Here is a 45,342-nt window from a genome sequence, read left to right on the forward strand (position 1 = left end):
CAAAGCATTTATCATAAACGGCGACACCTATTTCGACATGTCGTTAAGCGATCTCGATCGCTTTGCTGATGCCCATCATGCTGACCTGGCCTTCGCCCTTAAGGAAACCACAGACTCGCAGCGCTATGGAAACGTCGTCTGCTCATCCGACAGCAAAATACTGTCGTTTACCGAGAAAGGCGAAACAGCAGAGACCACCATCCGTATAAACGGCGGCATCTACCTCATGCAAAAATCACTTTTAGCACGGTATCCTATGCCCGAAAGGTTTTCTATAGAACAAGATTTCTTTCAGAGCAAAACACCCGATTTGAATGCCTACGGCAAAACCTATCCAGGGACGTTTATTGATATCGGGATACCTCAGGACTTCCTTAAGGCACAGAAACTTCTTCAAAGCATACTACCTTCGTGATGTACGACACTCTATTTCTCGACCGGGACGGCGTTCTAAACCGGAAGATCGACGATGGCTATGTGCTGCGCCCTCAGGATATCGAGATTTTACCTGGCATTCCTCCATTTTTAAAATGGGCGCATCAGACATTCCGCCAAATTATAGTTGTCACCAATCAACGCTGCATAGGTCGCGGGATGATAGAATTGGCAGATATAGAGCGCATCAATCAGGCTATCAACGCCAAAACGGGTAATTTCATCAGCAGCTTTTTCGTCTGCCCCCATCTTGACGAGGATAACTGCAGCTGCCGTAAGCCAAAAAACGGCTTGTTTCTTGCTGCTGCAGTGCGCTACGGTATTGATTTCAAGAAGTCGTGGATGATAGGAGATTCCGAAACAGACCTCATACCGGCAAAAGAACTCATGATGAGTACGCTTTTCATTTCCGGAAGGGCCAGTACTTTTGCGGATATAACGCTTCATTCAACTGCAGATCTGCTCGCCGCTTTCAGTACGATCAATCAAACCAAATAATAAAAGTTGCACCTTCCCCGGGCTTGCTCTCCAGCTGAATACGCCCGCCCAGAGACGTCACATGATGATGAACCAGATATAACCCAATCCCTTTACTATCGTGATGATGATGAAACTTCTGATGAAGACCAAAGACCCGGTCCTTGACCAGGCTCATATCAAAACCCTGACCTGCATCTGAAAAAACCAGCTGCTTTACACCTTCTTCCATACGCGTCTGAACGAATATTCTCGGCGCAGAGCCGTTCCTGGCATATTTAATGGAATTGGTCAAAAGATTCAGGAAAATACTCTCCATATATAACCTGTTGAAACGAACGCAACGAAAAGCACTGAAGTCCGTGCGGACCTCCGCATGTGTATGTTCGATAAGAGAAGCCAGCGATCCCGTCACTGCCTGAAAACACTCATTCAGGTCCAGCTCCTCCTGAGAAATATTCAATACATCCTTCTGCCCCAGCATCTCCACGTAAGTATCCAGGGTACTCCTCAGGTTGTCAGTAGCGAGTTTGAGCATATCAATAAACTTGCGTGTCTCCGGATCCTCGATCTTCGAAATGTCTATCAAACTGAAAACCGCAAGGAGATTATTAACCGGCGCGCGGAGATCATGAGAAGTAGCATAGGTCAGCTGCTTAAGATCATCTACACTTTTGGTCATCTTGGTCAGCAGCTGATTTCTATCATCGTCCAGCTTTCTCTGGTGCGAAACATCTTTGGCAATCCCCAGATACACCTGCGCGCTTTCAATCGGAATCGCCGTCCAGGAGAACCAGCGTATATCGCCCGCTTTCGTCAGATACCGGTTCTCGAAATTAGTCAGCGTCAGATTAAGTTTCATTTTTGCGAAAGCAGCATGTGTCCGCGGCCGGTCTTCCGGATAGAGTAAATCCCGCGTGCGTTTACCAACAAGTTCATCAACAGAATATCCCAGGGCCTGGGCAAAGGACTTATTTACCCTTATACAAACGCCGTCGCGCCCTACAATGCATATACCGTCCGGCGACAGCTCAAAAAATTGTTCGAGGTCAAATTCATTACCCATAACGCTGTTCTGTTAGAGTTGGAACACCAAGTTACAAATACCCCGGTCGATATATATACACATTATTTGCGCAGTAATTCCCAACAAATACCAAATATTTCACAAACTAAAGGTTATCAGTTTTCCCTATGATGTCCTGTATCACGTGATCAAGTTCTTCCACCGCCTCACTCATGAGCCCCAGCATGATTTTGACCTGTTCCTCATCTTTTTCATAATTGCAGATCAGATCAGAAAGTCCCTTTATCCTCATCAGTGGTGCCCTCACCATATGCGATTGTATGAAGGCAATTTCCCTTAGCCTTTTATTTTGTTCTTCTATAGCCCGGACATATTCTACACGGTCGGTAACATCTTGGGTATTGGTCACCAGACCTCCAACTGCCGGATCATCCGTCATATCGGTGATCACGGTCTCGATCCAACGGTATTCAGACCCATTTCTCATAAACCGAAAAGGTTCAATGTGCACTTGTTTCATGGTGTGCGAAACCTGAAGCATTCTTTCGATCCTGTCCTTATCTTCCGGATGCACAAACTCCAGAACGTTTCTGCCGACCCAAAAGCCGGGCTCAACACCCAGGGTAGCTTTGGAAGACGGACTCATATACTGGTAGTTCCCCTGCCGGTCAATAATCGAGATAACATCCGAACCATTCTGCACCAGCGCCTTAAACCGTTGCTCGCTCGCCTCAAGAGCCCTCTCAGCTGCCATACGCTCTGAAATATCCTTCAAATACACAGACAATCCATTCGGAGACGGAAAAATGGCAACCTCCAGCCATACCTGCAGTGCAACCGAATACTCTTCATAACGCACAGCGATCCGTTCATTGAAAACACGTTGCTGACTGGAATAAAACTTGGGGATCAAATCTGTAGAAAGCACATGCCAGAGGTTTTGACCAACCACCTGATCACTGTCTATGCCAAACAGACGTTCCGCTTCCAGGTTCCAGTATTCAATAACTGAATTCCGGTCAACCGCAAAGAAACCGTCGCGAATACTTTCTATAATACTGGACATTCGCTGATGATACAATTCAAGCTGCTTTTCCGCTATCCGTAGGTTTGAAATATTACGTGCGATAAATTGCACACCGATAATGTCGTGGTTTACCTTGATCGGCATCGTAGTAATACTGGCAACATAGGTATTGCCGGCCCTGCTGAGAATATTGGCTTCGAATTTCTGCAACTCCCCCTGGATAGATTTTTGGAAGAAGGCAAACACGCGCGAAAAATCCTGCCTGGCTATGAAAGGGATAAAAGAGCGTCGGAGAAGCTCTTCCTTTGAACATTCCGTCAGACTCAGCAAAGCCTTGTTAGCGCTCAAAAAGTTGCCGTTCAGATCGAGCGAACCCACCGCGTCAGGATAAGCTTCAATCAGGGGGTCCAGCGTTTTCTCTTCAGCCTCGGCAAGCACACTCCCGGTGACGTCAACAACATGCTGAAGAAGATAGCGCACCTCTCCCTCTTCATCCAGTAGTGGCGCTATCTCATAGCTCCAGAAACGCACCTCAGATCGCTCCCCGCTCCGGAGATCGAAACGTTGCAACGCGCAGCGCTGTTTCTTTTTCAGCAGCAAGGCCCGTTCCAGACAATCCCTCAGCACCCTTACACCCTTTATATTGTGTTCACCTCCGTCGACCATGAAGCCGTCAAATACGCTAGCTCCAATGATTTTAGAAGCATTAGTCAGCGTTATTTCACAAAATGCGGAGTTCGCGTCAACGATAGTAAAATGCGGCTTATCAGCCCACATGATTAGGTAAGCATTTGGAGATGCTTCTAAGAATGGTCTGATTTGATTGAGATCAAGCATAGCGTGTTAGCGCCCATAAAGTTACGTAAAACAAACTAAACCACAGGAAAGTGCAGAAAACTAGTCCGTATCCGTTGATAAACAAGGCAAAGTAAAATAAAATACCGAACCCTCTCCTTCCACACTTTCCACCCAGATCGCGCCGCCGTGATCGGTGACAATTTTCGAGGCGACATAAAGCCCCATACCCAGTCCCGAGTGCGAGTGCACCACGTCTTTGTCCCGGTAAAATTTATCAAAAACAGACTTAATGCTCTCTTCAGACATTCCGATACCCTTGTCTTGTATCGAAACCTGTAGAAAATCATCTGCCCTGCGTACACATCTCATCTTGATCGGCGTCCCTTCCGGTGAATACTTCGCGGCGTTGGTCAGTATATTGGAAACAACCTGCTCCAAACGCAGCCGGTCAACACTCACCCAGGAACTCTCACAGGTCTGCACAGATACCTCATTGGCCGGAAGAATATGCTGGATAACCTGCACCGCATCGCTGATAAACGAGTTGATCTCCAATACCTCCGGAGTATACTGCAGACTGCCGTTTTCCAGTTTCGACACGTCGAGCAGCTGCTGCACCAGCGCAAGCAGCTTAGATGTCTGAAAGTCGACCTTGCCGAGTATAGCCTTGAGCTCGTTGTTTTCCTTGCTGCTCATAGACTTCGCTATCTGCGTATACGCTTTGATAATCGTGATAGGCGTCTTAATCTCATGGCTGGCGATACTAATAAACTCCGTCTTCTTCTCGTCGATGATCTTCGAGCGACGCAGTTCCTCCTCCTGCTCCTCCGTAATCCTGTTCAGCGTGGAGTTCCGCACCTTGATCTCTTCGTAAGCATTCAAAGGTTCCGATTCCTGAAAATACTTCACCAGTATAGCGGTTTTAACTGCATCCAGCTTCAGTGAACGTGGTAAACCCATTCTGATCATGATCAGTTTATTTTTCGGCTGTTCCGTCAGGCTGAACTCCGGAATAAGCTTCTGGGCATAATAAAACCCGGTATCATAACTATTAATCGCGACGCCGCTGTCACAGGTAATCGTTGCCTTCAGTGAATAACGCCCGCCGTTGAGTTCCAGACTTATCTCCAGAATTCCCGTATCCGTATGCTCAATCACCGTACGTGAAATCTCCGATACAGCCGTTGCAAAGGTTGTCTGAGTCGCAATCGTCAAACCTAATTTGCCGGCAACCGCAATGGATTTCCTGTGGGCCAGCACAAGATCCATTTCATTTTCGAGCGATATGGTAACAAGTTTGATCATCCTATCTTATCTTCGCTAACACCACAGACATGTCGTCGGTTTTACGGGCATGATCCTTATAAAGAGCAGCGGCAAGTACTGCCTGATCATATTTATACATCTGCGGATACCGTGCCAGGTCAATACGGGTCTTAAGCCCGTCAGAACACAGCATGATCTGGTTGTACAATTCTGAAGGATATTCCTGGTCGCTCATCGTACCCGGAATATTATGCCCTACAATACCGTTATACGACATGTGGTTCTTAAAGCTGGCCGGACCGATCATACGGGCCGCAATATTACCAACCCCCGTAGAACACCAGGTCCTGTTCCTGAAATCAAATGCCGTAATATTGATTACCGCTCCCCTGGTTTTCTTTATAGCCTGATGAATAAAGCGGATGGTTGCCGTCGGGCTGTAATCAGGAAAGACCTTGAAAGCTGCCGCCGCCTCATTAACCGCCTTGTTCGCTTCCGGCCCGTGTCCCAACCCGTCAGCCAGCATCATCTTCATATACCGCTCCGTCTTTTTAACCACGAAGCCATCCCCGCTCACCTTTTCGCCGGGCTTTGAAACCACAATAGGGCGCAGCAACATTTTCATAGGAAGTTTCGCCTGCCCAGGGTCATTGTAAACCCTGCTCAAAACGATCGTTCCCCAGCCAATCTGCGAGTAAAGTTCAAAAGTATCCGAAAGGCGCTTAATACTGCCCAAACCATGACCCAGCGTATTACTGGTCGACACACCGTCAAGCACCATCTTCGAAGGATTAACCATACCAGGGCCGTTGTCAATACTGATCAGCTCGATATAGGGCGATCCCCCGTTATGGAAAATCCCCATCAGGATCTCACCGTCGTCACTGTACTTAAATAGATTGGAAGTCATTTCCGCTACGATCAGGTCAAGCAGGTTAATCCTTGCCTCACTAAAACCTGCCTCACCCGCTGCCCGATGAATCTCCTTTTTGATCAGAGAAAAGTAGCTCCTGTCATTCGCTATAAAACTAACATGTGTCGCATCAACCATTAGCCCACTTGATTATGGTCACCGTAGTGCCCTCGCCCACCGTACTTTTGATATTAAACTCATTAACCAGCCTTTTTGTGCCCGGCAATCCCAGCCCCAGGCTCTTCCCCGTAGAAAAACCGTCTTCCATCGCTTTGGCGATGTCTGGTATCCCCGGACCTTTGTCGGTAAATGTCAGGCGGATCCCATTCGTCCGGCCGCTTGACACCACTTCAATCGTACATTTACCGCCATTCGCATAGCGCATCATATTACGTAACAATTCACTCGCTGCCGTGATTAAACGTGTCTGGTTTACAAGGCCCATTTTTATTTTTACAGCGACCTCCTTCACGCGGTTTTTCGCGAAAACCACATCCGATTCCTTAATAACCTCGATCGTATCTTTACTCAGCGATAAGGTCATCGTCGGTCAGATCTTGATCCTCTTCTTCTTCTTCAAGATCGATCATTGATTTAAGCAATTCCATACCCTTTTCCACATTTAGGGCAGTATGCACACCCTTAAGTGGCAATCCCAGTTCGATCAGCGTAATAGCGACAGCAGGTTGCATACCCACTACAACGGTCTGAGCATCCAGGATTCTGGACATGCTGGCAATATTGCCAATGATGCGACCCATAAATGAATCCACTATGGAAACCGCAGAAATATCAATCAGTACACCTCTCGCCCTCGTCTTATCAACCATCTGGATCAGATCAGATTCCAGATTCAATGCCAGACGATCATACAGGTCAACCTGGATCGTAACCAGCAGAAAGGCTCCCATCCTCAGAATAGGAATTTTATCCATGGTAGTATGTTAAAAAGTAGTAGATCGCTGAACAGTATTTGATTTGCGGACTTCCAGACGCATGCTCTTGAAAGCATAAGCCAGTGCGCTCGCCAAAGAAGACTTCGTGATGATGCTCGAAAGATCGATCCCCAGGTGAACAACCGTTTGCGCGATTTCCGGACGGATCCCGCTGATGATGCACTCCGCACCCATCAGTCTCGTTGCACTAACGGTCTTGATCAGATGCTGCGCAACCAGTGAGTCTACAGCCGGAACACCCGAAATATCCAGAATAGCGATACTCGAACCCGTTTCCACAATCTCCTGCAGCAGGTTTTCCATCACAATCTGCGTACGGGCACTATCCAGCGTACCGATGATCGGCAATGCCAGGATCCCGTCCCAAACCCGGATCACCGGAGTGGAAATATCAGCGATCTCGTCCGTCTGGCGGAGGATCACCTCTTCACGCCCCTTGATGAAAGTCTCAAACGTTACAACGCTCAAATTATCCATCAGCCGGTTAATTTTCATGCTCTCTTCAAACAGCAGCTGTGGATTGCCGGATAGCTCTTCCTGAAGAACAGTCAGCAATGCCTCTTTCAAGGTAAATACAAAGTTACCCGTTTCACGCGGACTAAAGCCCTGACGTGCTCTGGTGATAGAAATACCGCCTAAAATCTCAATAACCGGGCTCCATTCGTCTGAATTCAGATCAGTTAAATCAGCCATCGACAGGTTACCAACCAACGCAGAAATCAGCTCTTCAGACTGGCTGCGCAATTCCTCGTTGGAGATAAGATCCTCACGCAGACTATCATCGGCTAATTGATTCTTCATCCATTGTTCCAGGATGGCCTTCTTCTTTGATTCTAGCAATTTGTGTGTATTATATGACATAGAGTGAATCCCAATTATCGCGGAAAGGTACTCAACCTAATTAACATTGAGAAATATTATTTTTACTCGCAAATATCCCAACTTCCGCCTTTTTTTCCGTCCCGTTTACCGACGCCCTGATTACCCATCTACACGATATAGTCAGCATTTTTATACTACAGAAAACACCCGTACAAGTCATGCCGAAGGCGAAAAATGTTTTTTATATTAATGCAGAAGCGTCTTTGTCCTGCTGTTCATCGTAGAAGCTTTTCAGAAATGTCAGCGCTACGTTAGAGTCCATAAACTCCTCGGTTATTTCACCCTCGCAGATTTCGAAAAACGGCAGCAGCTCCGGATGCTTATCCAGATCAATCTTCTCAAAACCCATCTCCCAGGTCTTAAAGTTGCGCTTGTTGATGGTTGATCTCTTCAGAACAACCAGTTGATGATGGCGCCCGTCCTGCCTGATCTTATCAAAGAGGCTTTCAATCAGAAATCTGGAGCCTTCCAGCACCTGCATAAAGCGGCCCTGCTTCAGCATTCCATATTTACCCTCCACATACACGAGCATTCCCGTGATCACCAACTCACGGTTCCGCGTACGAGCCTGCTTCAGTAAAACTCTCAGGTCCTCTTCCGTCATTAATGCAGAGGCAATGCTGCAGTAGATCAAATAATACAACATATTAGTTCAGCTTGTCGATTCTTAAAACAAATCCGTATCGCCCGACAAACGAAGACCTTCCTTAACGAGCCTGTCGAAATATCATAAATCCGGATGTAAATTTCCTTCAGTCGAAGAATTAAACAGCAATATAAGCTTTTCCGTTTGTTACCAGTACACATTCTCTTTGGCACCTGTATCTAAGGGCAAATTGAACTTGCCGGGCACCGGGAAACTTTTCTTCTCGCCGTTCTGGTTCCGCGATTCCCGGCAAATCCCGAAGCTTCAAAAAAACGCGTATTTCTTTAATAAAGCCTTAACATTTGGTTAAACCTAGAAATCAACCTTTGCGGCAAACGGAATATTAAAGCACACATCAATGATCAAAAATTTACATCTGAGAATCCGTATTGTCACCGCTCTGCTCTGCATTTCTCACCCCGGACTGTTGCTGGCCAGCCGACCACCTGTAATGGTGCAGGCGCAGCAAGAGGTTGTAGTGAAGGGAAGGGTTGTCGACGATAGTGACCATCAGGGTTTGCCAGCAGTCACTATCCTGGATACTGACAACAAATTTCTGGGAAGAACGGACAATAACGGCAATTTCAGCCTCACTGTTCCCGCAGGCACCCAACTCCAATTCAACATGATCGGTTACGCCCTCGTCCAAAGAACCGTAACCCGTAATGAAACCGATCTCAGCATTCGCCTGAAGGTAGACGCCAACGACCTGAACGAAGTAATCGTCACTGCCCTGGGCATCAAACGGGAAGAACGCTCACTGGGGTATGCAGCAACAAAACTCGACAGCAGCGACCTCACCGATGCAATAGCCAGCAACTGGACGGAAGCCCTATCAGGAAAAGTCGCCGGCCTGAACCTGGTCCGTAACAGCGGGCCCGCCGCCTCCAACAAGATCATCCTTCGCGGAGAGAACAACCTTACAGGCGACAATGAAGCACTGATCGTCATCGACGGAGTCGTAGCCAGCAGCAGCTCCAGGCGCAGCGCAGCCACCGGAGGTGGTGTTTACGGAACCTCAGGAGATATCATGCCAGCCGATTTCGGTAGCGGGCTGAACGATTTAAACCCGGATGAAATTGCCACTGTTTCCGTACTAAAAGGTCCGGCAGCATCCGCCCTGTACGGACAGAGAGGCGCCAACGGTGCCATTATCATTACCACCAAATCCGCAACCCTCAGAAAAAAGATGGGCATCAATATCGCCCTCAACAACACCTGGGAAGATATTAACCGCGGGCCAGACCGTCAACAGCAATTCGGCGCCGGAACATTCGGTAACTCCTACTTCTCCTACGGCACCAGTCCCGACGGTCCAAGCACCAACGCGACCAGTTCTACCTGGGGACCTGCGTTCACACCAAACGCCAAATTTTATCAGTTCGATCCGGTAACAAAAGCCCGGGGCGTTGAAAGAACACCATGGGTCGCTTACCAGGATCCGATCGACGCCTTTTTTATAACCGGATATGAGAGTTCCGTTTCCGCCAGTTTAGACGGCACCTACAAGAACGTAGGTCTCCGCCTTGCAGTGAATCACGGCGAAAACGAGTGGATCGTCCCTAATACCGGATTAGAAAGAACCAGCGTAGCCCTCAATGCCAATACAACTATCGCGAAAAAGCTAACCCTGAATTTAAAAGCGCAGTACAGCAACAGGCATAGCGACAATCTGCCCGCAACAGGTTATGGTAACCAATCCTTAATGTATTGGTTCATGTTTGCCCAACCCAACGTAAACGTCGATTGGTACAGAGATTACTGGGCACCCGGAAAGCAATACGAGCAGCTGCTCAACATCACCACCACCAATCCGGAAAGCCCTTACGCCATTTCAGAACAATACATCAATGCGCAGAGACGTAACGGCTGGTTAGGAAGCTTATCGGCAAACTATAATTTCAGCAAGTCGCTAAGCCTGATGATCCGCGGATCGGTAGATCTGAATGACGACATAAGAGAAACCCGGCGTCCCTGGGATGCCTCAGGAAACAAGTTCGCACAAGGATCCTTCCGTGTCGGCAACATCCGCTCCTACGAGGTCAACGCCGATTTCATGTTAAGATATAATAGAAAGCTGAGCGAAGACTTCCAGCTCAACGCCAGTGTCGGCGGAAGTCAGATGGCCAACCGTTACAATAAGCTGGAGACCAGGGCTGATGGTTTGAAGATCCCGAATGTGTACCGTCTCGACAACAACAACAGTCCCTTGGTAGCCGTAGTAGACACAGCCCGATACAATATCAACAGTGTTTATGGAATCGCCTCACTGAGTTATAAAGACTATGTGTACCTCGACCTAACCGCCCGTCAGGACTGGAACAGCACACTGGCCACCATTACCAGAACGGATAATGTTGGTTTCTTTTATCCCTCCGCAAGTTTAGCGTTTATTGCCTCCGACTACTGGAAACTGCCGTCACTGATCAGTTTCGCTAAATTGAGAGGATCAATTGCCCAGGTAGGAAGCGGCAGTACCATACCCTACCGGACAGAATACAGCTACTTCCTGGCCGCAGATGGTATTTATCCCGACAGTGCCCTATACAACACCAGGGTTCTTCCCAATTCCAATCTGAAGCCGCTCATCACCACAACCGTGGAGTTAGGCCTTGATCTGAGACTACTTAAAAACCGCCTGAACTTCGATGTAGCCGTGTATTCCGGTAATACCAAAAATCAGATCCTGAGCCGCATCGTCGATAAATCCTCCGGCTACAACGTACAGGTACTCAATATCGGGCGGGTAGACAATAAAGGTATTGAGCTGGCGGTGAACGGGACGCCTGTAAAAACGAAATCATTTACCTGGAACCTATACGGAACGCTCACCGCCAACAGAAATAAAATCAAAGAACTGGCAGACAGCTCACTTGTACTTCGCACCGGCGCACTGGGCGGCGGTCAGGTAGTAGCAAACGTAGGCGGCAGCATGGGCGACATGTATGGCAGAGGCTACCTTCGTGCTCCTGATGGTCAGATCGTTTACAACCCCAGTACCGGCGTAGCACTTGAAAACCCCGACCTGATCTACCTCGGAAACAGCTTACCAAAGTTCCGGTTCAGCCTCGGAACAGGTTTTACCTACAAACAACTCAGCATGAACGCGCTGTTCGACGCCCAGATCGGCGCCGTCGGACATTCCCTGACTTTCTCCAGAATGGCGTCGCTGGGTAAGCATATGGTGACTGTTCCCGGCCGCTATAACGGGGTTACCGGCGACGGCGTCCTTCAGAATGCCGACGGTACCTACCGCAAGAATGATGTGATCGCCACCGATATCGCAGCCTATTACGAGTCAATTTATGGAAGCGGACAGGCAGAGGGCAGCGTTTTCAGAACAGATTATCTGAAATTCAGAGAAGCCAATGTAACCTACTCATTCAAGAAGTCCTTCCTCGTAAAAATGGGTCTTGAGAAAGCAACGCTTGGCGTGTTTGGTCGTAACCTCTTTATCTGGTCAGCCTGGCCGGCATTCGATCCCGAATTCGGTACCCTTGCCGGGTCAGATATCGTTCAGGGTTTTGAAACAGGACAGCTGCCGTCCACCCGCACCTACGGAGTACGTTTAACTGTCGGCCTTTAATCATAGAAAATCATGAAAAATACCCCTATCATCGCCTATATGCTGCTGGCTATTGTCAGCCTGTCCACCCTCTCCTGTACAAAAGACTTCACCGAAATCAATACCGATCCGATCGGTCAAAGAACATCAGAGGCCCATCAGCTACTGGCTCCCGCTCTCGTCAATATCCTCAATACCAATATGAGGCGTAACTGGAACTTCAACAACCAGCTGATGCAGGTAACCGTTGAGCTCAGCGACTCTGAAGGCAGAGTATTCCGTTACGATATCCGAAGAGACGTAGCAGACTTCACATGGAACAACTGGTACGTTAACCTGACAGACTTGAAAGATATATACACAATTGCCAGTCAGCCGGAATCACTTAACAAATCCTACCAGGGAATTTCCCTGATAACGCAGGCATGGGTCTATTCGCTGCTGACCGACACGTACGGTGATGTGCCTTATTCTGAAGCCAACGCAGGCAGGGAAAACAACCTGCAGCCTGCATTCGACAAGCAAAAGGACATCTATGCCGATATGTTCGCCAAGCTTGAAGAAGCAAATCAGTTGCTAAAAGAAGGCACCCCGATCGTGGCCAGCAGCGATCCCGTATACCAGGGCGACATCTCAAAATGGAGGAGGTTCGGCAACTCCCTGTACCTGCGCCTCCTGCTGCGTATAGCAGGTAAAGCAGAAGTCGCGGCCGCCACCATCGCTAAAATAAAAGAGATGGTCGATACCCATCCTGCCGCCTACCCTGTTTTTGAAAATAACAGTCATACCGCCCGGATATTATGGAACGGAACCAACAGCAGTACAGCGGTCTACTCCTCGCCTTTCATGGTAAACATCCGCGCGGTCGATTTCAGGAACATGCCCATTGCCGATTTCTTCCTGGGCAAACTCGTCAACTGGGAAGATCCAAGGATCAATCCGGCTCTGGGGGTTGGCGGAGTACCACGATGGGGAATAGACAGAGGTCCCGACGGATGGGTAGGTGTTTCAAGCGGTTACTCCCCCGGTTCCGGGATAGTGATCCAGTCTCACTTTAATTCAGACGCGGAGAACCCCGCAAAACTCACCTTGCAGACAGATCCTGCCACCGGCATCATCATGAACAGTGCTGAGGTGGCCTTCATCCAGGCAGAAGCCGCAGCAAAAGGCTGGATCAGCGGTTCCCCGGAAACCTACTACTATAAAGGAATCGCAGACGCTATCCATTACTGGCTGCCCGACTACATCAGCAGCCCCAATGACCCCAACTTCATCAGATACATAAATGAGGCCGAGTTACTGTGGGATCCGAGCCTCCCTTTAGATGCCACCGGATTCGGCAGCAAAAGCCAGCTGGAGATGATCCATATCCAGAAATATTACGCCATGTTCCTGGTGGATCTGCAGCAATGGTTCGAGTACAGGCGCACAGGCCACCCCATATTACCCAAAGGACCAGGTCTGGTAAATGGCGGACAAATGCCCGCCAGGCTCAACTACCCGCTGATAACGCAGTCGACAAACCCCACCAGCTACAAAAATGCTGTAGAGGCGCAAGGAGCCGATAATATCAATACACTGGTTTGGTGGCAAAAACCCTAACAGGAAACATTACAGTCATGAAAAAGATCTTTATACAATATTTGCTCGCACCTATTGCCTTGCTAACGGTTTTAAGCGCTTGCGAACGCGACTCCGATTATGTCGTGAGTACGCCAAGTCCCTACGTGTCAAACCTGGATCTCCGAAAGCTATACCATGGAGCCGACGTTACCCTGACAAGAGAAGTTACCCGGCAGGCCTATATCCTGGCTGGACAGGTAACCTCCGATCATTCAGGCAAGAACCTCCCAGAGGGACTATTGTTCGTTCAGAATAACAGGAAAGTGAGTGCTTCCATCGATTCTCTCCGCGGTATAGCCATTCATATCGGCGCCGACGCCGCGAAATACGTTCCCGGCGATAGCGTACACATTCAGATAGAGGGCGGTGTTCTGAAACGCGTAAACGGTATTTTGCAGATAACAGGCCTGTCAGGCGCACAAGTAGAGAAAGTCGCCACAGGTATCACACCGTTCCTGACGCCCGTATCTGCCCTGACCATGCTGGCTAAACCAGAAAATTTCGAGGGACTGTTAGGTGTGGTCTATAACTCCAACTTCGAACCGAACATAGGCGTAGAAAGAATAGAGGGCGTAAAAGTATTCAATGAAGGCTCCGGCGACGTGGAGATGCATGTAAGCAGCACAGCCAGCTTCAAATCCGAGTTCCTGCCTTACTCAGCCAACATCATGGGTATTATCATCCCTTCGGCCACGACCGCCGTACCACAGGTATGGCCGCGTGTAAAGTCTGACTTCGTTGCCACCAGTATCGTGGTAGACCCTTCGGTTCCCCTGGGTCCTCATCCAGCCATCATCACCGGCTACTTTGCAGACCCCGATGGTACCGATGCGAACCATGAATACATTCAGCTCATGGCTACACAGGATCTCGACTTCAGAAGGACGCCATTCGCTGTTGTCACGACCAACAATGCCGGAGCCTCCACTCCTACGGGTCCTCCCACAGGCGGATGGGCCACAGGCGGTTTGCGCACCTATAAATTCAACATAACAAGAGGTACGGTATCAAAGGGAACATTCTTCTACGTGGGTGGATACAAGCTCATTGCGGGAGCAAATTCTACAGATATCAGCAAGGCCAACTGGGTAGTAAGTAAGCTCTACAGTAATGATGGAGGGGACGACGGCATTGGCGACAAAACAAGTAATTTACTGGCCAACAGCGGTAACGCAGCGGGGATGGCGGTCTTCGCAACAACAGCTGTTGACCTCAATACCGTTCCGTCAGACGTAGCATTTTATGCGGGTACCGGAAACGCTTTCGCCAGCGGAGCAGGATACGCCATCTGTGACAATGATTTTTACAGCAGATACCATGGCGATGTTTTCCAGCCGTTTTACAGGGAGGGCAGCAATACAGGTAAAGTGGCAGCCAATCCCGCCGCTGCGCAATTTACATTCCTCGGTGGAGAGTACGATGCAGCGGCAAAAAAATGGACAGTAAAGCGCGCCAGCAAAACAGTGGGCGTGCCTAAAACCTCCGATCTGAAGGTTGTTCAGGAAATGCCGGGAGCGACAAAGGTCGTTAACTAAACCGCCAGTCCTGAAAGGAAGCTATTCAGAACCATAAAGAAAAACCCACTCATAAAGCAATGTGAGTGGGTTTTCTTTTATGGCTTTCGCAATAAATCTCATTACTTACAGGCGAAGCAGCAAGCAGATCAAAACGCTTTTCGCTGTCGCGGCTTCAGCCCTGCTTCCGAAGCGTTCTGCTCCGAGATCCGCGTTTGGATCTTTGCGAACAAGGCATCATCATCCGCCCCCTCCGTAACATTGTCGCGCAGATAAAGCTGTAGCAGGGCGTACCTGTCGTTAAGTTTCTCGTCTTCCAGCAAAGAATGCAACTCCCTGGCCTCTTCTGGGCTAAGTGTTTCCGCAAATTCTTTCGCTAACAGTTCTGAAAACCGGTCCTGTGATATCATGCAAAAAATATGATGTATACAGACAGGATACCGGTAATGGAGAAATTACCTACAGGCAGACATCAAAAAACAAAGAAAAAAGACAGCTACTGCCGAAGCAATATTCCTGACGACCGCTTTAGAGGGGGTTTCTGGCCTGCCCTCCTGGTATTGAGCCAGGGCAGAGTTAAGCTTTTTCATCGCCCGGCAGATCTGAGCATGGACAGTCCGCACCGAAATGTTCAGCACTTCGGCAACTTCGGCACATTTCATGCCGTCCTCCTTCACCAGTTTGAAAGCCATCCTGCATTGCAGGGGAAGACTGGCGATAGCCTTGTCCAGAAGGGCAATAAGCTCCTTCTTCTCCAGGTCTTCGTCAGGGCGATAAACATCCACGAACACATCAAGGTCTTCGTTAATAGGCACCAGCTGCATAGAAGAGTTTTTCCGCCATTGCCTTAACGCCTTGTTTTTAATGCTGACCAGCATATACACCTCGGGTTTCTGCACATGCCCCAGGCGGGCACGGTTCTGCCATAGATCCACAAAAACATCCGAGACAATCTCCTCCGACGCTTCCCTATCACTGATGTACTGACCGCAGAATTTCAGAAACTTGCCGTTTAATAAATAGAACAGCTGCTTATAAGCATCAGCATCACCATGGAGCGTTACCCGCTTCCAGCAATCTGCTATATGATCATCTCTGTTCAATATATAAAGGTTTAGGCCTGTCGGTTAATATCAAAGATAAATATAGTACAAATTACCTGAGCACGGTTTCCTGCGTGTCGCTGTATGGCAGCTTCTTTTGATCCAGACTGATAAATATTTTGTCCAGAACAACTCCCGGGTCCATCATATAAATAGTCAGCTTATGTTTTCCTGATTTCAATTCCGGAATATGGACAGATTTCACCGCCTGGTTGGTAAGCACATTCCGCTTCCATTCATCCGTTCTTCCAACCGTTTTAAAATTGATTACCTCAAGAGGCCCGTCATCTACCTGCACCGCATACCTTACCTCATAATGATTATTTAAGGGAAATGTAGGAAGTGTATAAACATATACCGAAGCCGGCGACGTGCTGAAACTGTAAAACTCATATTCCACCAACGGATTTCGAAGAATAGCAGCCCGGCTGGTATCCACCGTAGCAGTAAATGGCCGTGATTCCAGCATTTTCCTTTCCGAGCCTATCCCCTCCGTAAGCTCCCAGGCCCTGTTGCCCGTGTTTCGCGACCGCGTAAAGCTCGAAGCGTGCATACTCACATAACCGTCGCTCCCGATAAAGCCTTTAAAATTCCTGAGCTCAGCGATATTCCGGTTGTCGACGGTAAGCTCCACAGCATATTCCGTCGCCTGGCTCTTCACCTTCAAAGTCCCGCTTACCGTTTTATCAGCAGGCACCTTTGACCAGTCAATTTCCACCCATATCCGATGCTGACTATGCCCGTCCGCGGAACTCAGCATCCCTTCCTTGTTACTCAGTTTAATCCAATCAGCAGAAGGAAGGATCTCGTACTTTACATCAGCCTCTTTAGTCAGGTAAACATCCAGAAAATACTTGCTGCCGCTATACCGGTTATAAGCCGGCAGCCTCAACAGCTGGTTAACACCCGCAGAAGGAGATGCCGATATATCGGCACCTTCCGGACTTACAGCAAATAATGGCGCGACATCGGCCACAGCCAGATCAAGTTCCGGGGGACTGAAAACCGGCAGATCCCTTGGCTTCATAGACATCATGCCGTTCCACTTGCCTTTAGCAAGCGTTTCATTATAATACCGGGTTTCTTTCACAATCTCATCATGACTGCTGTTCGCAAGCTTATAATAGTACCGAGCCGAAAGTCTCCCCTCCTTCGCGTAGAGGGCCGCTTTATCCCGGTACAGGTATTTTTTGTTCATCAGAGAAGCACCCGTCACCGGATACAAGACCAACTGATAGAAAGCATCCCTTTTAAACGGAGGAATATTCGGGGCTATGGCAGCCGCAGCCTTCTGCAGCCGATCATACCGGTCAATCCGGTTTTGCGCCTCGTCCCCGTAGCGAGTATGATGATATTCAGTAAAACCGACCGGAGTAACTGGCTCAACACCGCTCCAACCCATAAACTCCGGACGGCGTTCAAATGCCAATTGATAGTATTCCCATAAAACATCCGAAATAGCAGGAGCATTATCCTGACCGAAAACAGCCGAGGCCCACTCCTGAAGATGTTTCCTGGAATAATCCGACGAAGTAAACGGCTTAATATCATAAGCCATATCCAGGAATAACTCGATATTATATTCCAGCGGCTTAATATCGCCCACGTTCAAAACCCATACCTTGCGGGCGTTCATCTCATAGGCCTTGGTCATTTCCGTTCTTATCAGGGCCGGATGCGTAGAACTCAGCCACAAATAATCATGAGGCCTTCCCCAATACGAAGCATGATAATATACACCCGTACCACCGCTTCGCGAGCTCTCCTCCTCATTAGCCAGCCGGTGGATGTAGCCGTAGTTATCATCCGGCCAGATCAATGTAATATCCTCCGGAACCTTAAGTCCTTCCTCGTAGATATCCAGCACCTCCTTATAAACAGTCAAAGCCTGAGGAACCTTTGTAAGATCCCGGTTAACATGTTCCCCGATCAGGTTTCGCTGATCTTTCAGTATCGTTTCAATCAGGGGCACTGCCTCTTTCGTCGTCTTCACCCCCTCCATCTTGCCATCGTGGATACCCCGCATGCCCAGGGTAAACATCACATTATTCACAGCGCTTTCCTTAACGCGCGATTCCCAATAATTCAGCACCTCCGCCTTATTGGTGACATAGTTAAAATCACCACGTTTCTTGTCCCACTCATCCACATTATTCCTTAGCATCGGCTCCGCGTGCGAAGAGCCCACAACAATTTCATAATCCGCAGCCACCTGCTTGTTACCCGGATAATGATAGAACGCTTTCGTGCTCGGATGCATAGCCGGCCAGATCAGGTTCGCTTTCAGACGCAAAAGCAGTTCAAAAACCTTATCGTATGTTTTCGGTCCGATATCATTCGTTTCCGGTTCAAAAGTTTTAGCTGCCCAGGGTTGTAAACCCCAGTCCTCGTCATTGATAAATATCCCCCGGTACTGCACACCAGGCGCTTCAGACGTAAAATTATCTATATGGATCGATAATGACGCCTTCCTGACAGGTGCCACATCCGCCCACCAATACCAGGGAGACACGCCGATCTTTTCCGAAATCCCGAATACCCCGTAGGCCGTGCCACGGATATCGCTTCCCGCAATCACCAACGCATGATCTATCTTTTTATTCAGCTTCTTCACCACGCTGTAGGTATAGGTTTCCCACCGGCCATTGAGGTCCCCGGAGTATTTCCCGCTGATTCCCTTAATCAACGCAGAGCCTATCGTACCGATAACGATGACATTACCGGAAGCACCTGAAATATCGGTTGATACCCTTGGCAAATAGCCGGATACCCTTTCAATATCTTGTGCGAGCAGGTTAGCTACAATGGAATTCAGCTTTTTATCATCATTCGCATAGACAATCATGACCTTGGTTGATGGAGTGACCAGGTCGAAAGTAGCCGCATGAGCAGAACAGAAAAAGACGGAAAGGACAATAAAAGCCAGGGGTAATACTTTTCTCATTATAAGTGGTCTTACACACAGGATACCGAAAAGAGAAAAATTACCTACATGCAGAACCTAAAAAAATAGAACAATCTGATCCAGTGTATCTATTTACCTTCCAGACTTGCGGCATAGGCACCCGGACTCATATTCATCCGTTTCTTAAACGCCGTATAGAAAGCCGTTCGGGAGGAGAACCCGCTTTCCAGGGCAAGACCCTCCATAGACAAGCTCTTCCATTCAGATCCGGACCTCATACGCTCCTTTACATATGCTATGCGGTAATCATTGATAAAGTCGTTAAAATTTTGCCTGTAGTGATTATTGAGCAATCCCGACAGAATATAAGAAGGGAGGTCCAGTTCCGCAGAGAGGTCACTTAAAGTCAGGCGCTTCCTTAAAAAAGGCTTTTGCTCCGCCAGATACGCTTCCAGCTTCTCACAATATTCGGTTTTAGGCTGCACAACAACCTGCGGCTCTGATGGAGACTCAGGCAAGGAAGCCGATTCCGTCTCTTTCGATGTCTGAAAACCAGTACCGTAGAGCAGCTCAGGCCTGAACAGCATATAGTAGCTGATCACCACCAGGGAGATCATCATCAGCACAATGGTAAACTGGAAAGAGCGGGCCAGCACCGGAACCAGGGTCATCTCTTCCCGAAACACGCCGAACACCGTCATCGCCAGGTTACCCGCATACATGAACGTCTCAAAGAGGCTCAGCATCAAAATCCACTTCCAGTTGATCCCGGCAGAGAAGTGCTTTCTGGCGTAAATAATAAGACGCCATTGGAAAAACAGGTAAATGATGCTCTGTATACTGCGAAAATAGAAATGAGAAATAGCCGACAGGAAGCCCGCGCCTGTATCGAATACCAGAATTGGCGATTTCTGTACACGGACAATCTCCGCCATCTTCGCTTCGGCACTCATTCCGAAGTAATAACCGCTTATATCAATTAAAGCAAGAACAATGGGTATAAAATGCAGAAGATCCCGGTTCCTGTACCGGTCCGTTCCGTGCAAAGAAGAACGGATATAGAGATAAAAACAAGGAGGAACCAAATAATAAAGAGGGCAGCCGATGCGGTAAATAAAAGGATATTCAATCAGCTTTCCCGTATTGAGGATCAGGTAGGTTAGCCCATACCAAACAAGCGCTATAAATGCAATGCCCAGTAACTTTCGGGGTACAAATCCATTACTTTCCTTAAACAGTAGTACGAAAGAGACAATACTGACAAGAAAAAGAGCGGCTGCCAAAACCCAGTTATTAACATAGAGCATAAACGAAAGAAAAAGTACGGTGTAGTGCTTTAAAGATACTGCACTTTACGAAACTTCACGTTTTTATGTTTCAAATTTCACAATCCGGCACACATAGACGATGCATAAATGGCAAAAGAAGGAAGATTGCATAGTAAATTTGATCTCAATGAACGCACAACAATTCTCCGAACGTCCCCTGCTCCAATTACCCCAATGCCCTACATGTAAGTTAGAGACGAACTATCGCATACCCAGACCGGGCATTATAAAAGCGATGCTTCCCTGGGTGAAGGTGAAAAGATACTGGTGTCCGAAATGCAATAAGAAATTCTTCACAAGCGGTTCTTCGTGAAGAAAGATTTTACAAGCAAAGCGATGATAGTCCTGCCCCCATGGCAGGGCTTCTTTAACGCTGATTACCTGGCAGTGATATAAAACTGGTGATGGCAATCAGTACAATGATACTTCTTCAGCGATAACCAAAAAAAGTACCTGTCGATGATTTTAGCATTCTCTACCCGTACATCTGTATAAGACCGACATTTGGGGCAAGAATGAAGAGGAGCACTGTGGTGCCCTAATCTTACTTTCTGATCCTGGGTAAAACCTGTTATTGCGCTCATATTCGTATTGTTTTCATAAAGATATACAAACATTACAAATAACGCAAGAAATAGTTTTTAAAAATGTAAGTTTAATATCAAACTAATAAATTTGATATTAAACTTACATTAAGTAATTATAAAGAAGAGCCGATAGTCTTTACATTAAAACCAATTGCACGTAGCTTTTTCGAGTCAAGCAGGTTTCTGCCATCAAATACATTGGCAGGCTTCAACATGTTGTCGTAAATCCGCTGCCAGTCGTAATCCTTGAACTCATCCCACTCCGTCAGCACAGCAATCGCATGGGCGCCTTTGCAAGCTTCATAAGGATCGGTATAAACCGTCGTTCCGGCTTTGTTTTCTTCCGCATCACGCGTCCGCAGGTAATTCAAATCACCATATACCTGATTCTCGCCAACTTTCGGATCATATACCGCAACCTGGGCCTGCTCATTCAGCAGATGATCCGCAACATAGATCGCGGCCGACTCCCTGGTATCATTGGTATCCTTTTTAAATGCCCAGCCCAGGAAAGTGATCTTCTTTCCGTTAACCGTATTATAGGAAGTCTGAATGATCTTATTCGCGAAACGTCTTTTCTGGTGGTCGTTCATGATGATCACCTGCTCCCAATAATCCGCAACCTCCTGCAAACCGTAGCTGCGCGCGATGTATACCAGGTTCAAAATATCCTTCTGAAAACAAGAACCACCAAAACCTACAGAAGCCTTCAGGAACTTAGGGCCTATGCGGCTATCCGTACCAATCGCTCTCGCCACCTCCGTAATATCCGCCTCTGTACGCTCACACAGTTCCGATAAAGAATTAATAGAGGAAACGCGCTGCGCAAGAAACGCGTTAGCCGTTAATTTAGACAACTCAGAAGACCATACATTGGTCGTTAGGATACGTTCTCTCGGAACCCAATTCGCATATACATCCACTAACGCCTGAACCGCTTCCTGACCTTCCGGCGTACTATCCCCACCAATCAGTACACGATCCGGCGCGTCCAGATCTTCCATAGCCGTACCCTCAGCAAGGAACTCAGGATTCGACAGGATCTGGAACTTAACACCATTACCCGTATTGTTCAAAATATCTTTCAGCGCTTCAGCCGTTCTTACCGGAAGGGTCGATTTCTCCACAATGATCTTGTCACTCTTGGCAACCTGCGCAATCTGACGTGCACATAGTTCGATCCATTTCAGATCTGCTGCCTGCCCTTTCCCTGCTCCGTAAGTCTTCGTAGGGGTATTGACAGAAATAAAGACCATGTCCGCTTCATCGATCGCTTTTTCCACATCTGTAGAAAAGAACAGATTGCGTCCTCTTGCTTCCGCAACGACATCACTCAAACCTGGTTCGTAAATGGGGATATTATTCACATCCTCATCATTCCAGGCGGCGATCCGCGCTTCATTCAAATCAACAACCGTAACCTGAATCTCAGGGCACTTTTTTGCGATAACAGACATCGTAGGCCCCCCTACATAACCTGCCCCAATACAGCAAATCTTTTTGATCTTAGTCATAAAAATCTATTCTTCTATTAAATTATATTCTACAGTGTAAATAATATTGCTAAAAAAATCAAGAAACTTTATAAAAGTAATATTTATTCATCATTTATATCGTCATTCTGAAATATAGGTGATTGACCAAAATCATCCTCATTATTCAGTGGACCAAGAAAACAATTAAATCAGCATTAAAATAAAGCATTACTTCACAAAACTGCATAAAAATACACATTAACTTGTGATATTATTAAATCATTGATTACTTTTACCACATATCAATAGCAATATCTTACGGGAGCTTCATGCAGATATGAGCATTACGAAAACTATTAATAAAGCGAAATTATACGTCCAAAGCACTTTTACCTTAAAAAGTGCGACACAGACCCAATTCAATTTATACAGTATTTCTCATATCTTTACAAAAAGGGTACAACTTTTGCGTCTACAATACAGTATAAGTTTATTCCAAACATCCACTAACTAAGGCATCAATATCAATTAGAAAAGTATGCTTCCTAAAAAAAGAATTCTTTCAATTAACATCTCTCAGGGTAAATATTCACGGTTTGTAGATAGTATTGTTGAGTTAGCCAGTAATAGGACTTCTTCATACGTATGTGTAGCAAATGTTCACATGCTTGTAGAAGCTCATCAATCCAGAGCGTTCCAAAACGTAGTTAATAGCGCAGACATAGTAACGCCGGACGGTATGCCCCTTGCAAAATGTTTTAAGATTTTGTATAGACAACGACAAGATAGGGTAGACGGCATGAGTCTGTTACCTGCACTATTAGAAGAAGCAGATAATAAAAATCTTTCCGTCTATTTCTACGGAGGCTCTCAACAGATGATTAATAAAACCACCGACTATCTCGCTGACATCTACCCATCACTTAAGATTGCAGGTGCGTATTCCCCTCCATTTCGACCCTTATCTGAAAATGAGAAGAATAATGTTGCCAGTACTATAATAGCATCAGGAGCTAACATTGTTTTTGTAGTACTAGGTTGCCCGAAGCAAGAAAGATGGATGCATGAGATGAAGGGAAAAATACCAGGAGTAATGATTGGTATTGGTGGAGCGCTTCCGGTATTAATCGGCATGCAGAGCCGTGCTCCCGAATGGATGCAGAAAAACAGCTTGGAATGGTTCTACAGATTTATGCAGGAACCGAAAAGACTTTTTAAAAGATACTTTTCTACCAATAGCACATTCTTATACTTATTGGCTAAAGAGAAGCTCAATTACACAAAGAGGGAGTTACCGTACGGTTAGTCTCTTCTATACAATAACTTAAATACTTAATAAAACACAATGAAGAAAAAGGCTCTCGTAACAGGTATCACTGGTCAGGATGGTGCGTACCTGGCAGAACTATTATTATCAAAAGGATATGAGGTACACGGTATTAAACGCAGAAGTTCGCTGTTCAATACCGATCGTATCGATCATCTGTACCAGGACCCGCATGAAGAAGACGTTCGTTTCATCATGCACTACGGCGATCTTTCCGATTCTACCAACCTGATCCGCATCATTCAGCAAGTGCAGCCTGACGAGATTTATAACCTGGGTGCCATGAGCCACGTCAAGGTGAGCTTTGACACCCCTGAGTATTCCGCCAATGCCGATGGTATCGGAACCCTGCGTTTGCTCGAAGCTATCCGCATCCTGGGCCTAACAGAAAAGACCCGCATCTATCAGGCCTCTACATCCGAGCTTTACGGATTGGTGCAGGCTGTTCCACAGTCCGAAACCACTCCTTTCTACCCCCGCTCACCGTATGCGGTAGCCAAGATGTACGCCTACTGGATCACCGTCAACTACCGCGAGGCTTATGGCATGTATGCCTGCAACGGTATCCTGTTCAACCATGAGAGCCCGCTGCGCGGAGAGACCTTCGTAACCCGTAAGATCACCCGCGGTGTTTCCAAGATTGCTTTGGGCATGCAAAGCTGCCTGTACCTGGGCAACCTGGATGCCAAGCGCGACTGGGGGCATGCCAAAGACTATGTAGAGGCTATGTGGCTGATCCTGCAGCAGGAAAAGGCAGAAGATTTCGTTATCGCTACCGGGGTAACCACCACCGTTCGTGATTTCATCCGGATGGCCTTCTCTGAAGTAGGTATCACCATTGAATTCAAAGGTGAAGGAGTCGACGAGAAAGGTTATGTGGTATCCTGCGCTAACGCAGACTACCAGCTAGAGGCAGGCACACAAGTCGTGGCTGTAGATCCGCGCTACTTCCGCCCTACAGAGGTGGAACTGCTCATCGGAGATCCTACCAAATCCAAGACCAAGCTGGGCTGGACACCTAAGTATGATCTTCCGGCTTTGGTAAAAGACATGATGAGTGCAGATGTGGAGCTCTTCCGTAAAGAAAAGACGCTGAAGGAACTGGGCTATGCCGTTAAAAATCAATACGAATAATACCTCATATTGGAAAAGACGAACAAAATATATGTAGCCGGCCATAAGGGAATGGTCGGCTCTGCCATCCTGCGCAAATTGCAGGCGGAGGGTTACAGCAATATCATCACCCGCAGTTCCTCTGAACTGGACCTGCGCGACCTGACAGCCGTAGCGGCCTTCTTTGAGGCCGAAAAGCCCGAATATGTATTTCTGGCTGCTGCTAAAGTAGGCGGTATTGTGGCCAACAACACTTACCGGGCAGACTTTCTCTATGAGAACCTCTGCATCCAGAACAATGTTATCCACCAGTCTTACCTGAACGGGGTCAAGAAGCTTATGTTCCTGGGGTCCTCTTGTATCTATCCCAAAATGGCCCCTCAGCCATTGAAGGAAGAATACCTGTTAACCGGACCGCTGGAGCACACCAATGAGCCCTATGCCATCGCCAAGATTGCCGGTATCAAGATGTGTGATGCCTACCGCGCCCAGTACGGCTGTAACTACATCTCGGTCATGCCAACCAACTTATACGGCTTGAATGACAACTATCACCCGCAGAACTCACACGTGCTGCCGGCCCTGATCCGCCGCTTCCATGAAGCCAAGCAGAGCGGTGCCGAAGAGGTAGTAATCTGGGGTACGGGAACACCTATGCGGGAGTTTCTTTACGCAGATGATCTGGCAGAAGCCTGCTATTATCTGATGCTCCATTATAATGAAGCCGGGCTGGTGAATATCGGAACCGGTGAAGATGTCACCATCAAAGAACTCGCTGAGCTGGTAAAAGACATCGTCGGATACCAGGGATCAATCTCCTTCGACACCAGTAAACCTGACGGTACACCACGAAAGCTAATGGATGTATCCAAACTTCATGGCTACGGATGGAAACACACCATCGAGTTGCCCCAAGGTATAAAGCTGGCTTACCAGGACTTCCTGAGCAAAAACTAAACTTACAAAAACGCTGGATCAATCCAGATCCAGCGTTTTCTATATATAAGATCTCTCTCAGATCTCATTCAACAATTTTCTTTTAAGCAACCTGAATCAGATACTTATTTGGTGTCCTTGCCAAGTTATGTATTAAGAAAATATCTTTACTGATTCGGTCCGACATTATAACCAGTACCTAACCTTAAGAATCACCCTTATCATGAATAATCCCATGCAATTTAGAAAAGACATCCAGGGCCTTCGTGCGTTAGCTGTCATCGTCGTAATTATCTTTCATCTCGGATTCCTGCCGAATGGGTACCTGGGAGTTGACGTATTTTTTGTTATTAGCGGCTTTCTGATTATAGGGATTATCAATAAAGATTTCATCAACGACAGATATTCAATCAAAGATTTTTATGTCAGAAGATTCAGAAGAATTATTCCCCTGGTATTGGTAACAGCTCTCGTCGCATTAACCTTAGGAATATATTTCATGCTTCCCGACGACCTCGAAAATCTAAGCCAGTCGATCATTGCCACTAATTTTTTCAGTAACAATGTGCTGCAACTCCTAACCGTGCGCAATTATTGGGACGTTATGAATGAATATAAGCCGCTGATGCATACATGGAGCCTTGGAGTGGAAGAGCAGTTCTATATTGTTATCCCATTCCTTTTTCTGTTCTCAAGCAAGAAGAACAATAAGATATTCGCCATTATCATGGCAGCAACCATAGCGTCAGCGCTGACCTACATTTTCTATACGGATGAATCTGTCAAATTTTACATGCTCCCGATGCGATTTTTCGAGATCTCTATCGGAGGGCTTGCGGCATTAAAGGTACGTGAGATTAAAAGCAATGTCTACATATCAAGTACGGCCTTCTTTGTTCTGATCGTGTTCCTGTTTCTTGATTTTGGACTGCCTGGCGAACTGGAAACAATCATTACTGTGATATCAACCGTCCTCCTCATCGTATATAATAAATCCAGCTTTAAAATAAATGAATTTCTTGAGAGCCGCATCGCAGTATACATCGGAACCATCAGCTTCAGCCTCTATATGTGGCATCAGGTGATTCTGGCATTCTACCGCTATTCGATATCCCAGGACTTCACCCTGTACTCCTCATTAATGTTGGGTGTAGTTATGCTCATTGTAGCAGTACTGTCCTATCATTTCGTTGAAGACTACTTTCGGAAGCCTCACAATATATCTACCAGAAAGCTTGTTGTAATATGTTCGTTCTTGTTCCTGGGTCTAAATGCAGCCTCCTTTTATATCTACCTGAAAGCCGGAGTAATAAGAGACATACCAGAGTTGGAGATTTCGGCCCAACGCGTGGAAAGGGGGATGCATGCCAAATATAACTCAAGGATCAGAGAGTTAACAGACGACTTCACGGCATCGGAGAAAATCAACGTGCTCCTTATAGGGAACAGCTTCGCACGCGACTGGGCAAACGTATTGCTTGAATCAGCATTCAGCGATCAAATCAATATCTCTTACAGCGAGTATTCTTTTGAAACAAAAAACTTGCAGAACAAGCTTGATATGGCAGATGTTATTTTCTTTTCGCCTTGCTATAAAGCTGATTATCTACCCGTTGCCAGACAGTTCAAGATAGATGAGAAAAAGCTTTGGATAGTTGGAACGAAGAATTTCGGACCGAACAACGGGCTCCTCTATAACCAGAAGAGAAATCAGAATAACTGTGACCTTAGAGCAAACGTAAGCGACTATGCGCTGAATGAAAATCAGGAACTGAAAGAGGAGTGGGGGGATAGGTATATAGATTTACTCTCCTACGTCATGGATAAGAACAACAAAGTGCCGGTGTTTACTCAAAACTGCGAGTTTATAAGTCAGGATACACGCCATTTTACACGTTCAGGCGCAGAGTTTTTTGCAGCGAAGGTCAACCTCGCGCAATATCTTGATATTGCAAAGATTAGCCATTCCCATCTTCACGCAGCCGCAAGATGACCGCTTCACAGGCGTTTGAAAATGGTGCGTCTACCTATCTGCCGCTACATGATAGGTTGGATCTTCCACAATGTTAACGACGATGACGCCCTCGGCATTTTTCAGAAGCTGGCGGCAGTCTTCACTAAGATGCATAAGATGTAGCTTTTTGTTCACTTTCTGATAGCGTTCCGTTAGCTTATTAAGCGCCTCAATCCCCGACATATCTGCCACACGGCTGTCTTTGAAATCAATAATAACCTCATCCGGGTCGTTCAACACATCGAACTTCTCGGTAAAGGTTGTCGCCGATCCGAAGAAAAGGGGGCCATATATCTCATAATGTTTGACACCATTTTCGTCCATATATTTCCTTGCCCGGATACGGATGGCACTGTCCCAGGCGAAAACCAGTGCTGAAATGATCACACCAATCAATACAGCAAGTGCAAGATTATGAAGCCACACCGTTACAACAGCTACCAGGGCCATTACAAAGACGTCCTGCCGGGGCATTTTATTAATGATCTTGAAGCTTGTCCACTCAAAAGTACCGATTGCCACCATAATCATCACCCCTGTGAGGGCGGCCATCGGTACCCGCTCTATAACCGGCGCTCCCACCAGAATAATAATCAGAATAGTTAAAGCAGCAACGATTCCTGACAGCCTCGCACGTGCTCCCGCCGACAGGTTTACCAACGTTTGGGCGATCATCGGACAGCCTCCCATTCCCGTAAAGAAGCCGTTCAGAATATTCGCACTTCCCTGGGCTACACATTCCCTGTTTCCACTTCCCTTAGTGCCTGTAATTTCGTCTACCAGGTTCAGCGTTAGTAGTCCTTCTGTCAGGCCGACCCCGGCCATGATCAGCGCATAGGGAAATATGATTTGGAATGTATCCCAGGATACGGGGATGGAAGGAATATGGAAAGGCGGGAATCCACCACTAACCGAAGCAATATCCTTCACCGTCTTTGTCTCAATATGAAGTGCGAAGACAAGAAGGGACACAATGATGATCGCTACTAAGGAAGGAGGGATAGTCTTAGACAGTCTGGGCCACAGAAAAACTATCGCTATAGTCAGCGTGACGAGTCCCGCCATGATATACAAAGGGTAGCCCGTTAGCCAGGTTGCTTCTCCGTTCGTAACGGTCTGGAACTGTTCCAGCTGAGCCATGAATATCACAATAGCAAGCCCGTTTACGAATCCAAACATCACTGGTTGTGGTACCAGCCGTATAAACTTACCCAGCTTAAAAAGTCCCACCATTATTTGCAGTACTCCGGCAAGTGCCACCGCGGCAAATACATACTCAATACCATGCGACTGCATCAGTGCGATCAGCACAATAACCGTCGCTCCCGCTCCTCCTGAGATCAGACCCGGGCGGCCGCCAAACACAGAGGCTACTAATCCCATGATGAAGGCAGCATACAAACCGCTTAAGGGCGGAAAGCCGGCAAGAATAGCGAAAGAGAGTGATTCAGGAATCATAGTCATCGCAACAGTGAGTCCTGCAAGAATTTCAATTTTATAGTCAACCTTTTGTGAAAAGTCGAAGAGACGTAGATAAGGCTTCATCCTCAGATATTAGTTAATGAGTAGAAAATAACTCAGGGTAGCAAGGCCGAGCCATCATCGTTGAAACAGCAAAGATATTAAGGTTCTGTTTACCCGCCAAACCCAAACATAAGAAAGAAATCAGCGTTCTCCAGTTAGGTGCACTCCAGCTGAAGTACATTATTGATGCACGGTTCCTCCCAAATCTAGCCTCTTGTAACTCTGGTATTTAATTTCGATACTTATAAAATGGAACACCATACCCTGATCTCCACCCACTCCATGATACTTTCAGTGGTGCTAAGCAATAACAGCGGGGAAATATGCCCAAATTCGCTTGTAAGCGGTAATTGTGTATAGCCCCAAATTCGCATCTGATGAGAAAGACTACAATAACCCTGGTACTGATTCTCCTGCTGGTTAAGCTAAGTGGAGCACAAGATTCCATCCGCCATAGAATGATCTTTATAGGCGACGCCGGTGAAATAAACCATAAACAGGAAGAAATCATTCCATACGCATCTGAAATGGTTCTAAAGGGCAAAACCACCGTCATGTATCTGGGTGACAATGTTTATCCCAGGGGTGTTGGTCTTGAGGGAAGCTCAGATGAAGTTTCAACCCGGGATATTCTGCGCGCGCAGTACATCCCTATGCGGGAAAAGGGCGCTCCTGTATATTTTATTCCCGGTAATCATGACTGGGATAGGATGGGAAAAAAGGGGCTCGCAAAGATAAAGGCCCAGTGGAGTTTTCTCGAATCGAATCAGGATTCCCTGCTGAAGCTGGTTCCAGCTAACGGCTGTCCCGATCCTGTAGAGATACCGCTCACAGATGACGCCGTCATGATCGCCTATGATAGCGAATGGTGGCTTTTTCCCCATGATAAAAAAAACGAAGATGGCGATTGCGCTTGCGATGATGAACAAGAAGTTATTGATCGTATGAAAGTGCTTCGCGACAAGAACCGTGAGAAGATGGTTTTTCTGGCAGGTCATCATCCTATGTGGACATACGGTGTTCATGGGGGGAACTATTCATGGAAAGACCATATCTTTCCCTTAACCGCAGTAAATAAAAAACTCTGGGTCCCGCTTCCGGTTATAGGGTCCTTGTATCCACTTCTCCGAAGTACGCTCTTCCTCAATCCGGAAGATAACAAACACCCGGCGTACAAAAAACTGATAAGAGCGGTAAATGATGTCTTCAGTGGATTTCCAAATGTTATTTATGTATCCGGACATGATCACGGGCTACAATTAATTGATGAAGAAAAACTACAGATCGTTAGTGGTGCGGGAGCAAAGCAGTCGCACGCCAAAAAGGGCGAAAAATCGCTTTACTCACAGTCTGAACAAGGCTTTGTAATAGTCGACCTATTAACCAATGGAAGCAACCGGATTACGTTTTTTACCTTTGCAGATAAGCACCTCAAGCCAGCTTTCGTTTTTACATCAGAACGCCACAAGTTGTAGGCTTGAGACTATAGTGATAATATGAAGATCATATACTTCCCCAGGATGCCACACAAGTATCAAGCAATTAATGTAGGGAAACAAGAAACCGGACATGAACAATAACGAACTCAAGCAACTTTTGCAGGCTAATGTCATTACGGAGGAAACTGCAGAAAAGATCAGAGCGTATTACCGCGACAAAAAAAAGAGCCCGGGTTTTACCCTCGTTACGGTCTTCGCCATTTTTGCATCCTTACTCATAGGCCTCGGCATCATCCTGATTATAGCGCACAATTGGGATGAACTATCTAAGGGCCTGAAGGTGACCTTCGCTTTCCTGCCTCTCGTAGCTGCTCAGTCTTTGTGTATCTATACACTCGTTCGAATGCCTACCTGCAGTATCGCGTGGAGAGAAGGAAGCGCAACGTTCCTCTTCTTCTCCTTCGGAGCCTGTATCGCCCTGGTCAGTCAGATTTACCATATCCCGGGCGACCTGGGAGAATTTGTTCTTACCTGGATGGTCTTTTGTCTTCCTGTTATATATCTGATGAATTCTTCGGTGGTTTCACTATTGTATCTTGCCGGAATCACGTACTACGCTGCCGACACCGGTTACTGGTCGGCTACCTCAGATTGCAGTCTATGGTATTGGATACTGCTGGTCATGGTGCTGCCACATTATTACTATCTGCAAAAAAGGCGCCCCGATAGCAATTTTACCATATTTCACAACTGGGCGATCCCACTTTCTCTGACAGCTGTTTTAGGAACATTATCGGCGGGGTTTCCCGAGCTGATGTATATCGCATATATGTGCTTATTCGGTATCTTCTATCTAAGCGGACAATCACCGTATTTCCTTTCCACGAGTCGCCGTAACAACGGCTACCTGATAACGGGAGCTCTTGGTACGGTCTCACTGCTGTTATCGCTCAGCTTTGAATGGTTCTGGAAAAAGTTGCCCGCAGCAAATTTTAACACCTCTTCCTTATTCCTTAGTCAAGAGCTCCTGGCTGTACTTATCCTTTCCTGTTCGGCTATTCTGCTTTTGTACAGATCAAAAAGCATACACAAGCAACGCATAAAACCTCTTGATTTTGCATTTCTGGCCTTCATTGTTATTTTTTTGATAGGGATGTATTCCATGGTATCCATGATCTTAATGAACATCATGATCTTGTTCATTGGTATGATGACTATAAGGGAGGGTGTCCGTTTGAACCATTTAGGCATACTTAATTACGGCTTACTGATCATAACGGCGCTTACAACATGCAGGTTCTTTGATACCGATCTCAGTTTTGTACTCAGGGGTATACTATTTATAGCAGTTGGTGTCGCAATATTTATTTTAAACACATGGATGCTCAAAAAAAGAATATAAAAAGGTGGGCTATTCTGGCTTTTATACTGCTATGTCTGGCTCAATTGTATCTTCCGCTGAAGATGGCCGCCGACCAGGAGGCCGTTGTGTCAAAAGGAAAGGCTTTTCGTTTTAAAGTTGCGCCCCGGGATCCAAATGATCCGTTCCGTGGAAAATATATCACGCTCCGATACGAAGCAGATAGTGTAAAAGTCAAAAATGTGAATGAATGGATGAGAAATACAAAGGTCTATGTCCTGCTTCATACCGATTTACAGGGTTACGCTGCCATTGAACGCATAACGGCCAGCCGACCTGCTAATGAGTCAGACTACGTAGAGGCTACAGTTCAACCTGACGGTGGACACAACAATACGTTGCGAATAGAATATCCGTTTACCCGCTTCTATATGGAGGAAAACAAGGCTGTAAAGGCCGAAAAGATGTTTTTTGAAACCTTACGCAATCCAAGGGGCATTACCTATGCTAAGATCTATGTCAGGAATGGGCGGGCCGTGATAGGGGATGTGGTGATTGACGGACAATCAGTGAAAGCGATTCGGTAAATCATAAATAGTGCGCCCAGGCACCTGCAAAGGGTATTTCTGGCAGTGAAATAAAACTTTACAAAGCAGCGGTTTATTTGCACTTAAATTGTGAAGAGCATCACAAATAAATTGCCTTAGTTTTATTTCGCCGAAAATACTGCCGCATTTATGTTATACTCACTCATCTATTTCAGTACATGTACGAACCTCATGAAACCGGAGGATCTGAAGTTACTGTCAAAGCAGTCGGCCAGGTTCAACAAAGAAAACGATCTTACCGGAATGCTGGTATATGTCGAGGGACGCTCCATCAAACACACCGAAGGTCGCTTTATGCAAATTTTGGAAGGTTCCAGATTCATGGTCCAGAGAGTATTTTCAAAGATAAAAGAGGATCGCCGGCATCACCAGATCGTTGTATTGAAAGAGCAGTCGATTAAAAGGCGCGAATTCAGGGTCTGGAATCTGGGGTTCGAAATTCTGGATCTTGATAAAGACCTGAGGTTGAAAGAGTTTTTTCAACTCGACAGTCATATTTTAAAAAGTGAGGAATTTAAAGCTACAAACGGTCCGCTTCTCTTCCTCAAGAGCTTCTATAAATCCATGTTCACTCCTCCCCGGGAAGAATCTGACAACAAGAAGCTGCGGGGATTCGTTCAATCGTACTGATTTTTGCCTGTTATTTACTTAACAGGGCGTTCAGCTGCGTCGCAATTGCTTCCAGAAGGCCTGCGCTAAGCCGTTTACTCTGGTCCATCTGCTCATAACTTACAAGTGCCCGGTAATTGCGTTCCTCATCAGGTTCAAAGAGTACGGATACACCATCTATGTTGATTTCTATCTTATGGAGGTAGCCCATTATACGTAGGCGGCCTTCATATTCAAGTTCCTCCCCCATATAAAATACCGGTATTAGAAATGCTTCGTTCATACTAACATGATTTTTACTTAGAAATACTGCCCTAAAATAGAGGATAAAACATGAAATATCTATTTTCACCGGATGAATTGGAGACTGATAACTTTTGCTCTTGTAATTTTTATGCTTCCCCTGGTTTCCCAGGCCCAACTTCGTGAGAACGCCGGCTGGGCTGCCTGGTTTAACTCCTACAAAGTGTCTGATAAGGTGGGTGTTCATTTTGACGGTCAGCTGAGGACTTCTGATGATCTGGAGTCGCTTAAGAATGTCCTGATCAGACCGGGCATTACCTGGTTCTTCGATGAAACCAAAAATGCTACGGCCGGTTATGCGCTTATACGAACCTACCAAAAGCTCGATGGCATCTCTGATGCCAATCTGACTGAACATCGTATATGGCAGCAGTTTATTTACAGCCAAAAGGTAAGCCGTGCGGGTCTGACACATCGTTTCCGTCTGGAGCAGCGATTTATCGGCCAGCTCGGAGAGGATATCTTTTCACAGCGGCTCAGGTACTTCCTGAGGGCACAAGTACCCCTGAAAAATCCGCAAGGCGCTCCATTTTCCAGGGGAGCGTTTGTTGCATTGCAAAACGAGGTGTTTCTACATCTTCAAAATAGAGACCAGCTTAACGGTTATTTATTTGACCAAAACCGGGCGTATGCAGCTGTCGGTTATAGGTTTAACCCTTCGATCGACCTGGAGGCAGGTTATCTGAATCAGGCGAGCAAGGGAAAACACCGAAGCGTCATAAACAACGTAGTCCAGCTGGCTATTTATACCAGGTTTTAGAATATCCCGGTTCATTATTGTAAATTTGCCCCCTTTCACAACGAGAACCTTATCACGATAATGATCCGTAACAATGTCAAAGAAGAGAACCTGTCGTTATCAGGGCAATGGGCACTGGCCTGGCAAAGCCCGCTGTTCAGGCAGCGACTGCTCGTAGCGATAGGCATACTGCTTTGCCTGACACCGATTTTCCCCTTATTTTATCAGTACATCGAAAAGAGGGAAGGACAGGTATATGAAGATATGCTGCTCCAGATCATTCCCTCCGTGGATGTTTCGATCCCAATTTTTATGATTACCTGGGGAATGGCACTGTTTACGCTGTCAAAAGTGATCAGGGTGCCGCGTGTTTTTTTAGCCTTGCTTTATGGAATTATAGTCCTCAACGTCTCGCGGTTTATATCCATTTCGCTTGTTCCGCTTAATCCTCCAGCAGGTCTGATCGACATCTGGGATCCAATAACGGATATGTTTTACGGTGAGACCTATGTGACGAAAGACCTGTTCTACTCCGGGCACACGGCAACTCAGTTTCTTTTCTTTCTTTTTCTTACAAAAAGATCCGACAAAGCACTTGCCCTGGTTTCCACAATCCTCATGGGTTTGCTCGTCATGGTGCAGCATGTTCACTATACGGTTGACGTTGTGTTTGCTCCCCCGCTGACCTACTTGTGTTACCTGCTCGCTGTCAGGCTAGCCAGGATAGCGCCTTTTACCGACAAAAATCAGCCCTTTACCGAATAGTTTCTTTTGTACACCTATTGGTTCTTTGCCGGAGGTATTTCATGGGATAGTTTTGACTAAAGTTTAGAACAAAGAAGACCCTATGAAACCTCTCAAATCCCTCCTCTCCGCGTTGTTATTAGCCCTTTCCGGAACGCTGGCGGCGCAGACTTCCATTCCGGGAAGTGAAATCAATGGATTAGTGAAAGACGGAAATCAAAAACCCGTTGATTATGCCACCGTCTCGCTTATACGTATAGCCGACTCGGTATCGGTAAAAACGGTCATGACCGACGAAAAAGGCAAGTTTAGCTTTAAAAATATTCCCGGTTCTGAATATCAGGTAGCCGTCAATCAGATAGGACATAGCAAATATCTGAGTGAAAAGCTGAAGATCGACGAAAAGCAACCTGTACAGCACATTAAGCCGGTAACGCTATCTCCTGATACTAAACAATTGCAGGAAGTCAACGTAACTGTCCAGAAGCCTGCTATTGAACGTAAAGGCGATAAGCTTATCCTCAATGTCGAGAATAGCAGTGTTTCAGCCGGCTCAACCGCTCTCGAAGTTTTGCAGCGGGCGCCGGGGGTCAGTCTTGATAAAGACGATAATGTCGCCCTTAAGGGCCGCCAGGGCGTATTGATCATGATAGATGGTAAACCCACCTATCTCAGCAGCGCTGATCTGGCTAACATGCTTCGCAACATGCAAAGCAATGAAATTGAATCGATCGAGATCATCAACAACCCCTCTGCCCGCTACGAGGCTGAAGGAAAATCCGGAATCATCAATATCAAGCTGAAAAAGAACAAAAGCTACGGTACCAATGGAACCTTCACGCTAGGCGCCGGGTATTCCAGCAAACGTAAATCAAACACCGGTATCACGCTGAACAACCGCAATGAGAAGCTGAATATTTTCGGAAATTACAACTATAATAACAATAAGGGTGAGCATAATATGACGATTGACCGCGTCAATGCGGGCCAGGCGTCGAGTGCCATCTTTAATCAAACGGCTAACTCAGAGCGTTTCTGGTATAATAACAACTTCAAAGTCGGGGCAGACGTGTTTCTAAACAAAAATAACACAGTAGGCGCACTGATGACTGGTTATATCAATCAGTGGAGTGAGGCACACCGCAACGGTACCCTCATTCGCTCTATGCAGGGAAGCCTTGATTCATCACTTTTGTCTCAGAATGACTCCAAATCCAACTATAACAATCTGAGCTATAACCTCAACTTCAAATCGGTGCTGGACACCGCCGGGAGGGAACTGACCATCGACCTGGATCATGCAAATAACAACAGCAAAAGCAGGATGTTGTACGACAATGTATACGCCTATTCGTCCGGCAGCCCAAGTGTAAGCGAGGTATTGAGGAATCTCACCCCTTCTGAAATTGATATATACGCCATGAAAGCTGATTATACTCATCCGCTCGCTAAGTCTTTCAAGCTGGAAGCAGGATTTAAGCTAAGCTGGGTGAAAACTGACAACGACTATCAGGCTAACAGGCTGGAGAACCAGGCTTGGGAAAATGATCCCTTAAGAAGTAACCATTTTGTTTACAATGAGAGCGTCAGAGCAGGATACGTAAACCTTAGAAAAGAGTTTAAAAATACCAATATCCAGGTAGGCGTTCGTACTGAACACACTAAGTCAAAGGGCAACCTGATTACAACCAGCCAGGTGGTGGAGAGAGACTATCTCGATTTCTTCCCCAGTGCGGCGGTCAATCATACCATAAATGAGAACAACTCCCTGGGCCTTACCTACAGCCGGCGAATTACCCGCCCTGCCTATAGCGATCTGAATCCCTTTGAGTACTTCCTCGATCGTTACACCTACAATCAGGGTAATCCTTTCCTGAACCCCGAATACACCAATACGTTTGAATTGTCTTATACGCTCTTTAAAAAATACAATGCCTCATTAAGCTATACCAAAACTACCGATGTGATGACGCAGGTTCTGCTGCCTGATCCGGAAAAAAGCGCCTTATATCAGACAAATGCTAACCTTGCCGAGCAATTATCCTATGCACTTAATATAAGTGCACCGGTTACCTTTACCAAATGGTGGAACAGCAATACCAATCTTACCGTCTTTAACAATCATTTCACATCTCCGGATCTGAACGGTCAGGTTCTTGATAATAAGCAAACAGCGTTTCAGATCTTCCACAGTGAAAATTTCACACTGAATAGCTCTACATCATTTGAAGTCAGTGGCAACTACCAATCCAAGCTGATTTATGGTACTTTTCTGGTACAGCCGCAATATGCCGTTGACTTCGGGATGAGTAAGTCGTTGATGGCTAAAAAAGTGAATCTGAAGCTGGCCGTCAGTGATATATTCAAGACCCGGCGGGGTAGGATAAGCAGTGCTTATCCAGGGCTTGACTATAAAGTGAACCAACGATACGACAGCAGGGCAGTTCGTCTGACACTGTCATATAAATTCGGCAATAACGAGTTGAAAGAAAGCCGTAAAAGATCCACGGGCCTTGACTCAGAGGCCGGCAGAGTTAAAAACTAGAGAAGGGGCTCAGGAGCACGTTACCTGACCCGATCTTCAATCATGCCTTTAAAGCTTCTTGAAAGGGTCTTCCTGGAGCTCTGAAGTGCACGCAGCTTCGCACCCCTGGATGCGGAGCTTGCTGCTATTGTATTAGACGTTGTCGGAAACGAGCCCTGAGTGAGATATGAATAGGCTGTTGCCAGACATTCTTCCCTTAAATCGCCGAACGCATAGCGGGGATCATCAAACGCCGGTGCATCCGGATCAATACCTGCATAATATGCTCCTTTTCCTTCAGAATTTTGCGACTCAAACATACTCATATACACCTCATATTTGTCGATTCTCAGGGGAAAGAAGCCTACCGGTTTACCATAACTGGTTTCACCTACTGTCTTCACGTTCATATGAGGCTTCAGATTGTTTATGACCAGCTCGCTGGCTGAGGCTGTGCTCTCGGTGGTGATAAAGACAACATTACGAAGGTCCCTCAAGGGACCCTTTTTAGCAAATTTGTAAGTGTTGCCACTTAGAGAATAATCTGCATCCGCATACGTCAACATCTTTCCGTTGGAATACTGAATATCGCCATTGTCGTTTAGAAGAGGAAGGTTCTTCAAAATGGTAGCCTTTCCGGACTGTAATAACGTATTGAAGCGCTCTGTAAACATCGTTCCTGTACCTACAGACGACGGAGCAATCAGATTAGTAAGATGTTCTGCAGTTGAAACGTATCCTCCTCCATTGTAACGAAGGTCTACAATCAGGTCCGTAACTCCTGCTGACGCAAAATTGCTGAAGACATCATTCAGCACTGCCTCCGAATTCGTCCTGGTCGAGAACTCTGAAAAAACAAAATATCCGATCTTTTTTGCACCAACCGTATAGACCGTATCCATATTTACAGGGGAGCTCCTGTAGGAGCTCCTTTCAAGCGTTACGTTAAGCGGGGTTCCATCTTTCTTTGTGCCGGTCAGCACCGCCCGGCTAACAGTACTGGAGAAGAACGTATTCTCTATGATGGAGTATTCACTGTCGAAGTCTGAACCCAGCTTCTGGCCGTTGACAGTGGTAATAATGTCCCCCCGGCTGATTCCTGCTTTTGCAGCAGGGGAGTTGGGACTCACTTCCAGCACATAAATCCTAAAGCTGTTATCCGACCCATAAAAGCCAACGCCCAATCCAAGATCATAACCATTTCCCTCCAGGTCAACCGCACTTCTCCTGGATGCAAGAACAGCAACAGGGTTCGCGTCTTCCGTATTGGAAATATAACTGTACTTGGTGCCGTTCTCATCATCGGCAGAATATTCATAGGGTTTTCCCGTCAAAGAATTTATCGCGTATCTCGAAATAGCAAACAACTCCCGCTCAAAGCCACTTTCTTCATCAGCCTCCACATACTGCCTGGGCTTGAATGTGTCGTAGTCTGGCAGTGATTCGTTCCAGAGATATACTTCTTTAGCGTAAAGGAAAATCGAGTCAGCAGTTAACTCAGTACGGCTTGAAGCGGGTTGAGGGTCTGGTTCCTGCCCGTCTTTTTTACAAGATAAGAACAGGGTGAAAAGAACCAGGAGTAACAGGGCCGGATATGCCTGCCCAACTTTATGAGATGTCATTTATGTTTTTTACGTGGTGGATGTTGTGCGAATATTCTATTAATAATGAAATAAGCTGCAAAATATTGTGTATTGTTAAAAAAAACCTGAATGCCAGATGATTAACCGGTGTTTGCCTGCTTAAATAGCTTCGCTAACAGGTTGTAAAGATGAGTAACATTTATAAAACTAAACGCATCTGCGTAAATAAGGTTTTCACCAGTAAATAAAAGGTAGTATTTTGCCGTCCAATTATAAAAGTGTTGCCTGCACACATATGGGAAGGTACGCTAAAATGTTACGTATATGAAAGGAAGACCGACGCAGCTTACCAAAATGTTTTTAACACTGATTTTGTTCGTAATCAGTACAACTCTTTTTGCGGGAAATCCCGCTGAGATATGGGTATCGGTAACAGGAAGTAACATGGCGGAAGGAACGGCAAAGAGTCCGTTCCGGTCACTTGATATGGCCTTGCGCAAAGCAAGAGAGATGCGCCGCTTATCTGACCCGGCCGCCAAAGACGGTATCCATATCCTTATTCAGGAAGGTACCTATATGCTCGATGAGCCGGTACGCATCCGCCCCGAAGATTCGGGTACTCCGTCCAGTCCCACCGTCATTCGCCCGGCATCAGCCGGCAGCCCTGTATTGAGCGGCGGCAAGACGATTAAAGGCTGGGTAAAGAAGGGTAATATCTGGGAAGCGGATGCTCCTGCGATAGGCACTGACCTGATTGATTTCAGACAGCTTTGGGTAAACAACAGGAAAGCTACCCGGGCCCGTGATTACAACGATAACAAGATGGGCAGGATCCTGTCATGGGACCATGTCTCACAAACCTGTATGATCCCCTTTCCGCGTAAGTGGAAGTCAGACCAGTTGGTTGGCGCAGAAATGGTGATCCTGCAATGGTGGGCAATCGCCAACCTCCGAATAAAGGATGTGAAAGTCATGGGCGACAGTGCCCGTCTAAGCTTTTATGAGCCGGAAAGTCGCGTACAGTCCGAGCACCCCTGGCCCGCTCCGTGGATCTCGAAAGAAACAGGGAATTCGGCTTTTTACCTGACTAATGCCAAACAGTTTCTTGATCAGCCTGGAGAGTGGTACCTCGATAAAAAGGCGGGTAAGGTTTACTATTGGCCGCTTCCTTCAGAGAACATGCGCGCTGCCTCTGTTGTGGCGCCCCATCTGGAGACGCTTGTAAAGATGGAAGGGACGATCGATAACCCTGTTTCACATGTATATTTCAAGAGAATCTCTTTTCAGCATGCTTCCTGGCTGAGACCATCAAAACATGGTCATGTGCCCCATCAGGCCGGAATGTATATGCTTGATGCATATAAACTGAAGATCCCCGGAACACCGGATAAAAAAGGCTTAGAGAATCAGGCATGGGTTGGACGCCCTGCGGCGGCCGTGGAGGTATCTTACGCTCATCACACGGGCTTCGAAGCGTGCCGTTTTGAACATCATGCTTCCACGGGACTCGATTATAAAAAGGGAACCAGCAATAACCAGATCATTGGGAATCTCTTCAAAGACATAGGGGGTACGGGTATCCTGGTCGGAACGTTTTCTGACGAAGCCATAGAGGCACACTTGCCCTATAATCCCGCAGATGCCCGGGAGATCAGCACGAATGAAACCATCGCGAATAATCTGATTACGGATGTGACGAATGAGGACTGGGGCTGCGTAGGAATTGGCGCAGGACATGTCAGGGGTATCAACATCCTGAACAACGAAATATCCAACGTTTCCTATTCCGGAATCAGTATGGGTTGGGGCTGGACACGCACCATCAACGCCATGCGCAACAATACCATCCGTGCGAATAAAATCCACCACTACGGTATGCATCTTTATGATGTGGCAGCTGTATATACGCTTTCTGCCCAGCCTGGTTCTGTTATCGCCGAGAATGTTATCGACAGCATTTACCAGGCGCCTTATGCTCACGACCCGCATCATTGGTTCTACCTGTACACAGATGAAGGGTCGTCGTTCTTTACGGTTCGCGACAATTGGGTGCCTGGCGAAAAGTTTCTCCAGAATGCCAATGGCCCGGGTAACACGTGGCAAAATAACAATTCTTCCGTAGCTGACAGCATCAAAGCCAAAGCCGGAATACAGCCGCAATATCACTACCTGCTGAAGGATCGCAGTCCGGCTGTTTCCTACCGTTCTATTAACAAGTACGTTCCGGAGGATGACAAGCCTTCTCTTATTGAGATTATATCATCAAATGGCGACGTGCCGGACATGGATCTGCTTAAGAAGATTGCCGCGGAGTTCAAGCTGCCTGAAGGGGCCGTATATCAGTGGAATAATCACGCCGTAATTTACGCCAAACTCAAAGATCCGCGCAGCCTGAAGGCTAATCTGGCGGCTAACTTTCCGGGCGCCGCTGTAAAGCTATACGCAGATAATTTCTATACGTTCGACAGGAAGGAGCACTGCTCTGAAGATCAGGTTAAAGATCAGGAGCACATTATACTGACAGCAAATCTCGTTGAAAGCCCTGCTGCACAGAAAGAATACCTCGACTATCACGCTACCCAGTTCGACAAATGGCCGGAAGTCTCTAAAGGGTTTTGTAAAGCGGACTTTCAGAGCCTGGTGATGTTCAGGGATGAGCGTCAGCTTATGCTGATCATCAGCATTCCGAAAGGAAAGACGCTTGATGAGCTTAATCCCAAAACGGTGGAAAATAATCCGAAAGTAGACCAGTGGAATAATATCATGAAGAAATATCAGGAAGGTTTAACTGGCGCGAAGCCGGGAGAAACCTGGTCGCTGTTCAAACAAGTTAATTAACAATCAATATCATCTGTAATGTTAAAGTTAGGAATTTTAGGCCTTGGGGAAGGACGCAGTACCATTTCCGCTGCGCTGGCCAGCAGCAAATACACGCTGAAAACGATATGCGACGCCAATGAAGACATGTGCCGTCAGCGGGCAAAGGAATTTGACTTTCACCAGTATACGACCAACTATCAGGATATGCTGGACGATCCGGAGATAGACGTCATCGCGATTTATACGCCTGATCATCTGCATGCCGAGCATGTCAAGCTCGCTTTACAACATGGGAAGCATGTGGTCTGTACTAAACCTTTTATCGACGATCTCTCCAAAGCAAATGAGCTGCTGCAAATCAGCAAGCAATCAGGGAAGAAAGTCTTTGTTGGCCAGAGTTCCCGCTTTTTTGAACCTGTTAAAAGGCAGCGCAAAGACTTTGAAGCCGGCCTTATAGGCGACCTGATCACCATTGAAGGTTATTACCACGCTGACCATCGCTGGTTCCTGGAAAAAGGCTGGTCGCTGAAACAATCGTTTAAATGGCTCTACGGAGGGCTTAGCCACCCTACAGATTTTATCCGCTGGTATCTTCCGAACATTGAAGAAGTCATGGGCTACGGTATGCTGAGCGCAAATGGTGCGAAAGCAGGATTGAAGAACCAGGATACGATGCACTTCATTTTTAAAGCTACAGACGGGAGAATAGCGCGGGTTAGCGGCGCCTACACCGGTCCGGTGCAACCGGTAACACGCGATAGCGAGATGAGCTGCATATTGCGGGGCACCGAGGGCTGTAGTCAGGCTGATTATATGGACCTGCGCTATGCCGTAACCACCAATACAGGTGAGGAGCAAATGATTACCTGGGAGCATAAACTGAAGCATTATTTCCGTTTCGAAGGGAAGAGCCACCATGCCGGGGAGTATCAGAATTATCTGGAATATTTTGCCGACAGTATCCATGAGGGGACTGTGGCCTATCCTGACCTGAAAGAAGGAATAGGTACCATAGCATTGTTGCAGGCCATGGACAGGTCTTTATCAACGGGCTTACCTGTCAGGATCGACGCTATACTGGAGGAATATCAAATAGCCAAAGAAGATCTTTCGTCAGCAGGATAAACCGGGGCACTAACCACTTATACATCTATTCATGGGAAATATCGTAGATCGTTTAACGATTCTCGACTATGTCATTGTTGTTGCCTATCTGGTAATCTTAATGGTCATCGGTTACAGGGCCAGTTTTTCGAAGAAAAAAGGAGCAGACGAAAGTCTGTTCCTTGCAAATAAGTCACTTGGCTGGCCAAGCATAGGCTTCAATATGTGGGGTACCAACGTAGGGCCCTCTATGCTGCTGGCTTTTGCCAGCATCGGTTACAGCACCGGTATAGTAGCGGTCAATTTCGACTGGTATGCTTTCGTGTTTCTTTTCCTGCTGGCTATTGTCTTCGCGCCAAAATATCTGGCAGCAAAAGTCAGTACCATGCCCGAATTTATGGGCAAGCGGTATGGCGACTCTACCCAAAATATCCTGGCCTGGTACGCCCTGATCAAGATTTTGATTTCCTGGTTGTCGCTGGGTCTTTTTGCCGGAGGCTTCCTGGTGAGGCAGATTTTGGGTATCCCGATGTGGCAGTCGGTAACTGTTCTGGTTGCTTTCGCAGGCCTGTTTACATTTGCCGGAGGGCTTAAGGCGATAGCCCGGGTAAACGTTTTCCAGATGATCCTGCTGATTGTGGTATCGGTGGTGCTGACCGTGCTGGGGCTGCAGAAGGTTGGTGGAATCACCGCGCTATACGAGCAAACGCCGCGTCATTTCTGGAACCTGATCCAGCCTGCAAGCGATCCACAGTACCCCTGGTACGCTATTCTATTAGGATATCCGGTTGCAGCGATCGCATTCTTCTGTACCGATCAGGCTATGGTCCAGTCGGTTCTGGGTGCTAAAAATCTTGAGCAAGGGCAATTAGGCGTCAACTTTATCGCCTGGCTTAAGATTCTTTCGCTCCCTCTTTTTATTCTCACAGGTATTCTATGTTATGTATTATATCCGGGCTTGAACGACCCTAATGAAGCTTACATGACGATGGTAACTAACCTCTTTCCCCCGGGAATGAATGGACTGGTAATCGTCGTGCTTGTAGCCGTTTTGGTGGGTACAATCGGTTCTTCATTAAATTCACTCAGCACCGTTTTTACGATGGATGTGTATGTGAAAAAGATTAATCCTGGAGCCACCAACCGGGAAATTGTCCGCATGGGAAGGATATCTGTTGTTGCAGGATGCGTACTAGCCGTGATTGTAGTGCTCGCTATTGACAATATCAAGGGTTTGAACCTTTTTGATGTTTTTCAGTCCATTCTTGGTTTTATCGCTCCTCCGCTGTCTGTAGTATTTTTGTTGACAGTTTTCTGGAAGCGCACTACCCGTACCGCAGTAAATTTCACGCTGTCCATAGGGTCAGTACTGAGTCTGGGTGTTGGGATTGCCTATCTCTGGATCTTTCCTTCTGATCAGTATACGTTTTGGCCGCATTATCTCATGGTGTCTTTCTATACATTCGCAGGCTTATCCGTTATTGCCGTGGCAATCTCCTTGTTTGAAAGTAATCCGCATGTATATGAAAAAGATCTTACCTCCGGGGTGAAGGTGGAAAAACCGAGCCTTAAGGTCTGGATCGCATGGGCCGCACTTGCCGTCGTCATGGTATCGCTTTATTTGTTTTTCAACGGACATTAGTCAGTGGCGTTAGAACCATATCTTCCGCGGTAGTCTAAGAGAAGTCTCTTTAATTTTTATCATTAGGGGGACTTCTCTTGACCTTCATAAAGACAACGTTTATATGCAGGCGATAACAGGCGCAGATTCTCCCGGGATCAGTCCGACCTGGTGTATGAAAAGTCGGACTTTTCACTGGCTTTCCCCTGGTTGTCTCCACTTGCATACCGACGATGTATACACCTTCATATGAGGGTGTTCTAATTTGATCCCCTTGTCTCTTTAGTGCAAAATCGGCTCAATTCAGGAAGATTTTGGAAAAAATCGCAAAAAAATCGTCACCAGCCTTTCCGCTGCTCTACCTTGTTCTGAAAAAAGAAACAGCATTATGGCAAAAGTAGACAACAAAGGCAGGGTACGGGGCACGGCAGGTCCCGTCGTTTATCG

General features: G+C 46.7%; 35 protein-coding genes (1 of these 35 only partly in view). 19 read left to right on the top strand and 16 right to left on the bottom strand.

The window, feature by feature from the left end; all coding sequences use genetic code 11:
* Together ACKI5J_RS15600 and ACKI5J_RS15605 are read left to right on the top strand one after the other, a co-directional pair.
* A protein-coding gene (locus tag ACKI5J_RS15600) for a nucleotidyltransferase family protein (RefSeq protein ID WP_407430413.1) crosses the window boundary here: on the top strand, positions 1-415 show its 3' portion. 305 nt of this gene lie to the left of the window's left edge; the window shows 415 of its 720 coding nt (coding positions 306-720); its start codon lies beyond the left edge, outside the window; the stop codon is at positions 413-415.
* The gene (locus ACKI5J_RS15605; RefSeq protein WP_407430414.1) at positions 415-933 is read left to right on the top strand and encodes a D-glycero-alpha-D-manno-heptose-1,7-bisphosphate 7-phosphatase; all 519 of its coding nucleotides are present in this window, start codon (positions 415-417) and stop codon (positions 931-933) included. The genes ACKI5J_RS15600 and ACKI5J_RS15605 overlap by 1 nt, the downstream gene beginning before the upstream one ends.
* Here the strand turns inward: ACKI5J_RS15605 and ACKI5J_RS15610 are convergent.
* From ACKI5J_RS15610 to ACKI5J_RS15645, 8 genes are all read right to left on the bottom strand, one after another.
* Positions 917-1,978: a PAS domain S-box protein gene (locus ACKI5J_RS15610; protein ID WP_407430415.1), complete on the bottom strand. Its 1,062-nt coding sequence runs from the start codon at positions 1,976-1,978 to the stop codon at positions 917-919. The two genes, ACKI5J_RS15605 and ACKI5J_RS15610, sit on opposite strands and share 17 nt — an antisense overlap.
* A gap of 106 nt (positions 1,979-2,084) precedes the next feature.
* Positions 2,085-3,803 (bottom strand): PAS domain S-box protein, encoded by a 1,719-nt coding sequence (locus ACKI5J_RS15615; protein WP_407430416.1) that lies wholly within the window; start codon positions 3,801-3,803, stop codon positions 2,085-2,087.
* 60 nt (positions 3,804-3,863) lie between these two features.
* Positions 3,864-5,069, bottom strand: a complete 1,206-nt coding sequence (locus tag ACKI5J_RS15620; RefSeq protein ID WP_407430417.1) for an ATP-binding protein — start codon at positions 5,067-5,069, stop codon at positions 3,864-3,866.
* A gap of 1 nt (position 5,070) precedes the next feature.
* The gene (locus tag ACKI5J_RS15625; protein ID WP_407430418.1) at positions 5,071-6,081 is read right to left on the bottom strand and encodes an ATP-binding protein; all 1,011 of its coding nucleotides are present in this window, start codon (positions 6,079-6,081) and stop codon (positions 5,071-5,073) included.
* Positions 6,074-6,487 (bottom strand): anti-sigma regulatory factor, encoded by a 414-nt coding sequence (locus ACKI5J_RS15630; protein WP_407430419.1) that lies wholly within the window; start codon positions 6,485-6,487, stop codon positions 6,074-6,076. The genes ACKI5J_RS15625 and ACKI5J_RS15630 overlap by 8 nt, the downstream gene beginning before the upstream one ends.
* A complete protein-coding gene (locus ACKI5J_RS15635) occupies positions 6,468-6,878 on the bottom strand; it encodes an STAS domain-containing protein (protein WP_407430420.1) in 411 nt (136 codons plus the stop codon). The genes ACKI5J_RS15630 and ACKI5J_RS15635 overlap by 20 nt, the downstream gene beginning before the upstream one ends.
* Positions 6,879-6,887: 9 nt before the next feature.
* Positions 6,888-7,739, bottom strand: coding sequence for an STAS domain-containing protein (locus tag ACKI5J_RS15640; protein ID WP_407430421.1), 852 nt, complete (start codon positions 7,737-7,739; stop codon positions 6,888-6,890).
* Positions 7,740-7,962: 223 nt separating this feature from the next.
* On the bottom strand, positions 7,963-8,427 hold the full coding sequence (locus ACKI5J_RS15645; RefSeq protein WP_407430422.1) for a BLUF domain-containing protein: 465 nt from the start codon (positions 8,425-8,427) through the stop codon (positions 7,963-7,965).
* A gap of 358 nt (positions 8,428-8,785) precedes the next feature.
* On the opposite strand from ACKI5J_RS15645, the gene ACKI5J_RS15650 reads away from it, so the two are divergent.
* The 3 genes from ACKI5J_RS15650 to ACKI5J_RS15660 are packed head-to-tail and all read left to right on the top strand — an operon-like array spanning position 8,786 to position 15,150.
* Entirely contained in the window at positions 8,786-12,013 is a 3,228-nt protein-coding gene (locus tag ACKI5J_RS15650) for a SusC/RagA family TonB-linked outer membrane protein (RefSeq protein ID WP_407430423.1), read from the top strand.
* Between the two features lie 12 nt (positions 12,014-12,025).
* Positions 12,026-13,594: a SusD/RagB family nutrient-binding outer membrane lipoprotein gene (locus tag ACKI5J_RS15655; RefSeq protein ID WP_407430424.1), complete on the top strand. Its 1,569-nt coding sequence runs from the start codon at positions 12,026-12,028 to the stop codon at positions 13,592-13,594.
* 17 nt (positions 13,595-13,611) lie between these two features.
* A complete protein-coding gene (locus ACKI5J_RS15660) occupies positions 13,612-15,150 on the top strand; it encodes a DUF5689 domain-containing protein (RefSeq protein WP_407430425.1) in 1,539 nt (512 codons plus the stop codon).
* A 128-nt stretch (positions 15,151-15,278) separates the two neighbouring features.
* Here the strand turns inward: ACKI5J_RS15660 and ACKI5J_RS15665 are convergent, their stop codons facing one another.
* From ACKI5J_RS15665 to ACKI5J_RS15685, 5 genes are all read right to left on the bottom strand, one after another.
* Positions 15,279-15,539 (bottom strand): hypothetical protein, encoded by a 261-nt coding sequence (locus tag ACKI5J_RS15665; RefSeq protein ID WP_407430426.1) that lies wholly within the window; start codon positions 15,537-15,539, stop codon positions 15,279-15,281.
* A gap of 45 nt (positions 15,540-15,584) precedes the next feature.
* The gene (locus ACKI5J_RS15670; RefSeq protein WP_407430427.1) at positions 15,585-16,232 is read right to left on the bottom strand and encodes an RNA polymerase sigma-70 factor; all 648 of its coding nucleotides are present in this window, start codon (positions 16,230-16,232) and stop codon (positions 15,585-15,587) included.
* Between the two features lie 52 nt (positions 16,233-16,284).
* On the bottom strand, positions 16,285-19,176 hold the full coding sequence (locus tag ACKI5J_RS15675) for a glycosyl hydrolase 115 family protein (RefSeq protein WP_407430428.1): 2,892 nt from the start codon (positions 19,174-19,176) through the stop codon (positions 16,285-16,287).
* Positions 19,177-19,265: 89 nt separating this feature from the next.
* Positions 19,266-20,444, bottom strand: a complete 1,179-nt coding sequence (locus ACKI5J_RS15680) for a helix-turn-helix domain-containing protein (RefSeq protein WP_407430429.1) — start codon at positions 20,442-20,444, stop codon at positions 19,266-19,268.
* Positions 20,445-21,165: 721 nt separating this feature from the next.
* Positions 21,166-22,566, bottom strand: coding sequence for a UDP-glucose 6-dehydrogenase (locus tag ACKI5J_RS15685; protein WP_407430430.1), 1,401 nt, complete (start codon positions 22,564-22,566; stop codon positions 21,166-21,168).
* 499 nt (positions 22,567-23,065) lie between these two features.
* Here ACKI5J_RS15685 and ACKI5J_RS15690 point away from each other — a divergent pair, with 499 nt between their 5' ends.
* The 4 genes from ACKI5J_RS15690 to ACKI5J_RS15705 all read left to right on the top strand — a co-directional run bounded on the left by ACKI5J_RS15690 (position 23,066) and on the right by ACKI5J_RS15705 (position 27,896).
* On the top strand, positions 23,066-23,833 hold the full coding sequence (locus tag ACKI5J_RS15690; protein ID WP_407430431.1) for a WecB/TagA/CpsF family glycosyltransferase: 768 nt from the start codon (positions 23,066-23,068) through the stop codon (positions 23,831-23,833).
* Positions 23,834-23,872: 39 nt separating this feature from the next.
* Positions 23,873-24,988 carry a GDP-mannose 4,6-dehydratase gene (gene gmd / locus ACKI5J_RS15695; RefSeq protein ID WP_407430432.1) on the top strand — a complete coding sequence of 372 codons (1,116 nt, stop codon included), beginning with the start codon at positions 23,873-23,875 and terminating at the stop codon, positions 24,986-24,988.
* Positions 24,989-24,997: 9 nt separating this feature from the next.
* Positions 24,998-25,924 (top strand): GDP-L-fucose synthase family protein, encoded by a 927-nt coding sequence (locus ACKI5J_RS15700; RefSeq protein WP_407430433.1) that lies wholly within the window; start codon positions 24,998-25,000, stop codon positions 25,922-25,924.
* Positions 25,925-26,138: 214 nt separating this feature from the next.
* Positions 26,139-27,896: an acyltransferase family protein gene (locus ACKI5J_RS15705; protein WP_407430434.1), complete on the top strand. Its 1,758-nt coding sequence runs from the start codon at positions 26,139-26,141 to the stop codon at positions 27,894-27,896.
* A gap of 30 nt (positions 27,897-27,926) precedes the next feature.
* On the opposite strand, the gene ACKI5J_RS15710 is transcribed toward ACKI5J_RS15705, so the two are convergent.
* The gene (locus tag ACKI5J_RS15710) at positions 27,927-29,462 is read right to left on the bottom strand and encodes a SulP family inorganic anion transporter (protein WP_407430435.1); all 1,536 of its coding nucleotides are present in this window, start codon (positions 29,460-29,462) and stop codon (positions 27,927-27,929) included.
* A 356-nt stretch (positions 29,463-29,818) separates the two neighbouring features.
* Here ACKI5J_RS15710 and ACKI5J_RS15715 point away from each other — a divergent pair, with 356 nt between their 5' ends.
* The 4 genes from ACKI5J_RS15715 (at position 29,819) to ACKI5J_RS15730 (ending at position 33,478) form a co-directional block, all read left to right on the top strand.
* Entirely contained in the window at positions 29,819-30,916 is a 1,098-nt protein-coding gene (locus ACKI5J_RS15715; protein ID WP_407430436.1) for a metallophosphoesterase, read from the top strand.
* A gap of 94 nt (positions 30,917-31,010) precedes the next feature.
* On the top strand, positions 31,011-32,282 hold the full coding sequence (locus ACKI5J_RS15720; RefSeq protein WP_407430437.1) for a DUF2157 domain-containing protein: 1,272 nt from the start codon (positions 31,011-31,013) through the stop codon (positions 32,280-32,282).
* Entirely contained in the window at positions 32,258-32,827 is a 570-nt protein-coding gene (locus tag ACKI5J_RS15725; RefSeq protein WP_407430438.1) for a GDYXXLXY domain-containing protein, read from the top strand. Before ACKI5J_RS15720 ends, ACKI5J_RS15725 begins: the two co-directional genes overlap by 25 nt.
* Before the next feature lie 150 nt (positions 32,828-32,977).
* The gene (locus ACKI5J_RS15730; protein WP_407430439.1) at positions 32,978-33,478 is read left to right on the top strand and encodes a BLUF domain-containing protein; all 501 of its coding nucleotides are present in this window, start codon (positions 32,978-32,980) and stop codon (positions 33,476-33,478) included.
* Between the two features lie 10 nt (positions 33,479-33,488).
* Here ACKI5J_RS15730 and ACKI5J_RS15735 read toward each other — a convergent pair whose 3' ends face one another.
* Entirely contained in the window at positions 33,489-33,740 is a 252-nt protein-coding gene (locus tag ACKI5J_RS15735; RefSeq protein ID WP_407430440.1) for a hypothetical protein, read from the bottom strand.
* 72 nt (positions 33,741-33,812) lie between these two features.
* On the opposite strand from ACKI5J_RS15735, the gene ACKI5J_RS15740 reads away from it, so the two are divergent.
* The 3 genes from ACKI5J_RS15740 to ACKI5J_RS15750 all read left to right on the top strand — a co-directional run bounded on the left by ACKI5J_RS15740 (position 33,813) and on the right by ACKI5J_RS15750 (position 37,788).
* On the top strand, positions 33,813-34,520 hold the full coding sequence (locus ACKI5J_RS15740) for a DUF2490 domain-containing protein (protein ID WP_407430441.1): 708 nt from the start codon (positions 33,813-33,815) through the stop codon (positions 34,518-34,520).
* 60 nt (positions 34,521-34,580) lie between these two features.
* Positions 34,581-35,264: a phosphatase PAP2-related protein gene (locus ACKI5J_RS15745; protein WP_407430442.1), complete on the top strand. Its 684-nt coding sequence runs from the start codon at positions 34,581-34,583 to the stop codon at positions 35,262-35,264.
* Between the two features lie 82 nt (positions 35,265-35,346).
* Positions 35,347-37,788 carry a TonB-dependent receptor domain-containing protein gene (locus ACKI5J_RS15750; protein WP_407430443.1) on the top strand — a complete coding sequence of 814 codons (2,442 nt, stop codon included), beginning with the start codon at positions 35,347-35,349 and terminating at the stop codon, positions 37,786-37,788.
* Between the two features lie 20 nt (positions 37,789-37,808).
* Here the strand turns inward: ACKI5J_RS15750 and ACKI5J_RS15755 are convergent, their stop codons facing one another.
* Positions 37,809-39,389, bottom strand: a complete 1,581-nt coding sequence (locus tag ACKI5J_RS15755) for a S41 family peptidase (RefSeq protein ID WP_407430444.1) — start codon at positions 39,387-39,389, stop codon at positions 37,809-37,811.
* A gap of 285 nt (positions 39,390-39,674) precedes the next feature.
* On the opposite strand from ACKI5J_RS15755, the gene ACKI5J_RS15760 reads away from it, so the two are divergent.
* From ACKI5J_RS15760 to ACKI5J_RS15770, 3 genes are read left to right on the top strand one after another with little or no spacing between them, the layout of a single operon-like run.
* Positions 39,675-42,188, top strand: coding sequence for an L-rhamnose mutarotase (locus tag ACKI5J_RS15760; RefSeq protein WP_407430445.1), 2,514 nt, complete (start codon positions 39,675-39,677; stop codon positions 42,186-42,188).
* A gap of 18 nt (positions 42,189-42,206) precedes the next feature.
* Positions 42,207-43,295, top strand: coding sequence for a Gfo/Idh/MocA family protein (locus tag ACKI5J_RS15765; RefSeq protein WP_407430446.1), 1,089 nt, complete (start codon positions 42,207-42,209; stop codon positions 43,293-43,295).
* 31 nt (positions 43,296-43,326) lie between these two features.
* Complete coding sequence (locus ACKI5J_RS15770) at positions 43,327-44,916, top strand: sodium:solute symporter family transporter (protein WP_407430447.1); 1,590 nt, start codon at positions 43,327-43,329, stop codon at positions 44,914-44,916.
* Positions 44,917-45,342: the final 426 nt, after the last annotated feature.

Source organism: Arcticibacter sp. (assembly GCF_045629565.1).
In the GTDB taxonomy this organism is placed as follows: Bacteria; Bacteroidota; Bacteroidia; order Sphingobacteriales; family Sphingobacteriaceae; genus Arcticibacter.

Bases quoted from the DNA above. Each gene is read 5' to 3' on its own strand.
- ACKI5J_RS15630 (WP_407430419.1), bottom strand. From the start codon at position 6,487: ATGACCTTATCGCTGAGTAAAGATACGATCGAGGTTATTAAGGAATCG.
- ACKI5J_RS15690 (WP_407430431.1), top strand. From the start codon at position 23,066: ATGCTTCCTAAAAAAAGAATTCTTTCAATTAACATCTCTCAGGGTAAA.
- ACKI5J_RS15665 (WP_407430426.1), bottom strand. From the start codon at position 15,539: ATGATATCACAGGACCGGTTTTCAGAACTGTTAGCGAAAGAATTTGCG.
- ACKI5J_RS15735 (WP_407430440.1), bottom strand. From the start codon at position 33,740: ATGAACGAAGCATTTCTAATACCGGTATTTTATATGGGGGAGGAACTT.
- ACKI5J_RS15680 (WP_407430429.1), bottom strand. From the start codon at position 20,444: ATGCTCTATGTTAATAACTGGGTTTTGGCAGCCGCTCTTTTTCTTGTC.
- ACKI5J_RS15615 (WP_407430416.1), bottom strand. From the start codon at position 3,803: ATGCTTGATCTCAATCAAATCAGACCATTCTTAGAAGCATCTCCAAAT.
- ACKI5J_RS15740 (WP_407430441.1), top strand. From the start codon at position 33,813: ATGAATTGGAGACTGATAACTTTTGCTCTTGTAATTTTTATGCTTCCC.
- ACKI5J_RS15675 (WP_407430428.1), bottom strand. From the start codon at position 19,176: ATGAGAAAAGTATTACCCCTGGCTTTTATTGTCCTTTCCGTCTTTTTC.
- ACKI5J_RS15605 (WP_407430414.1), top strand. From the start codon at position 415: ATGTACGACACTCTATTTCTCGACCGGGACGGCGTTCTAAACCGGAAG.
- ACKI5J_RS15715 (WP_407430436.1), top strand. From the start codon at position 29,819: ATGAGAAAGACTACAATAACCCTGGTACTGATTCTCCTGCTGGTTAAG.
- ACKI5J_RS15710 (WP_407430435.1), bottom strand. From the start codon at position 29,462: ATGAAGCCTTATCTACGTCTCTTCGACTTTTCACAAAAGGTTGACTAT.
- ACKI5J_RS15645 (WP_407430422.1), bottom strand. From the start codon at position 8,427: ATGTTGTATTATTTGATCTACTGCAGCATTGCCTCTGCATTAATGACG.
- ACKI5J_RS15620 (WP_407430417.1), bottom strand. From the start codon at position 5,069: ATGATCAAACTTGTTACCATATCGCTCGAAAATGAAATGGATCTTGTG.
- ACKI5J_RS15720 (WP_407430437.1), top strand. From the start codon at position 31,011: ATGAACAATAACGAACTCAAGCAACTTTTGCAGGCTAATGTCATTACG.
- ACKI5J_RS15750 (WP_407430443.1), top strand. From the start codon at position 35,347: ATGAAACCTCTCAAATCCCTCCTCTCCGCGTTGTTATTAGCCCTTTCC.
- ACKI5J_RS15705 (WP_407430434.1), top strand. From the start codon at position 26,139: ATGCAATTTAGAAAAGACATCCAGGGCCTTCGTGCGTTAGCTGTCATC.
- ACKI5J_RS15745 (WP_407430442.1), top strand. From the start codon at position 34,581: ATGATCCGTAACAATGTCAAAGAAGAGAACCTGTCGTTATCAGGGCAA.
- gmd (WP_407430432.1), top strand. From the start codon at position 23,873: ATGAAGAAAAAGGCTCTCGTAACAGGTATCACTGGTCAGGATGGTGCG.
- ACKI5J_RS15770 (WP_407430447.1), top strand. From the start codon at position 43,327: ATGGGAAATATCGTAGATCGTTTAACGATTCTCGACTATGTCATTGTT.
- ACKI5J_RS15610 (WP_407430415.1), bottom strand. From the start codon at position 1,978: ATGGGTAATGAATTTGACCTCGAACAATTTTTTGAGCTGTCGCCGGAC.
- ACKI5J_RS15755 (WP_407430444.1), bottom strand. From the start codon at position 39,389: ATGACATCTCATAAAGTTGGGCAGGCATATCCGGCCCTGTTACTCCTG.
- ACKI5J_RS15655 (WP_407430424.1), top strand. From the start codon at position 12,026: ATGAAAAATACCCCTATCATCGCCTATATGCTGCTGGCTATTGTCAGC.
- ACKI5J_RS15650 (WP_407430423.1), top strand. From the start codon at position 8,786: ATGATCAAAAATTTACATCTGAGAATCCGTATTGTCACCGCTCTGCTC.
- ACKI5J_RS15760 (WP_407430445.1), top strand. From the start codon at position 39,675: ATGAAAGGAAGACCGACGCAGCTTACCAAAATGTTTTTAACACTGATT.
- ACKI5J_RS15635 (WP_407430420.1), bottom strand. From the start codon at position 6,878: ATGGATAAAATTCCTATTCTGAGGATGGGAGCCTTTCTGCTGGTTACG.
- ACKI5J_RS15685 (WP_407430430.1), bottom strand. From the start codon at position 22,566: ATGACTAAGATCAAAAAGATTTGCTGTATTGGGGCAGGTTATGTAGGG.
- ACKI5J_RS15625 (WP_407430418.1), bottom strand. From the start codon at position 6,081: ATGGTTGATGCGACACATGTTAGTTTTATAGCGAATGACAGGAGCTAC.
- ACKI5J_RS15765 (WP_407430446.1), top strand. From the start codon at position 42,207: ATGTTAAAGTTAGGAATTTTAGGCCTTGGGGAAGGACGCAGTACCATT.
- ACKI5J_RS15660 (WP_407430425.1), top strand. From the start codon at position 13,612: ATGAAAAAGATCTTTATACAATATTTGCTCGCACCTATTGCCTTGCTA.
- ACKI5J_RS15730 (WP_407430439.1), top strand. From the start codon at position 32,978: ATGTTATACTCACTCATCTATTTCAGTACATGTACGAACCTCATGAAA.
- ACKI5J_RS15725 (WP_407430438.1), top strand. From the start codon at position 32,258: ATGGATGCTCAAAAAAAGAATATAAAAAGGTGGGCTATTCTGGCTTTT.